The sequence below is a fragment of the Dysgonomonas sp. Marseille-P4677 genome, from assembly GCF_016652235.1.
GTDB lineage: Bacteria > Bacteroidota > Bacteroidia > Bacteroidales > Dysgonomonadaceae > Dysgonomonas.
The window spans coordinates 1-44,812 of record NZ_JAEPKU010000020.1; the positions used below are offsets into that span (position 1 = coordinate 1).

Consider the following 44,812-nt stretch of genomic DNA (forward strand, 5'->3'; position numbering starts at 1 on the left):
TATGTATACAAATAACACGCAAATAGTTATTCTCATCAGGATAATATAATATTTTTTAAGCTTTTATTGTTGACTTTATATAACATTTATTCACCAATTAAAATACAAACAATAAAAAGGGTATTATTGTTTCTTGATCTAAGAATAAAGTATATTTAATGCAACAAATTTATCGAGCTAATTATTATTCATCTTCGCCACGTCATAATTTTAGAGACTAGTATGTATAATAAAAATATTATATTTATGAATACTATATGAGTTTTTATTGATGAGTTTGAGTTTCGTGCTTGAGGTCGCATTTTAAAGAATTGGTACTAATTGGCTCTCTGTACGAAGTATTTACTTATCTTTGCATCAAAGATATATATCATAAATAAATAATACTTCTCTTTTAATGAAAAAAATCACATTATTTTTAATGATTCTGACAGTGATAGTTACTTCATGTCAGGATAAACAAGCTTATACAATTGAAGGTAGTTTTGCAGAAGATACTTTTGAGGGAAAGACTGTATATTTGCAAAAAATAGATAGTATGCAGGCAGAGTCTTCTACACTGATAGATTCAGCTGTAGTGAAAGATAGTAAATTTACCTTTAAAGGAGTTGCAGAAGCAAAACCTACGATGGGATTCATATCTGTTGGAAGATTGGAAACTCCTGCGCCTGATTCACCAGTAGGAACATTGATTTTAGAGCCAGGTAAAATAAAAATATCTTTGAGTAAGAATGCTGTAAATACATCAGGAACACCCATAAATGAGGAATTTAATAAAGTGCAATCTTTAATGAATGATCTAGCAGCTTTATATCAGGAAGTAAATGATGCTGGTGGAATTGATGGTGTACCAAATGCGAATGAGAGAATGCAAACTTTGCAAACAAATATGCAAAAAGCTGTATTTGATTTTACGAAGGCAAATATGTCAAATAAGGCAGGTGAGTTTTTGTTTTATTCAGCAGCATCTTCTATGACAATGGAGCAATTAAAAGAATTATTGCCTTTGGCAGATAGCACTTTTCTTAATACAGCAGAAATAAAAGCTTTAAGTAAGGAGTTAAATAGGATAGTGCCGGAAGTTGGTCAACCGTTTGCCGATGTTCAGCTGATAGATATGACTGGAAAATCAGTTTCTCTATCAGAGCATGTAGGGAAAAGCAAATGTGTACTTATTGATTTTTGGGCATCATGGTGTGGCCCATGTATTCAGGAAATGCCGAATTTGGTAAAAACATATGCCGCTTATAAAGCAAAAGGACTCGAAATTGTGGGTGTATCCGTAGATGACGATAAACAAGCATGGACAAATGCTGTTAAAATACACAACATGAGTTGGATACAATTAGGAGATGATACTAAATCGGCTTCAGAGCTTTATGGCGTAAATACGATTCCTCATACTATATTATTAGATGCAAATGGAGTTATCCTTGCTAAGGATTTGAGAGGGAAAGAACTTGAGGCTAAAATAGCTGAAGTCTTGAATTAATCTTTCCTTCAAACAATATAGCTCATTTTCTTGTTCTATAAGTTAGGAGTAGAAACGAACTAATCATATATTAATCATCTTATACTTATAATAAATGAAAAAAATAATATTATTTCTTTCGGTCGTGGCGATGTTGGTTACATCCTGTGTCGAAAAAGAAGCATTTACTATTAAAGGAACGCTGCCTAATACAGAATATGATGGCAAACAGGTATACCTGAAAGTTCTTGGTGAAAATTGGAAGGATCTTATAGCTATAGATACAGTTACCGTTACTAATGGTAGTTTTGAATTTAAAGGCTTGGCAAAAGGTGGCTCTATAATACACTTTATTGAACTGGCTGAACCAACAGATAAGGTAAAAAGACCAGTCTTATTAGTTGTGGAACCTGGACAAATAGAAGTATCTATGGATAGTATTTCTACTGTAAAAGGTACTGCATCAAATGATAGTTACCAAGCGTTTAATGATAAGCTTGGAGCTATTGATAGTGAAATGAAAGCCTTGTATAAGAAAGCACAAGAAGATACAACTAAGACCTTGAGAGCTGAATTAGAAAAACAATTTGAAGAGAAAGATGCTCAAAAGGCAGCGGCTAATTTTGATTTTGTAAAGGCAAATGCGCAGAATCAGTTAGGAGCTTACTTTTTTTCATCAAGATCATATATGTTTTCTCTTGACCAGATGAAAGAAATTTCTGCATTAATAAAACCTGAATACAAGACTAATGAAAGAATGAAAAAGGTTGAAGCACGTATTCAAGCGTTAGATGCAACTTCAGAGGGAAAAGTATTTACGGATCTGAAAGGAAAAACACCGGAAGGTGCTGATGCCTCTTTAGCTGATTATGCTGGAAAAGGGAACTACGTCTTGGTTGACTTTTGGGCTTCATGGTGTCCTCCATGTAGAGCCGAGATGCCTAAGTTAGTTGAAGCATATAAGCTAAATAAAGGAAAAGGCTTCGAAATTGTTGGTATATCATTAGATAAGAATAATGAAGATTGGGTAAAAGGAATTAAGAATTTAGGCATTACATGGCCACAAATTTCCGATTTGAAATTTTGGGATAGTGAATTGGCTGCCGCTTATGGTATAAATTCTATACCTCATTTGGTGTTGCTTGATAAAGATGGAAAAATCATGGCACGAGGTTTAAGTGCAGATCAGGCTGTAGCTAAGCTAAATGAATTATTGAAATAATATTTAATATATTAAATACAAAAAGGGGTATCATAAAATGATACCCCTTTTTGTATTTAGGTTTCTTTTATTCTATAGCAGAAATTCTTATTCCCACTTTTTCTATCCCTTTTAATTTTTGATCTCTCATTCCATGCACTAACTTAATCTGATAATTTCGCTTTTCTTTGAATATTATTTTATTTAATTCAAGTGATGTTTGGTAAAGAGAGCCAAATCCTGAACCTTGCCACTTCCCAAATTCGTCGGCTAACAGAAATTCTTTTTCTTTATTCAAAAAAATAGAGTCATGCTCTATATTTTCCTGAATGAAGAACCAGATGTTTTGATATGGGTAACTTGTATTATTAGATAGCTCTATAGTTAAACTATAAGGCTTATTTAATCCAAAGGAAGTTGAGTCTATATCAAACTGAAGGGTGTCGTTTTGTGCCCATTCAGCATCCTTTAATTCGTGGAAATGATAATATATCTCTTTATTATTACAAGAGACATTTATTACAGCCAGAATAACGGATATAATAATTAGAATATTAAGCTTCAGGCTTCCTCTGATCAGGCTTTCCATCTTTGTTATTTTGTCTGTTTCTATTGTTTCTATTATTTTTATAGTTATTATTTTTATTTTGAGGCTTATTTTGAGTCTGATTCTGCCCTTGTTGGTTATTCTCAGATTTATTCTCGTTTTGCCTGATATTTAGTTGTTTGTTGCCAACATTAAGTTGTTTGCCATTATCATTTTTTTGGTTCCCTCCTTGCTGTTTATTTCCGTTCTGAGAACTACTTTCATGTTTGTTTTTTTGAAACTTCTTCTTTTTGTTATTTCGACTGTTATTGCCACTATTGTCGAAGCGATTAATGTTTTCTTGAAGAATGTCATGAGATACCGGCTTTTCATTCTGTTCTTGTTCCTCATTTACGAGATGAGTAGGCTTATCACCTCGCTTATTCATTCTTATTACTTCGAAAACTCTATCTTTAGAAAGGGTAACCAAATTTGCAGCAAAATGTTTATCAGTAGAATAAGTCATTGCTCCGGAGAGGATATCTGTCTTAAAGTGGAAATAAGACGCATCCTTCGTTTCAAGAATAGCTTCACGTGATGGTAACTTCCGTTGTGCTTCTACATATGTGTCTACTTCAAAGTTTAGGCAACACTTTAGTTTACCACATTGTCCGGCTAGTTTTTGCGGATTTAAAGGTATATCCTGCAGGCGTGCGGCGGAAGTAGATACAGATATAAAATTAGACATTGAGCTCGAGCAGCATAGCTCTCGGCCACAAGGTCCGATTCCTCCTACACGTCCGGCTTCCTGACGGGCTCCGATCTGTTTCATCTCTATTTTTACACGAAACTCGGATGCATATACTTTAATTAATTGACGAAAATCTACACGTTCGTCCGCTATATAGTAAAAAATAGCTTTGTTACCATCGCCTTGAAACTCGACGTCACTTATTTTCATTGCCAGCTTAAGTTCCTCTGCTATTTCTCTGGCACGCAACATTGTCTTATGTTCTTTAGCTCTGGACTCATTCCATTTTTCAATATCATTTGGCTTAGCAACACGGTAAATACGTTTTGTTTCTCCACGGTAATTGTTCTTCAACATTTGCAATTGTACCAGTTTACCTGTCAGGGTAACTTCTCCTATGTCGTGTCCTGGTGTAGCTTCTACGGCAACAATATCGCCTTTGTATATTTCAATATTATTGCTGTTAAGATAGTAGCCTTTGCGTGTGTTCTTGAACTGTACTTCTACCATTTGCGATTCACCCATCACTTCCGGGATATCTTGCAGCCAATTGTATACTTCAAGTTTATTCGTGCCAGAGCAGCATGAACCGCCCTTTTTAGAGCAGCCGCCTCCCGATTTACACGAACATGATCCGCCTGATTTGCATGAACAGCTTCCTCCGGAACTACAGCCTCCACTGGAACCACAACCACAGGTCTTAGTGGAGGTTTTGCTGTTTTCCATTATGTCTAAAGCTTTTGTATTGGCTTTGTAACAGGTGCATCCCACGGGTGTTTTACAAGTGCCTTGGCAATCTTGCGGGATAAATGTATTTTGATTTTCCATTCTATATTATTATTAATTAGTTAAAAACAAAGCCCCTTTTCTCGGCTTTGTGGGTTTATATTATTGTTCGCAAACATTCTCATGTTTACAATCTATAGAGTCTAATCTTAATTCTATTGCTTGATAAGCATTGTTATTTTAAGGCAAAGATCGAAAAATACCATCTTTGCATTTACATTCTGTTCAATATGGCGTTCTGCCAATGCTAATTCATCCATAAAACCGATGATATTTCGTTCGTTGATAAACGGAGCAAACCGGGTTCCAAAGTTAGCTTCATCTTGAGCTAAATATATCATTTCGGGTTGGCTCATATTGCTTATAAAATATTCCCGAATCATACGTTGGCTATATATCAAGAATGCCTTTTGGTTTTCGCGCCCCACCCCAGCTATTTCATTTCCGATAGCCTTTATCTCTTTTATATTTCGGGCATATGAGGCACGCATCATTTGAACAAAAAGATTGAAGAAGAACTTATGTTCTTCGTTCAGGCTGATTGTTTCGATAGCCTTCAGATAATTACCATTCGAGAGATGTGCTACACTTACAGCATCTTCCTGTGTGATATTGTAAGTCGATTCTAAAGCCATGGCGATATCCTTTTCTTCTACACCATGTATATTGATCCGCTGACATCTCGATTGTATGGTTGTTATAATATTGTCCGGAGTATCCGAGACCAATAGGAATATTGTATTGTCAGTTGGTTCCTCAATTATTTTTAGAAGCTTGTTTGAACAAGATTCATGCATCTTTTCGGGAAGCCAGATAACCATTATTTTATACTTAGCCTCGTATATCCTTAGGCTGAGTTTTCGGATTATTTCCTCACTTTCTTTTGCGTAAATTAACCCTTGAGAGTTTTCAGCATCAATATGATCAAGCCATTGACTTAGGTTAAAGTAATTATTCTGCATTACAAACTCACGCCATTCAGAGATATAATCATCACAAACTTCTTTCTTCTTTGCTGCTTTTTTTATTATAGGAAAAACAAAATGAAGATCAGGATGGGCTAGATGATTATATTTTACACAAGACGGACATTTTCCGCATGAATCTGTTTCTGAAGGATTCTCGCAATTAAGATATTGTGCATAGGCAAGTGCCAAAGGGAATTTTCCAATTCCTTCGGGTCCACAAAAAAGTTGGGCATGAGGGATAATCCCTTTTTTGATTGAACTAACTAGCCGCTCTTTTATTTCTCTTTGGCCTATAATATCTTTAAAAAACAATTTTGATCTTAATTAGAACGTTAATATATTTCTTTTGCTATTCTTCTAACACTTTCTGTTGCCATTAGTGAATAAAAATGTAAGCTTGGTACACCATGAGCTATAAGTTCTTTACTTTGCTTAATACCCCATTCCACACCAACTTCTTTAGCTTCATCGTCTGTTTTACATTTACGAAGTTCAATGGCTAACTCTTCGGGAATACTTGAACGGAATATTCTCGGCAGCACTTCCAGTTGACTCATTAATACGATTGGTTTTACTCCTGGTATAATAGGTTTGGTAATTCCTTCTTTACGACATCTTTCTACAAAGGAAAAATACTTTTCGTTGTCGAAGAACATTTGAGTGACAAAATATTCAGCTCCATTTTCTTCCTTTTTCTTCATATAGAAGATATCAGATTCTAAGCTGAGAGCATCTTCATGTATTTCAGGATAACAAGCCATACCATAAGAAAACGGGGTTGCATTCTTTTCAAACCTTGTTCCATCCATCGCAATTCCTTCATTGAAGTCATTAACCTGCAATTGTAAGTCTGTCGCATATTCATTCCTGTTGGGATAGATTTGTTCTGGTGCAAGGCGTTTACCATCACCCTGAAGCAATAGTAGGTTATGGACATGCAGAAAATTTAAATCGATCATTGCATATTCAGTCTCTTCTTTCGAAAAACCTTTGCATATCATGTGCGGAATAGCGGTCACATTATATTTATGCTGAATAGAAGCGGCAATAGCTACTGACCCCGGACGCTTACGTATATTCACTCTTTGGGTCGATCCATCAGGCATTGGCTGATCCAGATACTCGCTATGGTGAGTTGTTATATTAATATATTGCGGATCAAACTCTATAAGTTTGTCTATAATATTATATACTTTTTCGATATTATTCCCTTTTAAAGGAGGTAGTATCTCGAAAGAAAAAGCAGTTTTATTACTTTTATTTATTAATTCAGTTACTGTCATATTCTAATTAAAAAATATTCTGATTATATCATTACCATTAGCTACTAATAGCAAAAGCAGCAAGAATATCATCCCTCCCATTTGGGCATATTCCATAAATTTCTCATTTGGTTGCCGTTTTGTTATTACTTCATATAGAAGAAACATTATATGTCCTCCATCTAAAGCAGGGATAGGCAATATATTCATAAATGCGAGCACTATTGATAAGAATGCTGTCATCGACCAAAATGTATGCCAGTTCCATTGAGCCGGAAACATATTCCCAATTCCGGCAAATCCGCTAAGATTTTTCACACCTTCTTTTGTGAAAACGAAACGAATTTGAGCAACATATCCTTTTAGTGTGGCAATACCATTCTTTATACCAGCGGGAAACGACTCGATGAATCCATATGTATCAGTTCGCATATTTCCTTTTGAGAAAATATCTGCCATTTTGGTTGCTGGGCTAATACCTATGACTCCAGAGGTGTCGATTGCCGCAGTTACAGTCAATGGTTCACCATTACGATATAAGGTTATTGCGAGGCTGCGTTTTTCATTATCCTTCAGATTTTCACTTAATCGGGATACTGTTTTCTGTATGTTGTAAAAAGAAGTAACGGGTACCGAATCTAATGCAGCAATGCTATCGCCTTTCATCAACCCAATCCGTTCCGCTTCACAGTTTTTACCAACACTGTCGATAACAGGTGATACCCAATAGTTATATGCAACTTGCTTAGATGCAATCACACTATCTGCAAAATTCGCAGGTAGGGTTAACTCCATTTGTTTGCCATTGCGTTCTATCAGCACTGTTTTTGCATCTATAAAATGCATAAAAGTATTCATATCAAGTATGCCGCGTCCTTGTACAAGCTCTTCGCCGTCGGCACTGATTAAGATATCTTTATCCTGAAATCCTCCATTTCTTTTCACCGTTTCGGAGAATGTCATACCATCTTTTACATTCTTTAGCGGAAGATATGTATCACCCCACGCAAAAAGCATCATTGCAAAAATAATCATTGCCAGAATAAAATTGAATAAGACTCCTCCTACCATAACTAGTAGGCGTTGCCAAGCTGGTTTGGAGCGGAATTCCCAAGGTTGTGGAGGTAAAGCCATCTGTTCCTTATCCATTGATTCGTCTATCATCCCGGCAATCTTCACATATCCGCCTAAAGGCAACCAACCTATACCATATTCCGTGTCACTATTTTTAGGTTTAAACTTAAATAGAGAAAACCATGGATTGAAGAATAGGTAGAATTTTTCAACTTTTATTTTGAAAAGACGAGCAAATAAGAAATGCCCGAATTCGTGAATAATAACCAGTATTGATAAACTTAGTATTAACTGTAGCGCTTTTATTAATATTGTTTCCATTAAAAAAATTAAAGAGTTATTTGATGAATTCTTGCGCTATATGTCTGGCTTCCATATCTGTGCCTACGTAGTCTTCATAGGATGGAGCCGTAATAAAGCTGGTTTTGTGCATTGTTTTTTCTATTACATCGCTCATTTGGAGAAAGCCTATTCTATCTTTCAGGAATGCATCAACAGCGATTTCATTTGCTGCATTCATTATACAAGCCATGTTGCCTTTCTTTCGCGCTGCTTCAAACGCAAAAGTTAAATTTCGGAAGCGTTCCATATCTGGTTTTTCGAATGTCATAGTTTGAAGTTCGAAGAAGTCGAGACGCTTAAAATTTGATTTTAATCTATTTGGGTAAGCTAAAGCATACTGTATCGGCAGATGCATATCTGGCAATCCGAGTTGGGCTATAATAGATGAATCTTCAAACTGAACCATTGAATGGATTATAGATTGCGGATGCACTACAACCTCTATCTGATCTGGTGTAACATCAAATAGCCATTTGGCTTCTATCATCTCCAAACCTTTATTCATTAAAGATGCTGAGTCTATGGTTACTTTTGCCCCCATATCCCAATTTGGATGCTTTAATGCTTCAATTTTAGTTACTTTTTCCAGCTGTTCTCTCGTGTGTCTCCTGAAAGGACCACCAGATGCCGTAAGAAAAATTTTTTCAATAGGAGAGCGTTCTCCATTCAAGCATTGAAAAATAGCAGAATGTTCCGAATCTACAGGTAATATCGGAACTTTATTTTCTAACGCTAGTCCAGTAATCAATTCTCCGGCAACAACCAGTGTTTCTTTGTTGGCTAACGCAATTGCTTTCTTAGCTTTTATAGCATTGATAGTTGGTTTTAGACCCGAATAGCCAACCATAGCTGTAAGTACTATGTTGATAGGTTCACTTTGTACTATCTGAGCTATAGATTCACTTCCGGCCCATACTTTTATGGGTAAATCCTGTAATGCATCCTTGAGTTGACTGTATTTATTTTCGTTTGCAATTACAACAGCTTCCGGTAAAAATTCACGGGCTTGCTTTATCAGTAGATCTATATTTTCATTGGCTGTAAGGGCATATACCTCAAATTGATCGGGATGCTCCCTAATCACATCTAAAGCTTGTGTCCCAATAGAGCCAGTTGAACCTAATATAGCGATGTTTCGTTTCATATTATTTAAATCAGTACCTTTTAAAAAGATATATAATTCTCTGGATTTACAGCACTGCCTTTATACCAAAGTTCAAATTCTAGAGAAGATGCCGCAACTTCCTCCTTTGTATTTTCGATTATGGCAATGGCTTCACCTGTACGTACTTTTTCTCCTAATTTTTTAAGAAGTAAAGAGTTGTTTTTGTATATTGAAATAAATCCATTTTTATGTTGAATTTGAATTGTATAGCCTGCTTTTATATCAAGGCCTGCATAAATAACAATTCCTTCCAATGTTGCAGAGATTGTTGTCTTAGCACTGGTTTTTATTGTTATACCAAAATGATTTTTTTTCGGATCAAATTTGCTGATGATTGTACCAACAGCAGGTTTGAAGAATATGACACTTTCCATAGGAGTTGTTGTCGTAGGGGAGAGAACCGATAAATTATATTTTTCTTCTTCTTCAAATCGTTTAGTATAAGCCTTTTCTCTATCTGTCTTTTTAAGCAAAGGATCGTTTTCTGATACAGATATTGTATCAATTGTTTTGACGGAATCAATTTGTCGTGTGCCTTTAAAGATATCCCGTAAATTATTTATGTATGCTTCCTGATATTTGAGTTGTTGTTCTAGAGAATCTGTTTTTATTGCAGAACGAAGGGCTTTTTCACGTACCTCGGCATCTAGATATCCTGGAAGATAATATCGTATGGGAGTAGCGATAATTATCGCAGATGTAATGGATATGAGAAAGAATGCGAATATGAGAAGTAAGACTGCACCTGAGAATATGGAGGCTTTAATCTTCCATATCTCTTCAAGTGTATTCTCATTCATTATAGAAAGCCTGTACTTAAAATGTAGTCGCTTCCAAAAATTATGTTTGTTTTTCTTCTTTTTTACCATGTGGGTTTTTGTGGCTGTTTTCAAAGTCGATTTAAATGTTGTATTTGTATGACAATAGACGATTAGCCACTAAATTGCAAATTTAAGAAAAAAGCAGTATATTGTAGACAGATGAGGAAGAAGATTGACTTAAAATATCCTTTTTTTAAATATTTATGCTAAAAGGGGGGCATTCTTATTTTTTTTAGCTATTTTTGCAGCCTGTATTCGATAAAAATAGAAATGCTTTTAAGAATACAGGTATAATAATCTACATTTGTTGTAAATTGAATATGAGTTTATTAACTGATAAGTTATATCGGTACGATGCCGCTCGGAATACACGCGCTGCAGGTATTTACCCTTATTTTAGAGAGATTCAGAGCGATCAGGATACAGAGGTCGTAATAAATGGTAAGAGAGTCTTAATGTTTGGATCTAATGCCTATCTGGGTTTAACTAATCACCCAAAAGTAAAAGAAGCCTCTATTGAAGCGACAAAAAAGTATGGAACAGGTATGGCTGGTTCTCGTTTTTTGAATGGAACACTTGATATTCATGTGGAACTGGAGAAGAAGCTTGCCGCATTTGTTGGAAAAGAGGATGCTATTGTTTATTCCACAGGTTTTGGGGTAAATGAGGGTGTGTTATCGTGTGTTACTGGACGTGAAGATTATATTATTTGGGATGAATTGGATCATGCTTCGATTATTGAAGGGTTAAGGATCTCTTATTCAACCAAATTGAAATTTCGCCATAATGATATGGATTCTTTGGAGAAGCAACTTCAAAGATGTGAACCGGATAAGGTAAAACTTATTGCAGTTGATGGTGTTTTCAGTATGGAAGGTGATATAGCAAAGCTTCCTGAAATTGTAAAATTGGCAAAACAGTATAACGCCAGTGTGATGGTGGACGAGGCACATAGTTTAGGTGTGTTAGGTTCCAATTACAGTGGTAGGGGTTTGGTTGAACAATGTGGTTTGACAGATGATGTAGAGCTGATCATGGGGACGTTTAGTAAGTCCCTGGCTTCTATTGGAGGCTTTATTGCAGGGAATGAGACTATTCTTGATTATCTTCGTCATAATTCTCGTACGTATATTTTTACAGCTAGTGCTACGCCTGGTGCTACTGCTGCTGCTAGTGCTGCCTTAGATATATTGAAGTCTGAGCCGGAAAGGATTAAGCATCTGTGGGATATTACTCATTATGCATTGGATGGATTTCGCCAGATGGGGTGTGAAATAGGTCATACAGCAACACCTATTATACCTTTATTTATTAGAGATAATGAGAAAACGTTCTTGATTACTAAAATGCTTTTTGAAGAGGGTGTTTTTGTAAATCCGGTTGTTTCTCCGGCTGTTTCGCCAACAGATACGTTGATCCGTTTTTCTTTGATGGCCACTCATACGAAAGAGCAGGTTGATATAGCATTGGGTAAAATAGAAAGAATATTTAAGAAAATGGGTGTGTTGTCGATCCAAAATGCTTGATCGCCTACGGATTGATAATTCCTTTTATAAAATAAGTAGACCCTCTATCCGTTAAAAGATAGAGGGTTTGTTGTTTCTAATATGTTAGAATAATGAAAAGATTTCTTATCTTATTTATATTTATTATTTCAGGTATTCATTTAGTCGCTCAATGTGAGCTTGAGGCGAAAATTGAATATGAGCTGTATAGACGAGATGCTCCTAATGAGTTAGTAAGTACTCAGGATATTGAAGAAAAGAGATTTTCTGCTCCTGCGGCAATTCATTTTTATGGTGAAGGAAGTGGTGAAATCGACTATCGTACATGGTATATTTATAATAAAAAAGACTTAGCTAATCCGATAGCTCGGTATACGGATAAAGATATAAATTATACATTTGAGGAGGCTGGGCATTATCTTATAATGTTTGAGGTTGCAGACTCCTCTTCCGAATGTGTAGTTGCGGATACTCTTTCGTTTCAAATTACAGAGTCTGATCTTGATGTGCCTAATTATTTCTCGCCTGGTAATTCTTTGGGTGGCAATGATGAATTCAGGGTAGCTTATAGATCATTGGTTAAATTCAAGTGTACTATCTTTAATCGTTGGGGACAAAAGTTGTTTGAATTTACTGATCCTGCTAAAGGGTGGGATGGAAGATATAAAGGTAATTATGTAAATACCGGGGTTTATTTTTATGTGATTGAAGCTCTGGGTTCCGATGGGGTAAAGTATAAGAGAGGTGGAGATATAAATGTTCTTAGGAGTAGATGATACTGTGGGGGAGTGAAGTGTGTTTTCTTGATGATGTAGAGTGTTGGTGTTAAAGATGTAAAAAGAAAAGAGCTGCTTCAGAGCAGCTCTTTTCTTTTATTTAGATAAATGTAATTATCCGTTAACTTTAGCCATTGCAGCAATAAGATCAAGACATTTGTTAGAATATCCCCACTCATTGTCATACCAGCTAACAACTTTTACAAAAGTTGGGCTTAGTTGGATACCAGCTTTAGCATCGAAGATTGAAGTGCGAGCATCTCCTAAGAAATCAGAAGAAACTACTTCTTCGTCTGTGTATCCTAGTACGCCTTTCAATTCGCCTTCAGAAGCAGCTTTCATAGCAGCACAGATATCAGCGTATGAAGTTTCTTTAGCAAGACGAGCAGTCAAGTCAACTACAGATACGTCCAATGTTGGAACACGGAATGCCATACCAGTAAGTTTTCCGTTTAGTTCAGGAATAACTTTACCTACAGCTTTAGCAGCACCTGTAGAAGAAGGGATGATGTTGCCGGCAGCAGCACGTCCACCTCTCCAGTCTTTAGCTGAAGGTCCATCTACTGTTTTTTGAGTAGCAGTAGTAGCGTGAACTGTAGTCATTAAAGCTTCTACGATACCAAATTTGTCGTTCAATACTTTAGCGATAGGAGCAAGACAGTTAGTAGTACAAGATGCATTAGATACAAATTGAGTACCTTTTACATATTTGTCAGTGTTAACTCCGCAAACGAACATAGGGGTGTCGTCTTTTGAAGGAGCAGACATAACTACATATTTAGCACCTGCATCGATGTGACCTTGAGCTTTAGCTTTTTCAAGGAAAAGGCCAGTAGATTCTACAACGTATTCAGCACCTACATCGCTCCATTTCAAGTCAGCAGGATTTTTTTCAGCAGTTACGCGGATAGCGTTTCCGTTTACAACCAATTTACCATCTTTGATTTCAACTGTTCCGTCGAATCTTCCGTGCATTGTGTCGTAACGCAACATATAAGCCATGTATTCTACGTCGATAAGGTCATTGATACCTACAATCTGAATGTCATTTCTTTTTTGTGCAGCACGGAATACTAGACGACCGATACGTCCAAAACCGTTAATACCTACTTTAATCATTTTGTTTTTGTTTTTATAGTTATAAAATTGAGTATATCCGACTATAAATTTTTAAGAAAAGTTTGGTTGTATAAAGATAGGTTATATGTTATAAAACATTCTTTTCTTAAAGCAGTACAAAAATAGCAAAAATATTTCGGATAAAAGAAATTCATTAGTCATTTTTAATAATGAATTGAGGCTTTTACTTATGATAATCACGTTTTTGCCTATTTTGTAAAGTGGGGATTGCTTTTTATGTTTTTATAACCAGTTGTTCTCTTTATACCACATGATAGACTCCTCAAGTCCTTTCCGTAGGTTGTATTTTGGAGAGAATCCCAAGTCGTTAATTAGCGGAGTGATGTCGCATTCCCAATTACGCTGCTTCATTATCTTATATTTGTCTCTGTTTAGGGTTGACGGCTTTTTTGTTAGTTTAGAAATGTCTTCAGCTATATTAGATATCACTCGAAGTAACCATAATGGTACTTTTAGGCTGATTACTCGTTTTTTGTTGATGGATTCTTTTACAAGTTGAGTATATTCTTTATCTGTGTATACATCTCCATCAGCAACAAAGTATGCTCCATTTGTGATTTTGCTTTTCAGGCCGAGAAAAGCTGCGTCTACAAGATCTTTTACATAAATGAAGGTTAAGTGTTGCGGTTTGAATCCTGCGCCTACATCCAATCCCGATTTTACAGTTTTTAGCATTAAAAAATAATCTTTTTCTCTTGGTCCATATACTCCTGTCGGACGCAAAATAATATATGGGAAGTTAGCCGTAGATTGTAAGTATATTTCTGCTTTTAATTTGCTCTTTCCATATGTGGTGTTAGGATTTGGAGTGTCGGTCAATTTTATAGGGGTGTAATTTGTTTCATCGCCTGTTCCGAAAGCACTAAGGCTGCTCATTAATATAAATTTTTCGGGAATAACATGGGCTGTCTTAAGTGCATCAATCAAATTAGCTGTATTCTGGAAATTTATCTTGTCAAAGTCTTCTGCTTTAAGACATTTAGTTACTCCTGCATTATGAATAATGTAGTCAAGCTTGCCGTACTGGTTTGTGAAGTTTACCAGTTGTTCGGTTAGTTTTTCTACCGTGTCGAAATTGAGATCTATAAAATGGATGCGCTCGTCTTTTAAATATTCACGATTGCTGCTTTTACGTATGCCTGCCCATACCTCGTATCCCTCGCTTAATGCTTTTTCTACAAGGAAACTTCCAATAAAACCACTGGCACCGGTTATAAGTATTCGTTTAGTATTCATATTGAGTGCAAATTTACAATATAATTGTATATAAATATATTACAAAAAGCATTTGATCTAATAATTTCTTTGATAAGAGGAACTTTAACGATATAAATATTTGTAGTTTTGAAAAATATGACTAAATTTGCATCCCGATTTGGATAAGACATAACAGAAAATAAACATATAAAACAAAATAGCGATGTCCAAAATTTGTCAAATTACAGGAAAAAAAGCTATGGTTGGCAATAATGTTTCTCACTCTAACAGAAAAACTAAGAGAAAATTTAATGTCAATCTTTTTAGAAAGAAATTCTACTGGGTAGAAGAAGATTGTTGGGTTAGCCTAAATATTTCAGCAGCAGGGCTTCGTACAATCAATAAAATTGGATTGGATGCTGCCATCAAAAGAGCGGCCACTGATGGTTTTTTAAACGCTTAATAATTTAGGAGGAAATAGAAAATGGCTAAGAAAGCAAAAGGAAACAGAATCCAGGTGATTTTGGAGTGCACAGAGCACAAAGCCAGTGGTATGCCGGGTACATCTCGTTATATTACTACAAAAAATAGAAAGAACACTACTGAGAGATTGGAATTGAAGAAATACAATCCAGTATTGAAGAAAGTAACTGTACACAAAGAAATAAAATAAGATATAAGCCATGGCAAAGAAAACAGTCGCAGGTTACCGTGACCCATCAGCAAAAGATGGTCGTAACTATGCAAAAGTAATCAAAATGGTAAAGTCTCCTAAAACAGGTGCTTACACATTTAAAGAAGAAATGGTTCCGAACGAATCAGTAAAAGATTATTTCGCGAAATAATCTTGTTAAAAATATTTAAAACGCCTCCTTCATTCTCATGTAGGGAGGTTTTTTATTATCCATTTTGTAGCTTTGTAGAAGGTAAATAGGTTGCCTTACAAAACTCAAAAAGCAGGTATTCTCTGCTTTAAAATCAGAAAGAATAAAATTATGGGATTATTTGATTTCTTCTCGAAACAGAAAAAAGAAACACTGGACAAAGGTCTTGAAAAGACTAAAGAGTCAATGTTTTCAAAATTATCGCGTATTGTCGCCGGAAAGTCTAAAGTTGATGACGATGTACTTGATGATTTAGAAGAAGTTCTTATTAGTTCTGACGTCGGAGTAGATACGACTTTGAAAATAATAGAGCGTATCGAAAAGCGTGCTGCTAGAGACAAATATGTAGACGGAAACGAACTTAAAAAGATTCTGCGTGAAGAAATTGCCGATTTGTTAACTGAAAATAATGCAGTTGATGCTGAGGATTTCTCTGTTAAAGAAGAAACTAAACCTTATGTAATAATGGTTGTAGGAGTTAATGGAGTTGGTAAGACTACAACTATTGGTAAATTGGCAAATCAGTTTAAAAAGGCAGGTAAGACTGTTTATTTAGGTGCTGCTGATACATTCCGTGCTGCTGCCGTTGAACAACTGGTTATATGGGGAGAACGCGTAGGTGTACCAGTCGTAAAGCAGGCTATGGGCTCAGACCCGGCTTCGGTCGCTTTCGATACATTAAGTTCTGCAAAAGTGAATAATGCAGATGTTGTCATTATTGATACAGCAGGCCGTCTTCATAATAAGATCGGCTTGATGAACGAGCTTTCTAAAATTAAGAAAGTAATGGATAAAATAGTTCCGGGAGCACCTCATGAGGTCGTACTGGTTTTGGATGGATCAACCGGGCAGAATGCCTTTGAGCAAGCCACCCAATTTACTGCAGCTACAGATGTTACTGCATTGGCTATCACTAAACTGGATGGAACAGCGAAAGGCGGAGTCGTAATTGGTATTTCCGATCAATTTAAAATTCCTGTGAAATATATTGGATTGGGAGAAGGAATCGATGATCTGCAAATCTTCAGACGTAAAGAATTTGTAGATAGCCTTTTTGGAGAATAAGAATGAAAAAGAATAGAATAGATGTCATTACGTTAGGGTGTTCCAAAAATTTGGTAGATTCTGAGTTGTTAATGAAGCAGCTTTTAGCTAATGGTTATACAGTAAAACATGACCCCGAAAAATCGGAAGGGGAGATTGTAATCATCAATACATGCGGTTTTATAGGTGATGCAAAAGAAGAGTCGATCAATATGATTCTTGAATTTGCGGAGGCTAAAAAAGATAGAAAGCTAAATAAGCTTTTTGTAATGGGTTGTCTTACTGATAGATATATGGAAGAGCTGAAGGCCGAAATCCCGGAAGTAGATAGTTTTTATGGTAAGTTTGGGTGGAAAGCTCTTATTTCCGATCTTGGCAAATCGTATCAACAAGATTTGGCTCTAGATCGTAATATAACTACTCCTTCACATTATGCTTATCTAAAAATCTCGGAAGGTTGTAACCGTGCATGCTCATATTGTTCTATCCCTATTATGACAGGGAAGCATCAATCGCGACCTATAGAAGAAGTAGAACAGGAAGTTAGACATCTTGTTGCTTCGGGTGTAAAAGAATTTCAGGTTATTGCTCAGGATTTGTCATACTATGGACTTGATAAATATAAAGAGGCAAAACTACCTGAATTGATAGAGCGTATTGCTAGAATAGAAGGTGTAGAGTGGATTCGACTACATTATGCTTATCCTGCAAACTTCCCTTATGATCTGCTAAGGGTAATGCGTGAAAATGATAATGTATGTAAATATCTCGATATAGCACTACAACATATTAGCGATAATATGTTGAAAAAAATGCGGCGCAATATAACAAAACAACAAACGTACGACCTTATGAAACGTATAAGGGAAGAGGTTCCCGGCATACACTTGCGTACAACACTTATGGTCGGTCATCCGGGTGAAACGCACAAAGATTTTGAAGAACTGTTACAGTTCGTAAAAGATATACGTTTCGAGAGAATGGGTGCCTTTCCATATTCGCATGAGGATGGTACATATGCATATGCTCATTACAATGATGAAATATCTGATGCCGTTAAGCAAGAACGGATGGATGTTTTAATGGCGTTGCAAGAACGGATAGCCTTAGACACAAACGAACAGAAAATAGGAAAGACACTGAAAGTTATTGTAGACAGAGAGGAATTGGATTATTATATAGGGCGAACAGAACATGATTCACCAGAAGTTGATCCGGAAGTCTTGATAAAGAAAAATAAAATACTTAATATTGGGGAATTTTATAATGTAAAAATATCAGGTGCCCAGCCGTTTGATTTGTACGGAGAAGTAATATAACCTAAATGCAATGCTATGACTAATCAAGAATTAATAGCAACTTTAGCCAAAAGATTAGGATGGACTCAGCGCCAGACATCAGAAGTTCTAGAAACGACAGTTTCTATAATCAAAAGTAATCTGGAAGAGAGTAACTCCATCAATATTCAGGGATTCGGATTATTTGAAACCAAGAAAAAGGGGGAGCGAATATCTGTAAACCCTGTTTCTAAGCAACGATTTTTGGTCCCACCTAAAATTACTTTAGCTTTTCGTCCGGGACAAACGATAAAAGATAACCTTAAAAATCTGGATGTAAATGAATGAAAGGCTTAATCTGCAGGATCTAATTGATTTTCTGGCAAAGAAACAGGATATTACTAAAAAGGATGCAGAGTTTTTTTTAAGAGAATTGATTATTGTTATTTCTGAAACTATAGAAAATAACGAATCAGTAAAAATAAAAGACTTCGGCGTTTTTAAGTTAGTTAAGGTAAATGCTCGAAAGAGTGTGGATGTAAATACAGGAGAGGCTATTGAGATAGCGGCTCATTACAAATTAAGTTTTACTCCGGATAAAACCTTGAAAGAGTTAATCAATAAGCCTTTTGCACATTTTGAGAGTGTTATATTAGAAGAAGGTGTATCTTTCGATAATATAGAAAGTGAGACTTTAACGGAAATGGACGAAGATAATGAAGCTATTATCGATGAGAGTGCTTCTGAAGAGGTTTTGCCCTCTGAAGAATTAGATGAAGAGATTCCTGAAGAAGAATCGATAGTTTCTGTAGACTCAGCAGCAGAGCCTGAAGTAAAGACAGAGCTTGAATCAGAGCTTTTATCTGAACCGCTATCAAAAATAGAAGAGCTAGAAGAGTCTATAGATGAAAAAACGGATACAGAATATATCGAAGAAGATAATAATCTTATATCCGATGCTACAACAGACGATATAGAATCAATATTCGAAAGTCATAAGAGAAAAACAAAGCGCAGAAGATTTATATCCTTAGCTTTTATTGTACTTCTTATTGTAGGAGGATTTGCTGTGGGTGGATATTATTTTCAGGAATTAGCAATGTTTCTAACTGGTGATCCAAAAACTAAAAAGAAAGGAAATATTACACTGAAAGTTGATGAAATGTTATCTACAGACACATTGGTACTTGAGGTGAATAAAAAGGACTCGATAGTAAATACCGGAGTACTGACTGAAGATACAGATAAGAATGTCAGTGCTAATAACAATACCCCGTTGGCGACAATAAGGATTGAAAGCGGGCATACATTGCGTAATATTTCCCTTAAGTATTATGGGAATAAGTCATTCTGGGTTTACATATATGAAGAAAATAAAGATGTTATAAAAAATCCGAATAACGTTCCTATAGGCACAAAACTTATAATTCCAGCCCCGACTAAATACGGGATAGATGCGAAAGATACACTCTCTGTGAAAAAGGCAAAGAATGCAGAATCGATATTAATATCGAAAATGAGCTTATGATTAGATGTACTCTACATTCATAAAATGAGTGGCACGTTTATCTTTAGGTGGTATTGACATATAGTCTCCATATTGCTTAGTCAGATAGATGTCAGGATTTTTGGGTGCTGAGAACTCTCTTCCTTCGAAAGATACCTTACTCACAGGGAACATATAGCTTGAATGGTGGTTGGTCGAATTACCTATTCCATAGCTATGTAGAATATTGTTTGGCTTTGTAATAGCACATATGCCTCTTGCTATCCAGATAAGACAAATACCTATCGGATAAAGGAGTAGGGATGTACTATATTCATACAAATATTTTAAGGAATGAAATGGCCTTCCTCGTTTCAAACGCCTGAATGCTCTTCCGTAGAAGAAATCCACTATGTTTTTCATCCACCTATAACTTCTTTCTTCTATAAATATATCAATATATACACCTTTTTCTTTGTAAGTAGCCATATCTTCCTCCTCGGAATGTATGATGGAGTATCGGTCTCTTACTTTAGAAAACAGCATACGGTAACTATTCTCCTTCGGTGTCTGGAAATAAAGATTGCTCGGAAGCTCTTTTGGTAATATTTTAGCCAACTTTTTATAGTCGGAGCGCATTAATTCTATATCTATATCGTCATCCCAAGGAATAAATCCTCCATGCCGTATTGCCCCTAATAAGGTACCTCCGCTAATCCAATAAGGGAGATTATGTTTGTCACAAATATCTGTTACAACAATAAGAATGTCTAGCATTCTCATTTGCAGATTTCTTAATTCGGAACCTTCCGGATTGTATAAACTTAAATCTTCTTTCATTATCTTGTTATATGCGCTGACGTAACATTTTAAATAATATTCGATATTGCTTTATATTCAAAGATATAGGCAATGATAAAGCTTTTATCGGAGTTTGCCATTCTTTACAAGCAAATATCCAACGAAATACGAGTGTCGAGATAAATATATCTCGATTGTAGGCTTTATTTTCATCCGCATGATTAGCTAGTTTGATAAGCCATAATTTCAAAGCTTTCAAATATTCCTCAGTAGAAATGTCTACGATTGTCTTGTCTTTTATTGCAGCATGCAGTAATAGCTCCTCATTTGTAGGATTAATACCTATATAATTCAATTCCCTTCTATATATATCTTTTACCAGATTATCCATCAGTGTTTTTTTCGATTGGCTGATATTATCACCATGCCAACGGTATTGAGTGAGGTGGATAGGCAGATTCTTTAATTTATATAGTCTGGACAATCTACACCATAATTCGTAATCTTCTGCTACGGGAAAGTTTTTGTTGTATGAATGTTGGATAAGTATTTCTTTACGAATCATTATGCTAGACTGGACAAAAGTATTAATGAATAAGAGCGAGCACTTAATATCTTCGTTACTAGATGGCATATTAATTTTTCTTATTTTTCTGCCATCCTTATCACTCATTATGCTCCATGTTCCGCACAATGCATAATCAGGATTATTATCAAGAAATGTGATCTGTTGTTCAAGCCTTGTCGGCAGAGATATATCATCACTATCAAGAAATGCAATATATTCACCTAATGACATTTCTATCATCAGATTTCGGGTATAAATGATCCCTTTGTTTTCACTATTTTTCGAATACCTTATTCGGGAATCGGAATAGGATAGTATTATTTCTTCACTTTTATCCGTAGAACCATCGTTTACTAGTATTAACTCCCATTCGGTAAAAGTTTGGGAAATAATACTGTCAATAGCTTGGGCCAGATATGCTTCGGCATTGTAAACCGGCATTAATACAGATACTTTCATTCTATACTTATATTTTTACCCATCCATTTGGATAGAAATCATCTAAAAAAAGATTTTTGAAATCTTCCTGAAACCATTTCTCAGGAGCTATAACTATCTTTTGACTATTTCGGTTGAGCCATGCAGCCCACCAACTGAAACTGCTGTTTGCAATGATGTTATGTTTACAACGGCTCATCAGTTGCATATCCAGATAACTTTCTTTATCTCTATTCCAATCGATAAATAAAACTTGGTAAGATTCAAAATTAAGATTTTTTCTAACCCAATCCATGTCTTCCGAGAATACATAGAAAATAGGATTTTGTATTTTTCTGGCTATATAAGCAATAGCTTTTTGATAATACTCTTTTCCACATGTCACGAAGTTCAAGCTTGCTCCTTTATCCGTAATATAATCTCCGCGACGTATATGAATAGCAATAGATTCTGATTGAGCTATTTGTTCTGCTACCTCCAAATTTCTTTCACCCAAAGGATTTTTAAATGTGAAGTCTTTAAAGATATCGGATTTTATATCTTGAAAATATCTTTCAGATTGGAAATAACCTGACATTGTCACATTTCCTTTTATTGTTTCTATTATCGGTTCGTATTGGAGTGCATAGGTATCGGTTAATAATCCTAAATGTTGGAAGAACGATCTGTGCTTCTGAATAAAAGGACGCATCTTTATGAATAGCTTCCCTTTTATTGTAGACTTTATAGGCGCATTTATATCGAATATATCAAGCTCGTATGATCTAACTGTAGCTTTTGTCTTTTTAGTCAGATTATAAAGATCTATATTAAGGGAAGAGTCCAGCCGTTTGGCTAATGCTTTAGCCGCTGCATATTGGAACATCTGATTTCCTAAACCACCCGATAATAAGATTGAGACCATTAATTTTTTATTAAAATAAATATTCCACAACCATATTTATAATTATAATTGGTTGCAACACCCTGTTTAGTCAGATTTACATTCTCTCCGAAAGACGTTATATGAGCTATATACCCATCTATACGTGATCCAAAAACTAGATGTTTAACCAAAAAGAAAGGTATATTTAAAAGCTTGACTTGTTTCTTGATTACTCTTTTTATCTGTCTATACCAAAGTATTGACTTAATGCTAGCTTCAATCTTTCGGGGATAGATGCCCAAAATCAATCGTATCGTTTTTAGCATAAGTTATTTAAAAGAGTGTTTAATGAAATCTATCGTTTCCTGAATGATTACTGATCCAAGTAGCTTTACGAGTAGTAAATATAAGAAACTCCCTCCAATTAGAGGTAAAATTAACAATATATATATGTTCTCTATACCAACCTTATTAAGAAATAAAAAAGGTAGTATTGAAAAAATAGCAATAAATAGATAAGGATAAATATCCATTAATACCTCTTTTATAGAATATGATATTGTTTTTCCTGCTATGTAAATACCAACGAAGAATATAATACCATTCACACAGCTAACTCCGGTGACTAATCCTAAAACACCAAACCTGACAGTAATAAGAATTGCAATTATTTGGAGAATATTTCTTATTAGATCAATCCGAAATAATAATCCCGATCGGCCTTTGTATTGAAGAAGGGAGCTAATAAGGCTATATAAGGGGTAAAAAGCTCCTCCTATAGATAGAATTTGTAAGATGGGAACAACGTCTGCCCATTGGGGAGGAAGATAAATGTCTATAATTGGCTTGGCTAAAACAAGGAGTAACAGAGCCGCAGGAAAAGATATGAAAGATGTAATACGGACAATTTTTCTAAAAACTTTTTTCCCTCTTTCTTCATCATGACCAATATTGGATAGTAGTGGAAATGCTACACTTTTTATACCATCACTAATAATGGACTGAGAGATATTATTAAATTTAGATCCTTGGCCGTATGAAGCTACCTGCTCTAATGAGTATTTTTTACCAATAAGGATAGGAATTATATTGGCACAGATCTGATTCATGAGATTAGTTAATAATAGTCTCATGCTGAATCCAGACATCTCTTTTATATGTAGAAATGTAAATTGAGCAAGGGGGCGCCACTTCACAAATATCCAGAGGAGTAAACTTCTTAGAAAGCTTTGCATAACCTGTTGCGCAGCAAGGCTCCATATCCCGAATCCTTTATAAGCCATACCTACTGCAATCAGTCCGGATATACATCCCGCAATCAGAGTGATACGTGTATTCGCCTTAAAGTTCATTGCTTTTATCAGATTTACATTCTGGATGATTCCAAATGCATTGAAAATAAAAGCAAGGAAAATAAAACGGGAGAGATTGGTTAATATTGGTTTTTCGAAAAACCAACTAATGAGAGGGGCACATAAGAAAAATAGGATATATATTGCAAAGCTAATGGAGATGTTAAAGTAAAATACAGATGAATATTCATGTTGGGATACCTCCTTTTTTCTAATCAGCGCTGCTGAGAATCCGCTTTCTTGGAGTATATTTGCTATAATAGTAAAAATGGAAAGGACTGCTACGGCCCCGAATTCATCTTTCAAAACCAAACGGGAAAGAATGAAGACAAATACAAGTTGAATAACTTGTTGTCCACCTTTATCTATAAAGCTCCAAAAAAGAGCTAATGCTGTTTTCCTTTTCAGAGAGGTTTCTGCCATTATTTTTATTTATTGGCTACAAAGGTATTAAATTCGTAGGATTTAATAACGAGGAATCGTTTGTAAAAAACTATTCCACATCTTCTTTTACATCCGAATATAGAGAATAGCTTTGATCAGCGTGGCGAACATACTTTCCATCTTCTATAGCTTGTTCAATATATTTTTGAGGAATATAATAACCAAGTATTTCAGCTAGAATCAGGGTTGTACTAGAGTTGTTTATAAGTTTAGTCTCGGGATCCACATATTTATTTACTATGGTATTCAACTTATCTGTATTCTTTTCGATAGTAATAAGTGGGATATCGAATTGCGCAACACCATTTTTCCAAGGGCCATGTCCTCTCCCTATTATTTCTCCATGATCGGAAAAGTAATAAAAGATGGCTGTCGAATCTTGTTGCATCGTATCGTATATTTTATTTAGAACCCTATCAGTATGGTGGATAGAACGGTCGTAGTGAGTTTTAAGCGAATTGTCACCCGGAATAGCCTGTTTGTCTGTTTCATCATACCTATCGGAGTAATTATTATGACTGCCTACAAGATGTATTATGAAGAATTGTTTGTCAATTTTATTATGAACACTATCTAAAATAGGAATTAGGTCAAAATCGTCATTTGCTAAATAGCCGCCTTTTGTAAATATCGCATATGTAGTGCTTGCCGATAGATATCCGAGGTAAGAATCCTGAATGCCTGAATTCCCCTGATTGGATATCCAGAAGGTTTGATATCCGGCATCATTAGCCATATTGATGAGATTCTTATTTTTATAAAAAGGCTCTAGGTCGCGGGTAGACGCAAAAGAAAGGGCTATTCGGAGGGCATTGCGTGTAAAAGGTGCAGCAGCAATACCACTATAGTATTTTATTTGTGTCGTATCGTTAATAGAAAGACTATCGAGGAATGGTGTTGTCTTTACTTGGTATCCATATAATGAAAAATGCTTACGATAGGCGCTTTCTCCTATGATAAGATATATCTTTTGTGGAGTCTGTGTTGAATCATTCAAGATAATCCCCTTGGGTAAGACCTTGTTTTCTTGATTTGTAAACTCTTTTAGTTTGGCCATTTCATCCTGATATGCCATTATAGTAAAAATATTACCGTAGAGTATAGGAGCATAAAGATTCACCTTATCTTGTATTACACGAATAGGGGCTTCTTTAAATAGTTCTTCTTCTTCCATCCATTTGATACGTTTGTAACAAAGGTATGGTAAGAAAAGAAAAAGATAGATGAGTAGGTAGCCTATTGATAATTTGATTGATAATTTACTTTCCCTTAATTCTTTTTCAGCAAAATATAGTAAGGCCGTTGATATTGTCAAGGTTATAATAGCAGGTAACCATATATTTCTCATCATGCTTACCGCTTCTGTTAAATGGGTCTCAAAGATCGAAGCCATTATTTCAAGCGATACATCACTCTTTAGAATGAAGGCAAAATAAGCATTAAATGTGAGGATAAATGCGAGTAGGAAGGTTAGAATAAAAGTGTATTTTGTCTTAGCGAGAATGTTCAGAATGGGTAGAAAAGATATGGCTAGAAATAGCATAGGTATGCTAAATGCAAATCTGATAGGTATAAACGCAATTAATATGATATATGATAAAGAGAGTATTGTAAACTTATATTTAAATATAAACTTACTTGTCCTCTTTATATAATCCGCTATTCGAAACATTCAATAATTGAAAAAAGTTGTGTTGTAATCTAACGTGCAAAGATATCATTTAGTTTTTAATATGCCGATATGCTAATAAAGGGATTAGGGATCATAGCATATCGGCATATAATTTCATCAGGAATTTATTCGCTGAGAGTTTCCTTCAGTGCGTTGACTGCGTCTTTTATACTTGTATGTTCCTTTAGTAAGGTAATAAACTTACTGCCGATAATTGCACCGCTTGCATTTGTCTGTGCAGCATCTAATGTCGCTTTGTTTGATATGCCGAACCCGATAAGACGAGGGTTGCGCAAGTTCATTCCATTTATTTTACGGAAATATTCTTGTTTTTTCTCATCGAAACTCTTTTGTGCTCCTGTAGTAGATGCTGAAGAAACCATATAAATAAAGCCATCAGTATGTTCATCTATCAGCCGGATACGCTCATCAGACGTTTCGGGAGTAATAAGCATTACTATTTTGATGTCATATTTGTCAGCAATAGCTTTATATTCATTTATATAGTCGTTGAATGGTAGGTCCGGAATTATTGCTCCATCGATGCCTATCTCATTGCATTTTTTACAAAAGTTTTCAAAGCCATATCTCATAATAGGATTCAGATACCCCATCATAATCAATGGTATATTTACATCTTTACGAATGTCTTTTAACTGGTCGAACAAGATTTTCAATGTCATGCCATTTCTTAAAGCCGTTGTTCCACTATCCTGAATAGTAGGACCATCTGCCATCGGGTCTGAAAAAGGGATGCCTATTTCTATTAGGTCGATACCGTTCGCTTCCAGTTCGCGGATAATATTGCAGGTGTCGTCCAGACGAGGAAATCCTGCCGTAAAATAGATAGAAAGTATATCTTTCTTCTTCTTTTCGAATAGTTGCTTAATCCTGTTCATATTCTAGTTCTTTTATAAATTGCTGTAATAATGTTATGTCTTTTAATCCGGGCTCCTTTTCAAATTTACTGTTGAGATCAAGACCGTAAAACTGTGGATGCTTTATCTTTTTTATTTCATCTATATCATTAATAGATATACCGCCACTAAGGAAAAAAGGAGTATTTCCTGTATATGTTTCTAGTATGCTCCAATCAAATTTTTGCCCCGACCCGCCATATTGAGGTGTTTTAGTATCGAATAGGAAATATCCCTGTAATCCATCATATGCCTTAGTCTTATCGATATCTGAAGAATCTGCGATACTGAATGCTTTTATAATCGGGAGCATCCTATTCAGCCCTTTACAGAATTCCGGCGATTCGTTTCCATGCAGTTGGATAAGATCCAGATTATATTTGTTTACCTTATTCAGTATAAAATCTATATCTGAATTGACAAAGACTCCGACTCTTTTAATATAATCAGGTAAAATCTTTAAGTCTGGTAAAATAAGGTTTTCTACATATCGAGGCGATTTTTGATAAAATATCATCCCCATAAAGTGGATAGGTAAAGTACCTAGATCTTTTATGTTGTCGGGATATTTCATCCCGCAGACTTTTATTTTCATTTCAACTGTATTATAAATTCTTCAAGTGATTTACCTGGATTAGGAGTTTTCATAAAGTTTTCACCCATGAGGAATCCTTTATAACCGGCTTGTTGAAGTTCAATTACCGTTTGAGGTTGAGATATACCACTCTCGGATATTTTTACAAACTCATCAGGAATCTTATCAGCTAAATCGAATGATATTTGTACATCTGTTACAAAGGAACCAAGATTACGGTTGTTTACACCGACTACATCCACGTTATCATTAATATGTCCCAATTCTTGTTCGTTGTGTATCTCGAGCAATACATCAAGACCTAATTCTTTTGCTTTTGCTGCAAGGAGTTTTGTCTCTTGTATCGATAGAGCAGACGCGATGAGTAGAATTGCATTGGCTCCGGCTAACTTTGCCTGATAGAGTTGGTATTCATCTACCATGAAATCTTTTCGTAATAGGGGAATAGTCGTAAGATTTCTTGCCAATTCCAAATCGACGAGTGTGCCTCCGAAGAAATCGATATCTGTAAGTACAGAAATAGCACTGGCTCCATTTTTAGAATAGAGAGGAATCACATCTTCTACTTTGGCATCCTTAAATATCCAGTCGCGCGAAGGGGATCTACGCTTAAACTCAGCAATAATTCCGGTAGGGGAATTAACCAATACTTCTTTAAACGAGTACTTATTGTTTATATCGGTAATTTTTTCTTCTAACAGGGAGAGAGAGAGAATTGCCTTCTCTCTTTGCACTTCTTCTCTTTTATTAGCGATTATTTTATCTAAAATATTAGTCATTAGTCTCTGTTTTAGGACGTTTAATTTTATCGAATTTCAAAATCTTTACAGTGGAAGCCAGTACGACTATGCAGATGCCAAATAGTCCTATTAAAGCATAGGAATATCTTAAATTAGTAACACTTGCAATATAACCTATAAGTGGTGGCCCCATAAGAAAACCGAGGAAGCTTACACTCGAAACTATTGTAAGAGCTATACTGGTCGGTATTTTAGTCTTTTGCCCGGCTATACTATATATTGTAGGTACGATTCCGGCAGTACCGAAACCTATGATCATAAATGCAACTATAGTTGTTGCAAAATAAGGTAGAGCAACAGCAGTGAATAGTCCTATGGATATGAGGAGTCCTCCGGCTTGTATTACTTTCTTTCTGCCCCATTTTTGAGTCGCTTTATCTATAAGGAAGCGTCCCGAAGCCATTGTTATCATATAGGCTGCTAGCCCTATTGGAGCCATATGTTTTGGTGTGCCCACTACATCGATGAGGAAAAGTCCGCTCCAATCCGACATCGCTCCTTCTGCAGCCATACCACAAAAGGCAACTATGCCTAGAAGGAATAAGAATGTTTCCGGTTTGTTCCTTTTATTTTTTTCTTTTTCAGTCTGGTCTTTAACCTTTTTAATGTCAGGTTGTAAAAACCGTTTGTTTATTAGTAGACAAATAAGAATGATTATCGCTATAATGGAAAAATGGTATATTGGTTTTAAATGAATAGATGCCATTAGCAATCCAACACTTGCACCAGTCAATCCTGCTAGGCTCCAGCCTCCATGAAAGGAGGCCATTATCGGTTTGTTATATGTCGTTTCTAGTGTTACTGCTTGTGTGTTGATTGAAATATTACAGAAGTTTCCAAAGAATCCGAAAATAATAAGACTTATTATCAGGGCATATTCACTGGCCGAAATGCCAATAAGCAGTAAGGCTAATATGTATCCGATAAGAGCAATAGGAAGTATCTTCTTACTTCCGGCTTTAGATATAATTAATCCAGATATAGTCATTCCGCATATTTGCCCGATAGGAATCATCAGGAGAATTGTACCCCATGCTGCATCTCCGAGTTCTAACGTAGTTTTAATATCAGGTATACGGCTAGCCCAACTGGAAAAACTTAATCCTGTACAAAAATACAAACAGAATATTGCGATGCGGATTCGTTCTTTTGAGGTTGTCTGAATATTACTTTCCATTATTTTTGAGCTATTACCTCTATTTTATTTAACCACTTTTCTCTTTGTTCCGGAGTTGATTTTTTTAATGTAGCGAGATATGTTGTGCGTATATTTTTTATACCACAAAATGCACCAATATTCTTACGTATCAATTTCCCTCCAACGTCGTTGAGGAACCATTTATAATAGAAAACAGGAGCGTCCATCGTACTGATTATTTCAGAAGTTTTCCCTGAAAGAAGTTTTTTGGGGAATGGTGATTTTTCCTGATATTGGAATGTGAATCCCGGAAGAAATACTCGTTCAATAAATCCTTTAAGTAGAGCTGGTGGCGATGCCCACCAAGTAGGATAAATCCAGACGATATGTTCGGCCCATTGTAGTTTATCCCACGCATCGAGTAGGTCTGGCTCTAGTTCGGTACGCTTGCGGTAACCATACATAAGAATCGGATTGAAGGTCATGTCGGATAAAATGATTTCTTTCACTTCATTACCCTTCTTGAGACTGCCTCTCTTATAACTCTCATGCAATCCGAAACAAAAACTTTCTTTGTCGGGATGACCATTTATTATCAGTACTTTTTTCATGAACATAATTAATAATAAGACTGTTTGATCTCTTTATATAAAGAGTCAAATTCAGTTAATTCTTCAATGATAAATGTATTTATCATTGTTCGGTATACCTTCTCCGTAATTATTGGGTTTAAGTCGACTTGTTCGGCTAAAGCTCTAACTTTGGATATTACCAAATCTATCCTGTCTGTTGCGAGCACTTCTGCTGTTGATTTTTTAAAATGAACAGCCTGTGATACAAATTTACTACGTTTTGCAATCAGTTTAACTAATTCTGTATCTATTTTATCTATGTTGTCCCTTATATCATCAAGCGAACTGCAGAGAGGTGTTTCTTGTGATTCCATACTAGAAACTATTAAGCGTTTAATTCCAGAAATTTTCTGAACGTTTCCTTTGTTTTCCCACTATCTAATGATTCACGTGCCTCTGCAACGGCATCTTCAAACGAAATATTTAAATTTATAGTCTGAATAGCAGTAGCAGCATTGGCTATCACCGCATTTTTTTGAGCCGGTGTTGCCATATTATTTATAACATTATCAAATATCTTGGAGGCATCTTCAGGTGTTGAACCTCCATAGAGTTCTTTTTCTGTATAACGTTCAAACCCGACTTGCTCAGGACTATAAATTCGTTCTTCAAATTTATTGATTATTTTGAAATCTCCTGTCAACGAAATCTCATCATATCCATCCAAACCATGTACAATGGAATAATCTACATCAGTTTGCTGATACATATAGGAGTATAGACGTGCCATCTTTAGGTTAAAGACACCTAATACAGTTCGTTTTGGTTTTATAGGGTTTACTACCGGACCAAGCATATTGAAAAATGTACGGACACCTAAAGCTTTACGTATAGGCGCTACGACCTTCAAAGCATTGTTGAATAGCGGAGCATGCATATATGCAATATTAGTCTTAGCTAACGATTCTTCCAATTTATCTACATTTGCGGTGAATTTTACTCCATGCTGTTCCATGACATTCGACGCACCACTTACTGAAGTAGCTCCATAATTTCCATGCTTGGCAACTTTATATCCCGCTCCAGCTGTAACAAAACAAGCCAGTGTAGATATATTGAATGTATTTTTGTTATCGCCACCTGTACCTACAATATCAATTGGATTATACGCTGCTAATGGGTCTACATTCGCTCGTAAATCCAACAGTGCATCAGAAAATCCTAAAAATTCGTCTACACTGATACTTCGCATTAGGAAAACACTTATAAATGCCGCAATTTCAGAATCATTGTATATCCCCGCTGCCATATTAGTTAGTATTTCCTTTGCCTCGTTGCGGTTGAGGTATTGATGCTCGAATAGTCTGTTTAGTATCTGTTTCATTATATTATTAGCTATTGCGGTTCTACTTTATTTATAATACAGTAATCAGTTCTCTTCAAAAAAATTGTCCCATAAATATTGATGTTTAGCTTTTTCGAATGGGAATTCGAATATCAATGATAGTGAATCTACTACATGTTCATCTCCTTTCAATGGGTTTTCGTAATATGATAGTATATAATGATCAGATCCCATAGGAGCATCTTCTACTAAATTTTTTCTAATCTCTTTCATGATTATCAAATTCTCTCCATGCCATTTATAGAGAGTGAGGATGAGAGGCATATACCAGCTCCCGCCATAATAAGTTCTGACTGTCTTAGCTATTTTATCGGCTTCATAAGTAGATGTAAAGAAACTCGCTGCAATATGTACAGAGTCATTGTTGGGAGAAAAGTAATATATTTCTTTGAAGGTATTACCATTCATATTGGGATAGGAGAAAGTGATCACTTCATTTCTATTATCGCCATCCATATCTTCAATAGATACATCAAAGATTTGCTCCCATACAGGACGTTCTGATCCAATCTGCTTCCATTTAGTTTTAGCTAAATCAAAATAGTAAAAGTTTAATAATGTATCTTTATCATCATACAGTAAGGCATAGACGTTTTGCTCATCTATAATTTTTCCTATTATATGCGAAAAATGTCCATCTTTATGATATGCTATATCATAGATAGTATCAGATTTTTCAGTAAATTTCTTTATGTCAGGACTAATGCTATCCAGATAGACTGGAATATTTTCATCCAGTCTATTCGGGATATCATTATTCCCCCTTACAAAGAAATATAAAGATGCAAGTAATGAGGTTAATATGATGAGTGAATATCTCATTTAACTAGTTTTTCCAACGTATTTGTTGTTCGTGCAATTTCTTCGTCAGTCAGATCATAATTCTTCATCTTTCCGGTCAGAAATTGATCGTAAGCCGTCATATCTATTAACCCATGTCCTGAAAGGTTGAATAATATTGTTTTCTGCACACCTTCTTCTTTAGCTTTCAACGCTTCACGGATAGCAGAAGCAATGGCATGAGTAGATTCTGGAGCAGGGATAATACCTTCGGTGTTAGCGAATAATTTGCCTGCTTCGAAGGTTTCCAATTGAGGTATAGCCTGCACCTCAACAAATCCATCTCTATGTAATTGGCTGACAATAGTACCAGCTCCGTGGTAACGCAATCCTCCGGCGTGAATATCTGCGGGTTGGAAGTCGTGTCCAAGAGTATACATTGGAAGAAGTGGAGTTAAGCCGACAGTATCTCCATAATCGTATTCAAATTTACCTCTCGATAATTTTGGAGTACTAGCAGGTTCGGCTGCAATAATGCGTACTTCTTTACCATCCGTCAGCTTATGACGAAGGAATGGAAAACTGATCCCTGAGAAATTGGAACCACCGCCAAAACAGCCGATAACAATATCCGGATATTCGCCAGCCATTTCCATCTGCTTTTCACTTTCCAATCCGATGATAGTTTGGTGAAGGATAACGTGATTCAATACACTACCTAGTGTATATCGGGTGTTTTCTCCTTTTACGGCAGCTTCTACGGCCTCGGAAATGGCGATACCAAGGCTTCCCGAATTATTAGGGTCTTTAGCTAAAATGCTTCTACCCGAGTCGGTCAGAGTGCTGGGAGAAGGAATTACATTTGCACCCCATGTTTGCATCATCATGCGACGATATGGTTTTTGTTCGTAACTAACCTTTACCATATATACTTCCAGATCTAAACCAAATAGGCTTGATGCAAAACTCAAAGCTGCACCCCATTGTCCGGCTCCTGTTTCCGTCGTAAGCCGTTTGATACCTTGCTTCTTATTATAATATGCTTGCGGTAATGCAGAGTTTAATTTGTGCGAACCTATCGGGCTTACTCCTTCATTTTTGAAATAGATATGAGCTGGGGTATCCAGCGCTTTTTCCAGCCCTGTAGCTCTTACTACCGGAGTCGGTCTCCATATTTTGTATAATTCTCTTACTTCGTCAGGGATTTCAATCCATCTTTCCTCTGTCAGTTCCTGATTGATCAGTTCTTTTGCAAAAATAGGTTCGAGATCGGAAGGATTTAGTACTTCTTTTGTCTGAGGATTAAGTGGAGGTAACGGCTTATTTTTCATATCCGCTACAATGTTATACCAACTTTTAGGAATATCATCCTCACTTAAAAAGATTTTCTTGCTCATAATTGTTAGATTTATATTTAGTTATTTAAAAAGTTTCTGACTATTGCTTTTCCTGCCGGAGTCAATACCGATTCAGGGTGAAATTGAACACCGTGTATATCAAATTCTTTATGTCTTAAGGCCATAATTTGTCCATTATCATCTATTGCGGTAATTTCTATGCAATCAGGTAAATCAAGTTTGTTCACTATCCATGAATGATAACGTCCTACTTCCAGTCTATTGTCAAGTCCATTAAAAAGATAATCAGGCTTGATGATACTTATTTTTGTTGCAACGCCATGGTATACATCTTCCAGATTACTTAGCTTTGCCCCGAATGTTTCTCCGATAGCCTGATGTCCCAGACATACTCCCAGAATAGGCTTCTTACCAGCATATTCTTTAATCAAAGGGAGCAGTAGTCCGGCTTCGGACGGGATGCCAGGACCGGGAGAAAGAATAATCTTATCATATTTTTCGACATCTTCAAGAGCTATCTTGTCGTTTCTGTATACATCGACCTCTGTGAAGCCTAGTTCTTTAACTAAGTGTACGAGATTGTATGTAAATGAGTCGTAATTATCGAATATCAGAATTTTCATATTTTCTTACTTAACTTAGTTTTTTAGTTTCTCGGCAAACTTAACAGCTTTAGTTAATGCGCCCAGTTTGTTCTTTACTTCCATTACTTCAGTTTCAGGATTAGATTTGGAAACAATACCTCCTCCTGCCTGATAATACAATGTGTTATTTCTACTTAGAAATGTACGGATGGTAATGGCCTGATTCAAATCACCATTAAAACCAATATATCCGATGCATCCTCCATATACTCCACGCATTTGCTTTTCTATATCCCTAATCAATTGCATTGCTCTCACTTTTGGCGCACCGGATAATGTTCCGGCAGGGAATGTATCGGCAAAGACAGAGATACTATTTCTTCCTTTGTCAACTGTTCCACTAACACGTGATACCAAGTGAATGACATGAGAATAGAATTGAACATTCTTGTAAAATTCAACTCTAACATCCTGGCAGTTACGACTTAGATCGTTGCGTGCAAGATCGACAAGCATGACATGTTCGGCATTCTCTTTCTCGTCTTTTAATAGATTTTCGGAAAGAATACGGTCCTTTTCATCATCACCTGTGCGGAAATATGTGCCGGCTATGGGGTCTATGTAAGCCTTACCTTTTGTTATTTTACAATGTGTTTCAGGAGATGAGCCAAATATGCGGAAGGAGCCAAATTCGAAGTAAAACAGGTATGGAGAAGGGTTGATGGAGCGTAAAGAACGATATACTTTAAAATCGTCACCGGCAAATTTTTGAGTGAAGCAACGTGAAAGGACTATTTGAAAAACGTCACCACGCTTACAATGTGCAATTCCTTTCTTTATCATCTCCTGATGTTCTTCATCGGTAATCATTGATTGCTCCTGACCTATAGCTTCAAAATTATATGATGCAATATTATTATTGGTAAGTATAGCTTCCAGCTCATGAGACTTTTCTTCCGATCCATCCGCTATGTTTTCAATAATTGTCAACTCATTCTTTAAATGGTTAATAACTAGTATGAAACGATAGAGAATATAATAGAATTCAGGAATATCTGCATTTTTTAGTTTCGTATTAATCGGGTCTACAGTTTCGAAGTGTCGGATGGCATCATAGGATGTATAACCGAAAAAACCATTGATATTCGTTTGGTTTTCACCTTTTACATCAAATTCACCAATGAATTCATGAAATTTGTCTGTTAATTTCTGATGTCCTGATAAGGTTTCTTGTTTTACTGTATTGTCGGGATAAGTATAAGTTATTTCATCATTTTCTACTTTAAACCGTGCAATAGGACTGATGCCTATAAATGAGAAGCTATTCTCTCCTCCATGATAGTCAGAACTTTCCAATAAAGCAGATTCTGGATATATATCTCTTACCTTCAGGTAGATTCCTACCGGTGTTTGAAGATCGGCAAGAAGGTTTTTTGTTTTTACATTTATTTTATATTTCATTATTTTAGGCATTATAATTTATATATGTTTCCATATCCTTATCTCCTCTTCCTGAAAGACATAGTACGACAATATCATCTGCTTTGAATTTCATCTTGTTTAATGCGCCCAGCGCATGCGCCGATTCTATAGCCGGAATGATACCTTCCAGTTTGGTCAGTTCGAAAGCCGCTTGCATAGCTTCATCGTCTGTTACAGCGAGTACTTGCGAACGTCCTATCTTGGCGAGATGAGCATGCATCGGACCGATACCCGGATAATCCAAGCCGGCTGATATAGAATAAGGTTCTTCTATTTGCCCGTCTTCCGATTGCATAATCAGAGTCTTACTTCCATGAATGATTCCCAGTTTTCCTAAATGGATAGTTGCTGCCGATTCTCCGGAATTTATACCTTTTCCGGCAGCTTCCGCAAGTACTATTTCTGTATTTATTTCATCTATGAAGTGGTATATTGTACCTGCGGCATTGCTGCCACCTCCTACACAGGCCATCACATAGTCAGGTGTTTCACGACCTTCTTTTTCGAGTAGTTGTTTTCGTATTTCTTCACTAATGATCGATTGTAGACGTGCTACCATATCTGGATAGGGATGGGGACCCACAGTCGAACCGATTACATAATATGTGTTGGATGGGTTGCTGCACCAGTCGCGTATGGCTTCATTGGTCGCATCCTTGAGAGTCATATTTCCACTGGTAACAGGAACAACTGTAGCACCAAGCATTTCCATTTTTTGTACATTCAGTTTCTGGCGTTCTACATCCACAGCTCCCATGTATACAACACATTCCATATTCATCAGTGCACAAACTGTTGCAGTAGCGACACCGTGTTGCCCGGCTCCTGTTTCGGCTATAATGCGGGTTTTTCCCATGCGGCGGGCAATCAATATCTGTCCTATTGCATTGTTTATTTTATGGGAACCCGTATGGTTGAGGTCTTCTCGTTTAAGATATATTTTGCATCCATATTTTAGAGACAAACGGTTAGCTAAATATAGGGGTGATGGTCGGCCTACATAGTCTTTTAATAAACCTTCATATTCTTCTTTAAAGGATGGCTCATTTAATACTTCTAAATAAGTATTCTTCAATGTTTCTACATTATCATAAAGAATTTCAGGTATATATGCACCACCGAATTCTCCATAAAAGCCATTTGAATCAACTGTGAATTTTCCCATTTTATATTTTGTTTTGTTTATTATCATAAAAAAAAAGCCTATCGTGAGTTACGATAGGCTTTGTATTTTAAAAACTTTCTATTTGTAAATACACACCGACTTGGCTCACGACTTTTTAAGTTGAGAGTGCCACCACCAAAATGTATTTGTTAATAAAAAGCTCATTTTTTCTTTTTTGTTTTTGCAAAGATATAAAAAAAATGATATTGACAAACCCATCGCTAATATTTTTTATCTTAGCATATTGTTTAATTTAAAAATGCCAGTATCATGCGCTATTTATCTACACTAGTTTTTTTCTTTTTTATATTATCTGTGTCAGCTCAAAATCTAGTTTTACATTTTAATGATAAAGGTAGTTTCAAAATAATACAATTTACGGATATTCACTATCAGAAAAATAATCCGGAATCGGCTGTTGCAATCTCTTTAATAAGAGAAGTCCTTATCGAAGAAAAGCCAGACCTGGTGGTTTTCACAGGAGACGTGATTTATTCCAAACCGGTGAAGGAAGGCCTTGATGAAGTTTTTAATGAAGTAGAGCAATCTGAGATACCTTGGGCCTATGTATTCGGTAATCATGATGATGAACATGGTATGTCGAGACAAGAACTGATGGATTATGTAATGACTAAAACTTATTGTATTGCACAACCCGGAAACAAAGCCTTGAAAGGCGTAGGGAACTATATATTGGAAGTAAAATCAAAAGACGGAAATGAAAACAAAGCCCTTCTCTATTTCTTCGATTCGGGAGCCTATACCCCAATAAAGGGGCTTGGTACTTACGACTGGTTTGCGCCCAATCAGATAGAATGGTATAAAAACCAGAGTGCAGCTTATACTATAGAGAATGATGGAGTTCCATATCCGGCATTAGCATTCTTTCATATACCGTTAGTAGAGTATGCGCAAATGAAAGCCGAAAAATATAACGAGCTGATAGGAAGCAAAGATGAAAAAGAATGTAATGGAAAGTTAAATACAGGTATGTTTGCTGCTATGCGTCAGGCGGGCGATGTAATGGGGACTTTTGTCGGACATGATCATGATAATGACTATATTGGCAATTATTATGATATTTATTTGGCTTACGGTCGTTTCTCAGGAGGAAACACAGAGTACAATAATCTTGGTAAGAATGGTTGCCGAGTGATAGAATTGAAAGAGGGTCAGAGGGTATTTTCTACCTATATAAGATTGTTAGGTGGAGAGAAATTATATCCCGTAGAGTATCCTAAAACCTTTTCTAAAAAATAAGCGGGATAAAAAAACAGGGGGCTTAGCCCCCTGTTTTTTTATAACTCTAGCTCTTCTACTTCAGAAATAGCTTTTCGCCAGACATCAGGTATAAGCATAGATGACTGTGTGTCGGCATTATATGTAACGAATACCGTTTTGCAACGGCATTTGATATCTCCATTCTTTACATTCCTTATTTGTTGCAGAAATACACCGCTCTTTTCTCCCAGGCTGATTATTTTTGTATCTACTGCTATATTTTCTTTATAATATATAGGGGAGAGGAAGTCAGTTTCAATACGTGCAACAACAATTAATCCTTCGATCCAACTTGTGGCCGATTTTCCTTTTAAATCTTCTAAGTAGTTTATCTTTCCTAAATCGAAGTAGCTGAAGTATAGGTTATTATTTATATGTCCTAAAGCGTCGATGTCATTAAAGCGGATCTGTATCGGAAGTGTAGATTTAAATGTTTCGGGTGTTATTTCTTTCATTTCTTATTTATCTGAATATTATATCGGTAATTACAGGCATGCCTGCATGTTCGTTTAATTTATTTATTAATCTGTCTTTTGCCATAATTAGTTCGGAACGGAGAACAGATGAATTAAGGGATACATATAAAACTCCATTTCGTAAATATATGTTAGTTGTATATGAAGCAATCATAGAGCCTAATAGTTGCGACCATCCGGTTACAGCCCTACTTTCTGCAAGTTTTCGTTTGATAAACTGGTTTTCTTCAAAATATTGTTTCAATACTTCTCCGATACTTTCTGTATTCCTCTTTCTCATGATGTTATATTTTTTTGTATAACCTCACCTTTTTCCACTTCGTATAAATGGTAATTGCTGTTGGTGCGTGAAAGAATTTCATCCAGATGTTCGCGGTTGGTATCGGTGACAAATATCTGTCCAAAGTCTTTATCTAATACCAGTTTTATAATTTGTTCGACACGAGATGAATCGAGTTTGTCAAATATATCGTCCAGTAATAAAATAGGAGTTGTTTCGGTTGCTTTATGTAAGAAATCGAATTGAGCCAATTTTAATGCAACAACATAAGTCTTGTTTTGCCCTTGAGATCCAACACGTTTGATAGAGTAGCCATCCATTTGCATGTCAAGATCATCTTTGTGCGAACCTACTGTCGTATAACCAAGTATTTTGTCTCTCTGTCTTCTTTCTTTTAGTAATTCCGGGAAGTTTCCCTTATCGAAATGCGATTCGTATTTTAGCTCTACGGTTTCGTTCGATTGACAAATGAAATCATAAAATTTTTGGAATGTAGGTATAAACTTGTCTATGAAGTCTTTCCTTTTTTTATAAATTATTTTACCTTCGATAGACAGCTGTTCATCCCATAGATCTAATAATGTATCATCTATATGACCATCTGTTTTCAGTAGTGCATTTCGTTGTTGTAGCGATTTGTTATAACGGATAAGAGAATGGAGATATTCTTTATCAAATTGGGATAGGAATAGATCCATAAATTTACGGCGTTCGTCACTTCCACCATTTATCAATTCGGTGTCGGAAGGCGATACCATTACGAGTGGTAATATTCCGATATGATCCGAGAACCGTTCATATTCTTTTTTATTTCGTTTAAATTGCTTTTTCTGTTTCCTACGCAGACTGCAAAAAAACTCCTCCTGTTTATTGTCTATTTCATACCATCCCTGAATAACTGTAAATTCAGCATTATGACAAATATTTTGCGAGTCGATAGGATTGTTATGGCTTTTACAGAATGATAGATAATAGATAGCATCCAATAGGTTCGTTTTACCCATACCATTGCTTCCCAAGAAACAGTTTATCTTGGGTGAAAGGCTAAGGTCAGCCTGTTCTATATTTTTATAGTTGAGTATGGACAAACGATCGAGTATCATATTCGAATAATATTACTCCTGCAAAAATACGACTTTTTTTATTAGTAAGGGATGCTGTATACTTAAACTTCCCCTGTTTCAGTATTACCTTTTAAAGCAAAAGGTAACAAAAGTAACAGTCTTTTCTTCTTTTTTTATTTGTAACCATTTTAGGGTTGCCAATGGCTAACTCTTTTCTAACAAAAAAGTAACAAAGGTAACAGGTTCTATCTGTTTTTTTATCTGTTATTTTTTATGTCCTGAGGAAATTTGTATCAGTTAGCCTTCTTATAGATAAAAGAGTCAGGAAAAGATACATAAATTCAAATAGAATAGAGGAATTTATAGTAATTCAAATGTATAACCTTGTTCTTTCAACCATTCTATACTGCGTGGTAGTGCATATTTCATATTCTTTTCGGCTTTCAACGAGTCGTGAAAAACAATAATAGACCCATCGCGGGTATATCTTTTCACGTTCTGAAAGACTTTTTCTGGAGTCTGCCGCTTACTATAATCGCGGGTAACCACGTCCCACATAATTATTTTATAGTATTTGCGAAGAGTAAAGAATTGAGGTATTCTCATATGCCCATGTGGTGGGCGAAATAATTCAGATTCAATATATTCAGATGCCAGTTTGGTATTCTCTAAATACCTTTTAGAAAATTTTCTAATACCTTGTACATGATTGAATGTATGATTACCTACACGGTGTCCCCGGTCGAGAACCATATTGTAAATATCCGGATATTTCCTGACATTATCTCCTACACAGAAGAATGTAGCTTTGATGTTATATTTATCCAATAAATCTAATACCCAAGGTGTGATATCCGGGATGGGGCCATCATCAAAGGTCAGATAAATTGTTTTCTTACCTTCTACTTTTTCTCTCCAGTAAGCTCCCGGAAAAAAGAGGCGATATAATAAAGGGGGTTGTTCTATAAACATGATAAACCAATATAAATAGCAGGATTACCAATTGATTTTGAGAATCCTGCTATTCATCTGTTTTATTTTTGATAATATTTTTGTAATAGCTCCGGCTTGAACTTTTGCATCAGTCCGCCGATACGTTCTGCTTTTTCTTGCGCTGTCTTTTGACTAGCAGTATCCTCAGCCATATATATACCTCTCATCGTGATACGCATCAAGTAATCGAGTGGATGGCTTCTTTCGCTAAATGAAACTCTGTTGTTAAGGAAAAATTCGGTACGGTTAAGTATTTTTTCCAAATAAGTATTGTACTTCTCAGTATCAAAGCGTTGATATGTATCTAGAATTTGAATTTCTATATTCATCTGCTCTCTGATATCGACTGTACAACTCACCATTTGGCTTGGCTTCATGCTAGCATACCACTGTAAATTACCATCTGTTCGATACTGTATTTCGTCCAACACCTTTTGTGCTTTTTCCGGTTGTTTTAATAAATAATAAGCATCGGCGAATGAGATCGATTCTCCTCCGCGAGGTACTGTATTACCCGGAATTACTTCCATACATTTGTCCAGAGCTTGCAAGGCTTTATCGTTCTTATCTTGTTCTAATAATGCTGTTATAAGGCGTTCAAACATTAATCGGAAGGTGCGGCACATTCTAATATTGTTTTCATCCAGATATACTTTTGGATTTTCGATACCACCCCATTGATATTTATTGACCATATTGTCGAACATAACATCTGTATTGACTCCCGTACTATCGATAACTCCCGGAGTAATTCTATATGTGATACCTTCAAGCATTGACTGATCTGTTAGTTTTAGAGGAGCTTCACCAATTGTTACACAGTGGTAAATTGGTCTTTTCCAGTCATCTTTGTTGATATTGAACAACATATCCAAGATCATCATTTCCTGACGATAGATGCCGCCTTTATTATCTCCGAGATTGAAAACAAATTCAGGTTTTGGTTTCGTCCCTAATCCATTCCAATCCACGTTGGCAGTGTTGATAGGCATTCTAAATATGCTGGAAGGTATGATTATTCCATTGTCGACATATGGGTTTTTAGGTGCATAATTGTCTTTCGTTTTCAATATATCAAGTACCTCGGCCAGATCCATTGTATCTTTGTAAGCCTGAGTGTCATAATAGTCGCCGTAGTTGACACGTCCCATCCAGTTAGATTCCGCTGAGCTTTTCAGGTCTCTGGCAAGCAATCTTTCGATATCATTCTTGGTAAATACATAGGCCGATTGTCCTTTGTCTCCATGATAGCGATCTTCTTCCCAGTCTATTGGCAATGGAGGAGAATCGTAAGCTTGTCGGCGCATTTGATCTACATACCAGTCTGTTTGCAAGTAACTGAGGTTACATACGCGCACATCTGTACGGTAACCTTCCACTTCCTGTATATACCACAACGGGAATGTATCGTTGTCACCCATCGAGAATAATATACTGTTTGGTTCACATCCTGTGAGGTAATTTTTTGCGAAGTCACGCATTGTATATCTATCCGAGCGATCGTGATCGTCCCAGTTCTCACTGGCCATTTGTATAGGGATAAACAATGTTACAACTGTAGCTATTGCTGCAGAAGGTGCTTCAGGTAACTTTTTCTTTAGTAGATTCCATATAAATGCAACACCAAACCCTATCCATATACAGAAGGCATAGAAAGAGCCAGCATAAGCATAGTCTCGTTCACGCGGCTCGAATGGTTGTTGATTCAGATATATGATAATGGCAATACCTGTCATGAAGAATAACATAAAGGTAACAAGGAATTGTTGTTCTCCTTTCTTTCCTCTAGTCAATTGGAATGCAATCCCTAAGATACCCAGTATCAGAGGAAGCATGTAATATTTATTATGTCCTTTATTATTCGCAATATCAGGAGGAAGGTTTCCTTGTGGACCACGTCCCAAGAGTTCGTCAACAAAGCTAATTCCTGTAATCCAGTTACCGTTGGTCATTCCGCCGGTTGCCTGTATATCGTTTTGGCGACCTGAGAAATTCCACATAAAGTAGCGGAAATACATGAAGTCTAACTGATAATCAAAGAAAAATTTCAAGTTTTCAAACATGGTAGGGGGTACTGACGTATCTTTTATACCACCCCATATCTGATATCCTGTAAGATGCCTTGGTTCTGAAGAGGAATACATGCGAGGAAACAACATTGTGTTAGTATATCCGTATGTCGGAATAGTACCTGTTACTACATATTCGTCTTTCTGATCCGGTGATTTTTTTACGACTTTGTCGTATGATTGTTTTTCGCTAACTGGCGGTTCCAAACGTCCGGTAGAAGGATCTCTTTTCTCTGTCGAAGCATATGTTTTTCCGTAAAATAACGGTCTGTCACCATATTGTTCACGATTGAGGTAGCTAGCCAAAGTAAATACGTTTTCAGGAGAATTCTGGTCCATCGGTGTATTGGCTATCGAGCGTATAGGTATTAGTGCAAAAGAAGAATATCCTATCAATATTACCATCAAGCATAAAACAGTTGTGTTGAGTAGTCTGAAATTAATCTTCTTAGAAACAATAAGAAAAGCGATAAGTCCACCCAATAGGATCAACCATAAAAATACGCTGTCTCCGATAAAGGTTGCGCCACTTAGAGCCATACAGAGCACAAAGGCGACTTTTGCTCGAGTCATATTTCCTTTAGCAGAAAGTGTTTCGTATAATGCCCATATAATAGAAAGCACTATTAATAATATATAGGCTAAAGCACCGGAATTATATGAAAAACCAAAACCGTTGACAAACATCTTTTCAAACCAGCCACCTACTTTTGTGAATCCCGGGATGATACCATACATTAGTACAACAATTAAAAACAAAGAGCCAATTAATGCAAGTAGAGTGCCTTTGATATTTATATCTTTTGACTTTTTGAAATAATAGACAAGAACAATCGCAGGAATACATAATAGGTTCAGCAAGTGGACCCCGATAGACAACCCCATTGCATATGCAATAATAACCAGCCATTTATCAGAACCTTCTTTGTCGGCTCTGTTTTCCCATTTCAATATCAGCCAGAATACAAGCGCTGTAAACATGGATGAGTAAGCATAGACTTCACCTTCTACAGCTGAGAACCAGAATGTATCGGTAAATGTATATGTTAAAGCTCCAACCAATCCACTACCGATAATAGCTATAAGCTGGCCGGTTGTTAACTCCTTCTCAGTATTGGTGTATATAAGTTTTTTTGCGAGGTGAGTTACTGTCCAGAAAAGGAATAGTATAGTTGCTGCACTTAATAGAGCAGACATACTATTGATCATTACTGCTACTTGAGACGGATCGGAAGCAAACAGTGAGAAGAATTTTCCCGTAAGCATGAAAAACGGTGCTCCCGGAGGATGCCCTACTTCAAGTTTGAAGGCTGATGTGATAAACTCACCGCAATCCCAAAAGCTGGCTGTGGGTTCAATTGTCATAAGATAGACAACAGCAGCAACTGTAAAGCTAAACCAACCAAAGATGTTGTTAATCAGGTTATATCTCTTCATAGTGAAACTAGTATATGATAATAATCGTTTATTTAAACGGTTGTTTTTTATACATTTGGGTGCAAAGATAGTTAAAACGGTGAAAGTATTGTTTCTCATAGCTTTGTTTTTACTCCTTAAATTAAAAAACTTCTTAAAAAGGTTGGTTATTCGCTATTATTCGTCATATCAAGGTTTCTCTCACATTCTCTACTCATGTCTTTACCAATCCAAACTGGAGTTTTACCCATTCTTTATCATATTTAATCAGCTTAATCTATATATTTGAGATAAATCACATTAAAAAAGTAAATTAAACATGAAAACAAGACTGCTCATTATCGGGATATTCTTTTTGTCTTTTATGTCACTTAACGGAAAGGCAGAAAATAAGAAAACTGAAAAATCAAAACTAAAGGAAGCTACTGTTTTTTTTCAAGGTGCAGAGTTGATTCACACTGCATCGAGCGCATTGTCGAAAGGAGAAAACGAGATCTTTATTGAGGGATTAAGCCCGAATATTGATAAAAATAGCTTGAAAGTGAAAACAACGAATGGAGTTGTAATTTCCGCTTCTGAATTCTCATTGGATTTCTTAACTGATAATCAATCGGCTAACGC

At 36.0% G+C, this 44,812-nt stretch carries 45 protein-coding genes; 13 read left to right on the forward strand and 32 right to left on the reverse strand.

From position 1 onward, the window contains the following. Nucleotides 1-397: 397 nt before the first annotated feature. Together JGH11_RS05895 and JGH11_RS05900 are read left to right on the forward strand one after the other, a co-directional pair. Entirely contained in the window at nt 398-1,492 is a 1,095-nt protein-coding gene (locus JGH11_RS05895) for a TlpA disulfide reductase family protein (RefSeq protein ID WP_201110647.1), read from the forward strand. Between the two features lie 94 nt (nt 1,493-1,586). After that, nucleotides 1,587-2,693 (forward strand): TlpA disulfide reductase family protein, encoded by a 1,107-nt coding sequence (locus tag JGH11_RS05900; protein ID WP_201110648.1) that lies wholly within the window; start codon nt 1,587-1,589, stop codon nt 2,691-2,693. A 67-nt stretch (nt 2,694-2,760) separates the two neighbouring features. On the opposite strand, the gene JGH11_RS05905 is transcribed toward JGH11_RS05900, so the two are convergent. From JGH11_RS05905 to JGH11_RS05935, 7 genes are all read right to left on the reverse strand, one after another. Then, nucleotides 2,761-3,261 carry a gliding motility lipoprotein GldH gene (locus JGH11_RS05905; RefSeq protein WP_201110649.1) on the reverse strand — a complete coding sequence of 167 codons (501 nt, stop codon included), beginning with the start codon at nt 3,259-3,261 and terminating at the stop codon, nt 2,761-2,763. Continuing rightward, entirely contained in the window at nt 3,227-4,777 is a 1,551-nt protein-coding gene (locus JGH11_RS05910) for a regulatory iron-sulfur-containing complex subunit RicT (protein ID WP_236263883.1), read from the reverse strand. Before JGH11_RS05910 ends, JGH11_RS05905 begins: the two co-directional genes overlap by 35 nt. A gap of 113 nt (nt 4,778-4,890) precedes the next feature. Further along, complete coding sequence (locus JGH11_RS05915) at nt 4,891-6,015, reverse strand: DNA polymerase III subunit (RefSeq protein ID WP_201110650.1); 1,125 nt, start codon at nt 6,013-6,015, stop codon at nt 4,891-4,893. 20 nt (nt 6,016-6,035) lie between these two features. Continuing rightward, nucleotides 6,036-6,986: a methylenetetrahydrofolate reductase gene (locus JGH11_RS05920; protein WP_201110651.1), complete on the reverse strand. Its 951-nt coding sequence runs from the start codon at nt 6,984-6,986 to the stop codon at nt 6,036-6,038. Nucleotides 6,987-6,989: 3 nt separating this feature from the next. Beyond that, complete coding sequence (rseP, locus tag JGH11_RS05925; protein WP_201110652.1) at nt 6,990-8,360, reverse strand: RIP metalloprotease RseP; 1,371 nt, start codon at nt 8,358-8,360, stop codon at nt 6,990-6,992. A gap of 16 nt (nt 8,361-8,376) precedes the next feature. Continuing rightward, on the reverse strand, nt 8,377-9,525 hold the full coding sequence (locus JGH11_RS05930) for a 1-deoxy-D-xylulose-5-phosphate reductoisomerase (protein ID WP_201110653.1): 1,149 nt from the start codon (nt 9,523-9,525) through the stop codon (nt 8,377-8,379). A 20-nt stretch (nt 9,526-9,545) separates the two neighbouring features. Next, nucleotides 9,546-10,346 carry a murein hydrolase activator EnvC gene (locus tag JGH11_RS05935; RefSeq protein WP_236263884.1) on the reverse strand — a complete coding sequence of 267 codons (801 nt, stop codon included), beginning with the start codon at nt 10,344-10,346 and terminating at the stop codon, nt 9,546-9,548. Nucleotides 10,347-10,687: 341 nt separating this feature from the next. On the opposite strand from JGH11_RS05935, the gene JGH11_RS05940 reads away from it, so the two are divergent. Beyond that, complete coding sequence (locus JGH11_RS05940) at nt 10,688-11,893, forward strand: pyridoxal phosphate-dependent aminotransferase family protein (protein ID WP_201110655.1); 1,206 nt, start codon at nt 10,688-10,690, stop codon at nt 11,891-11,893. A 92-nt stretch (nt 11,894-11,985) separates the two neighbouring features. Beyond that, entirely contained in the window at nt 11,986-12,648 is a 663-nt protein-coding gene (locus tag JGH11_RS05945; protein ID WP_201110656.1) for a gliding motility-associated C-terminal domain-containing protein, read from the forward strand. Nucleotides 12,649-12,762: 114 nt separating this feature from the next. Here the strand turns inward: JGH11_RS05945 and gap are convergent, their stop codons facing one another. Then, nucleotides 12,763-13,767, reverse strand: coding sequence for a type I glyceraldehyde-3-phosphate dehydrogenase (gene gap / locus JGH11_RS05950; RefSeq protein WP_201110657.1), 1,005 nt, complete (start codon nt 13,765-13,767; stop codon nt 12,763-12,765). A gap of 243 nt (nt 13,768-14,010) precedes the next feature. After that, nucleotides 14,011-15,024, reverse strand: a complete 1,014-nt coding sequence (locus JGH11_RS05955; RefSeq protein WP_201110658.1) for an NAD(P)-dependent oxidoreductase — start codon at nt 15,022-15,024, stop codon at nt 14,011-14,013. Nucleotides 15,025-15,208: 184 nt separating this feature from the next. Here JGH11_RS05955 and rpmB point away from each other — a divergent pair, with 184 nt between their 5' ends. The 7 genes from rpmB (at nt 15,209) to JGH11_RS05990 (ending at nt 19,718) form a co-directional block, all read left to right on the forward strand. Further along, nucleotides 15,209-15,448: a 50S ribosomal protein L28 gene (rpmB, locus tag JGH11_RS05960; RefSeq protein ID WP_201110659.1), complete on the forward strand. Its 240-nt coding sequence runs from the start codon at nt 15,209-15,211 to the stop codon at nt 15,446-15,448. A 21-nt stretch (nt 15,449-15,469) separates the two neighbouring features. Further along, nucleotides 15,470-15,658, forward strand: coding sequence for a 50S ribosomal protein L33 (rpmG, locus tag JGH11_RS05965; RefSeq protein WP_006842174.1), 189 nt, complete (start codon nt 15,470-15,472; stop codon nt 15,656-15,658). Nucleotides 15,659-15,668: 10 nt separating this feature from the next. Continuing rightward, nucleotides 15,669-15,830 (forward strand): DUF4295 domain-containing protein, encoded by a 162-nt coding sequence (locus tag JGH11_RS05970; RefSeq protein ID WP_006801312.1) that lies wholly within the window; start codon nt 15,669-15,671, stop codon nt 15,828-15,830. Nucleotides 15,831-15,980: 150 nt separating this feature from the next. Continuing rightward, nucleotides 15,981-16,934, forward strand: coding sequence for a signal recognition particle-docking protein FtsY (gene ftsY / locus JGH11_RS05975; protein ID WP_201110660.1), 954 nt, complete (start codon nt 15,981-15,983; stop codon nt 16,932-16,934). Nucleotides 16,935-16,936: 2 nt separating this feature from the next. Further along, on the forward strand, nt 16,937-18,232 hold the full coding sequence (gene rimO / locus JGH11_RS05980; RefSeq protein ID WP_201110661.1) for a 30S ribosomal protein S12 methylthiotransferase RimO: 1,296 nt from the start codon (nt 16,937-16,939) through the stop codon (nt 18,230-18,232). Between the two features lie 15 nt (nt 18,233-18,247). Then, nucleotides 18,248-18,538 (forward strand): HU family DNA-binding protein, encoded by a 291-nt coding sequence (locus tag JGH11_RS05985; protein WP_201110662.1) that lies wholly within the window; start codon nt 18,248-18,250, stop codon nt 18,536-18,538. After that, a complete protein-coding gene (locus JGH11_RS05990) occupies nt 18,531-19,718 on the forward strand; it encodes an HU family DNA-binding protein (protein ID WP_201110663.1) in 1,188 nt (395 codons plus the stop codon). Before JGH11_RS05985 ends, JGH11_RS05990 begins: the two co-directional genes overlap by 8 nt. On the opposite strand, the gene JGH11_RS05995 is transcribed toward JGH11_RS05990, so the two are convergent. The 18 genes from JGH11_RS05995 to trpB all read right to left on the reverse strand — a co-directional run bounded on the left by JGH11_RS05995 (nt 19,719) and on the right by trpB (nt 36,612). After that, nucleotides 19,719-20,516 (reverse strand): phosphorylcholine transferase LicD, encoded by a 798-nt coding sequence (locus JGH11_RS05995; RefSeq protein ID WP_201110664.1) that lies wholly within the window; start codon nt 20,514-20,516, stop codon nt 19,719-19,721. Nucleotides 20,517-20,523: 7 nt separating this feature from the next. Beyond that, nucleotides 20,524-21,504: a glycosyltransferase gene (locus tag JGH11_RS06000; protein WP_201110665.1), complete on the reverse strand. Its 981-nt coding sequence runs from the start codon at nt 21,502-21,504 to the stop codon at nt 20,524-20,526. A 7-nt stretch (nt 21,505-21,511) separates the two neighbouring features. Further along, nucleotides 21,512-22,387: an alpha-1,2-fucosyltransferase gene (locus JGH11_RS06005; protein WP_201110666.1), complete on the reverse strand. Its 876-nt coding sequence runs from the start codon at nt 22,385-22,387 to the stop codon at nt 21,512-21,514. Continuing rightward, nucleotides 22,387-22,674 (reverse strand): hypothetical protein, encoded by a 288-nt coding sequence (locus JGH11_RS06010; RefSeq protein ID WP_201110667.1) that lies wholly within the window; start codon nt 22,672-22,674, stop codon nt 22,387-22,389. The genes JGH11_RS06005 and JGH11_RS06010 overlap by 1 nt, the downstream gene beginning before the upstream one ends. A 3-nt stretch (nt 22,675-22,677) precedes the next feature. Further along, nucleotides 22,678-24,123: a lipopolysaccharide biosynthesis protein gene (locus JGH11_RS06015; protein WP_201110668.1), complete on the reverse strand. Its 1,446-nt coding sequence runs from the start codon at nt 24,121-24,123 to the stop codon at nt 22,678-22,680. Between the two features lie 70 nt (nt 24,124-24,193). Further along, nucleotides 24,194-25,687: a phosphoethanolamine transferase gene (locus JGH11_RS06020; protein WP_236263885.1), complete on the reverse strand. Its 1,494-nt coding sequence runs from the start codon at nt 25,685-25,687 to the stop codon at nt 24,194-24,196. Nucleotides 25,688-25,941: 254 nt separating this feature from the next. After that, nucleotides 25,942-26,715, reverse strand: a complete 774-nt coding sequence (gene trpA, locus JGH11_RS06025; RefSeq protein WP_201110670.1) for a tryptophan synthase subunit alpha — start codon at nt 26,713-26,715, stop codon at nt 25,942-25,944. Then, nucleotides 26,702-27,328 carry a phosphoribosylanthranilate isomerase gene (locus tag JGH11_RS06030; RefSeq protein ID WP_201110671.1) on the reverse strand — a complete coding sequence of 209 codons (627 nt, stop codon included), beginning with the start codon at nt 27,326-27,328 and terminating at the stop codon, nt 26,702-26,704. Before JGH11_RS06030 ends, trpA begins: the two co-directional genes overlap by 14 nt. Beyond that, a complete protein-coding gene (gene trpC / locus JGH11_RS06035; protein ID WP_201110672.1) occupies nt 27,325-28,107 on the reverse strand; it encodes an indole-3-glycerol phosphate synthase TrpC in 783 nt (260 codons plus the stop codon). Before trpC ends, JGH11_RS06030 begins: the two co-directional genes overlap by 4 nt. Further along, the gene (locus tag JGH11_RS06040) at nt 28,100-29,305 is read right to left on the reverse strand and encodes an MFS transporter (protein WP_201110673.1); all 1,206 of its coding nucleotides are present in this window, start codon (nt 29,303-29,305) and stop codon (nt 28,100-28,102) included. Before JGH11_RS06040 ends, trpC begins: the two co-directional genes overlap by 8 nt. After that, nucleotides 29,305-29,877: an NAD(P)H-dependent oxidoreductase gene (locus JGH11_RS06045; RefSeq protein WP_201110674.1), complete on the reverse strand. Its 573-nt coding sequence runs from the start codon at nt 29,875-29,877 to the stop codon at nt 29,305-29,307. Before JGH11_RS06045 ends, JGH11_RS06040 begins: the two co-directional genes overlap by 1 nt. 8 nt (nt 29,878-29,885) lie before the next feature. Beyond that, complete coding sequence (locus JGH11_RS06050) at nt 29,886-30,212, reverse strand: chorismate mutase (protein WP_201110675.1); 327 nt, start codon at nt 30,210-30,212, stop codon at nt 29,886-29,888. An 11-nt stretch (nt 30,213-30,223) separates the two neighbouring features. Next, nucleotides 30,224-31,222: an anthranilate phosphoribosyltransferase gene (gene trpD / locus JGH11_RS06055; protein WP_201110676.1), complete on the reverse strand. Its 999-nt coding sequence runs from the start codon at nt 31,220-31,222 to the stop codon at nt 30,224-30,226. Nucleotides 31,223-31,267: 45 nt separating this feature from the next. Further along, entirely contained in the window at nt 31,268-32,065 is a 798-nt protein-coding gene (locus tag JGH11_RS06060) for a hypothetical protein (protein WP_201110677.1), read from the reverse strand. Further along, nucleotides 32,062-33,423, reverse strand: coding sequence for a TrpB-like pyridoxal phosphate-dependent enzyme (locus JGH11_RS06065; RefSeq protein WP_201110689.1), 1,362 nt, complete (start codon nt 33,421-33,423; stop codon nt 32,062-32,064). The genes JGH11_RS06060 and JGH11_RS06065 overlap by 4 nt, the downstream gene beginning before the upstream one ends. Nucleotides 33,424-33,437: 14 nt before the next feature. After that, the gene (locus JGH11_RS06070; protein WP_201110678.1) at nt 33,438-34,004 is read right to left on the reverse strand and encodes an aminodeoxychorismate/anthranilate synthase component II; all 567 of its coding nucleotides are present in this window, start codon (nt 34,002-34,004) and stop codon (nt 33,438-33,440) included. 15 nt (nt 34,005-34,019) lie between these two features. Continuing rightward, nucleotides 34,020-35,429, reverse strand: a complete 1,410-nt coding sequence (locus JGH11_RS06075; protein WP_370567569.1) for an anthranilate synthase component I family protein — start codon at nt 35,427-35,429, stop codon at nt 34,020-34,022. A 1-nt stretch (nt 35,430) separates the two neighbouring features. Then, entirely contained in the window at nt 35,431-36,612 is a 1,182-nt protein-coding gene (gene trpB / locus JGH11_RS06080; protein WP_201110680.1) for a tryptophan synthase subunit beta, read from the reverse strand. 270 nt (nt 36,613-36,882) lie between these two features. Between trpB and JGH11_RS06085 the strand changes: the two genes are divergently transcribed. Further along, the gene (locus tag JGH11_RS06085) at nt 36,883-37,872 is read left to right on the forward strand and encodes a metallophosphoesterase family protein (protein ID WP_201110681.1); all 990 of its coding nucleotides are present in this window, start codon (nt 36,883-36,885) and stop codon (nt 37,870-37,872) included. Between the two features lie 38 nt (nt 37,873-37,910). Here JGH11_RS06085 and JGH11_RS06090 read toward each other — a convergent pair whose 3' ends face one another. The 5 genes from JGH11_RS06090 to JGH11_RS06110 form a co-directional block, all read right to left on the reverse strand. Then, nucleotides 37,911-38,348 (reverse strand): thioesterase family protein, encoded by a 438-nt coding sequence (locus tag JGH11_RS06090; RefSeq protein ID WP_201110682.1) that lies wholly within the window; start codon nt 38,346-38,348, stop codon nt 37,911-37,913. A gap of 7 nt (nt 38,349-38,355) precedes the next feature. After that, a complete protein-coding gene (locus tag JGH11_RS06095) occupies nt 38,356-38,649 on the reverse strand; it encodes a DUF721 domain-containing protein (protein ID WP_201110683.1) in 294 nt (97 codons plus the stop codon). Beyond that, entirely contained in the window at nt 38,646-39,752 is a 1,107-nt protein-coding gene (locus JGH11_RS06100) for a DNA replication/repair protein RecF (protein ID WP_201110684.1), read from the reverse strand. Before JGH11_RS06100 ends, JGH11_RS06095 begins: the two co-directional genes overlap by 4 nt. A gap of 321 nt (nt 39,753-40,073) precedes the next feature. Beyond that, complete coding sequence (locus JGH11_RS06105; RefSeq protein WP_201110685.1) at nt 40,074-40,685, reverse strand: polysaccharide deacetylase family protein; 612 nt, start codon at nt 40,683-40,685, stop codon at nt 40,074-40,076. Nucleotides 40,686-40,747: 62 nt separating this feature from the next. Next, complete coding sequence (locus JGH11_RS06110) at nt 40,748-44,212, reverse strand: DUF2723 domain-containing protein (protein ID WP_201110686.1); 3,465 nt, start codon at nt 44,210-44,212, stop codon at nt 40,748-40,750. A 298-nt stretch (nt 44,213-44,510) separates the two neighbouring features. Here JGH11_RS06110 and JGH11_RS06115 point away from each other — a divergent pair. After that, the coding region (locus tag JGH11_RS06115; protein WP_201110687.1) for a DUF4140 domain-containing protein at nt 44,511-44,812 on the forward strand (302 nt) is incomplete at its 3' end.

Excerpts from the sequence above, each read along its gene's own strand:
- JGH11_RS05895 (WP_201110647.1), top strand. The coding sequence starts at position 398 with ATGAAAAAAATCACATTATTTTTAATGATTCTGACAGTGATAGTTACT.
- JGH11_RS05900 (WP_201110648.1), top strand. The coding sequence starts at position 1,587 with ATGAAAAAAATAATATTATTTCTTTCGGTCGTGGCGATGTTGGTTACA.
- JGH11_RS05905 (WP_201110649.1), bottom strand. The coding sequence starts at position 3,261 with ATGGAAAGCCTGATCAGAGGAAGCCTGAAGCTTAATATTCTAATTATT.
- JGH11_RS05910 (WP_236263883.1), bottom strand. The coding sequence starts at position 4,777 with ATGGAAAATCAAAATACATTTATCCCGCAAGATTGCCAAGGCACTTGT.
- JGH11_RS05920 (WP_201110651.1), bottom strand. The coding sequence starts at position 6,986 with ATGACAGTAACTGAATTAATAAATAAAAGTAATAAAACTGCTTTTTCT.
- rseP (WP_201110652.1), bottom strand. The coding sequence starts at position 8,360 with ATGGAAACAATATTAATAAAAGCGCTACAGTTAATACTAAGTTTATCA.
- JGH11_RS05930 (WP_201110653.1), bottom strand. The coding sequence starts at position 9,525 with ATGAAACGAAACATCGCTATATTAGGTTCAACTGGCTCTATTGGGACA.
- JGH11_RS05935 (WP_236263884.1), bottom strand. The coding sequence starts at position 10,346 with ATGAATGAGAATACACTTGAAGAGATATGGAAGATTAAAGCCTCCATA.
- JGH11_RS05940 (WP_201110655.1), top strand. The coding sequence starts at position 10,688 with ATGAGTTTATTAACTGATAAGTTATATCGGTACGATGCCGCTCGGAAT.
- JGH11_RS05945 (WP_201110656.1), top strand. The coding sequence starts at position 11,986 with ATGAAAAGATTTCTTATCTTATTTATATTTATTATTTCAGGTATTCAT.
- gap (WP_201110657.1), bottom strand. The coding sequence starts at position 13,767 with ATGATTAAAGTAGGTATTAACGGTTTTGGACGTATCGGTCGTCTAGTA.
- JGH11_RS05955 (WP_201110658.1), bottom strand. The coding sequence starts at position 15,024 with ATGAATACTAAACGAATACTTATAACCGGTGCCAGTGGTTTTATTGGA.
- rpmB (WP_201110659.1), top strand. The coding sequence starts at position 15,209 with ATGTCCAAAATTTGTCAAATTACAGGAAAAAAAGCTATGGTTGGCAAT.
- rpmG (WP_006842174.1), top strand. The coding sequence starts at position 15,470 with ATGGCTAAGAAAGCAAAAGGAAACAGAATCCAGGTGATTTTGGAGTGC.
- JGH11_RS05970 (WP_006801312.1), top strand. The coding sequence starts at position 15,669 with ATGGCAAAGAAAACAGTCGCAGGTTACCGTGACCCATCAGCAAAAGAT.
- ftsY (WP_201110660.1), top strand. The coding sequence starts at position 15,981 with ATGGGATTATTTGATTTCTTCTCGAAACAGAAAAAAGAAACACTGGAC.
- rimO (WP_201110661.1), top strand. The coding sequence starts at position 16,937 with ATGAAAAAGAATAGAATAGATGTCATTACGTTAGGGTGTTCCAAAAAT.
- JGH11_RS05985 (WP_201110662.1), top strand. The coding sequence starts at position 18,248 with ATGACTAATCAAGAATTAATAGCAACTTTAGCCAAAAGATTAGGATGG.
- JGH11_RS05990 (WP_201110663.1), top strand. The coding sequence starts at position 18,531 with ATGAATGAAAGGCTTAATCTGCAGGATCTAATTGATTTTCTGGCAAAG.
- JGH11_RS05995 (WP_201110664.1), bottom strand. The coding sequence starts at position 20,516 with ATGAAAGAAGATTTAAGTTTATACAATCCGGAAGGTTCCGAATTAAGA.
- JGH11_RS06000 (WP_201110665.1), bottom strand. The coding sequence starts at position 21,504 with ATGAAAGTATCTGTATTAATGCCGGTTTACAATGCCGAAGCATATCTG.
- JGH11_RS06005 (WP_201110666.1), bottom strand. The coding sequence starts at position 22,387 with ATGGTCTCAATCTTATTATCGGGTGGTTTAGGAAATCAGATGTTCCAA.
- JGH11_RS06010 (WP_201110667.1), bottom strand. The coding sequence starts at position 22,674 with ATGCTAAAAACGATACGATTGATTTTGGGCATCTATCCCCGAAAGATT.
- JGH11_RS06015 (WP_201110668.1), bottom strand. The coding sequence starts at position 24,123 with ATGGCAGAAACCTCTCTGAAAAGGAAAACAGCATTAGCTCTTTTTTGG.
- JGH11_RS06020 (WP_236263885.1), bottom strand. The coding sequence starts at position 25,687 with ATGCTATTTCTAGCCATATCTTTTCTACCCATTCTGAACATTCTCGCT.
- trpA (WP_201110670.1), bottom strand. The coding sequence starts at position 26,715 with ATGAACAGGATTAAGCAACTATTCGAAAAGAAGAAGAAAGATATACTT.
- JGH11_RS06030 (WP_201110671.1), bottom strand. The coding sequence starts at position 27,328 with ATGAAAATAAAAGTCTGCGGGATGAAATATCCCGACAACATAAAAGAT.
- trpC (WP_201110672.1), bottom strand. The coding sequence starts at position 28,107 with ATGACTAATATTTTAGATAAAATAATCGCTAATAAAAGAGAAGAAGTG.
- JGH11_RS06040 (WP_201110673.1), bottom strand. The coding sequence starts at position 29,305 with ATGGAAAGTAATATTCAGACAACCTCAAAAGAACGAATCCGCATCGCA.
- JGH11_RS06045 (WP_201110674.1), bottom strand. The coding sequence starts at position 29,877 with ATGAAAAAAGTACTGATAATAAATGGTCATCCCGACAAAGAAAGTTTT.
- JGH11_RS06050 (WP_201110675.1), bottom strand. The coding sequence starts at position 30,212 with ATGGAATCACAAGAAACACCTCTCTGCAGTTCGCTTGATGATATAAGG.
- trpD (WP_201110676.1), bottom strand. The coding sequence starts at position 31,222 with ATGAAACAGATACTAAACAGACTATTCGAGCATCAATACCTCAACCGC.
- JGH11_RS06060 (WP_201110677.1), bottom strand. The coding sequence starts at position 32,065 with ATGAGATATTCACTCATCATATTAACCTCATTACTTGCATCTTTATAT.
- JGH11_RS06070 (WP_201110678.1), bottom strand. The coding sequence starts at position 34,004 with ATGAAAATTCTGATATTCGATAATTACGACTCATTTACATACAATCTC.
- trpB (WP_201110680.1), bottom strand. The coding sequence starts at position 36,612 with ATGGGAAAATTCACAGTTGATTCAAATGGCTTTTATGGAGAATTCGGT.
- JGH11_RS06085 (WP_201110681.1), top strand. The coding sequence starts at position 36,883 with ATGCGCTATTTATCTACACTAGTTTTTTTCTTTTTTATATTATCTGTG.
- JGH11_RS06090 (WP_201110682.1), bottom strand. The coding sequence starts at position 38,348 with ATGAAAGAAATAACACCCGAAACATTTAAATCTACACTTCCGATACAG.
- JGH11_RS06095 (WP_201110683.1), bottom strand. The coding sequence starts at position 38,649 with ATGAGAAAGAGGAATACAGAAAGTATCGGAGAAGTATTGAAACAATAT.
- JGH11_RS06100 (WP_201110684.1), bottom strand. The coding sequence starts at position 39,752 with ATGATACTCGATCGTTTGTCCATACTCAACTATAAAAATATAGAACAG.
- JGH11_RS06105 (WP_201110685.1), bottom strand. The coding sequence starts at position 40,685 with ATGTTTATAGAACAACCCCCTTTATTATATCGCCTCTTTTTTCCGGGA.
- JGH11_RS06110 (WP_201110686.1), bottom strand. The coding sequence starts at position 44,212 with ATGAAGAGATATAACCTGATTAACAACATCTTTGGTTGGTTTAGCTTT.